The organism is Rhodococcus sp. UNC363MFTsu5.1 (assembly GCF_000686785.1).
Classification (GTDB): Bacteria; Actinomycetota; Actinomycetes; order Mycobacteriales; family Mycobacteriaceae; genus Rhodococcus_G; species Rhodococcus_G maanshanensis.
Genome location: NZ_JMLO01000029.1, coordinates 1 through 56,911 on the forward strand (window position 1 = coordinate 1; position 56,911 = coordinate 56,911).

52 protein-coding genes and 1 pseudogene (1 of these 53 cut by a window edge) are annotated in these 56,911 nt (G+C 69.5%); 29 read left to right on the top strand and 24 right to left on the bottom strand.

All coding sequences use genetic code 11. The features are described from left to right. Positions 1-950, top strand: a 950-nt coding sequence (locus tag BR31_RS31960) for an MMPL family transporter (protein ID WP_027502577.1), incomplete at its 5' end; no start/stop codon positions are given. Positions 951-981: 31 nt separating this feature from the next. Here the strand turns inward: BR31_RS31960 and BR31_RS0120325 are convergent. The 5 genes from BR31_RS0120325 to BR31_RS29520 all read right to left on the bottom strand — a co-directional run bounded on the left by BR31_RS0120325 (position 982) and on the right by BR31_RS29520 (position 6,716). Next, the gene (locus tag BR31_RS0120325) at positions 982-2,889 is read right to left on the bottom strand and encodes a DUF2339 domain-containing protein (protein ID WP_027502578.1); all 1,908 of its coding nucleotides are present in this window, start codon (positions 2,887-2,889) and stop codon (positions 982-984) included. 96 nt (positions 2,890-2,985) lie between these two features. Further along, entirely contained in the window at positions 2,986-3,657 is a 672-nt protein-coding gene (locus tag BR31_RS0120330) for a DUF1707 SHOCT-like domain-containing protein (RefSeq protein WP_027502579.1), read from the bottom strand. Between the two features lie 82 nt (positions 3,658-3,739). After that, positions 3,740-4,438, bottom strand: a complete 699-nt coding sequence (locus BR31_RS0120335; protein WP_051637612.1) for a response regulator — start codon at positions 4,436-4,438, stop codon at positions 3,740-3,742. Beyond that, positions 4,390-5,559, bottom strand: coding sequence for a MacS family sensor histidine kinase (macS, locus tag BR31_RS29515; RefSeq protein WP_037177520.1), 1,170 nt, complete (start codon positions 5,557-5,559; stop codon positions 4,390-4,392). Before macS ends, BR31_RS0120335 begins: the two co-directional genes overlap by 49 nt. After that, positions 5,556-6,716, bottom strand: a complete 1,161-nt coding sequence (locus BR31_RS29520) for an AI-2E family transporter (protein WP_051637613.1) — start codon at positions 6,714-6,716, stop codon at positions 5,556-5,558. Before BR31_RS29520 ends, macS begins: the two co-directional genes overlap by 4 nt. A gap of 195 nt (positions 6,717-6,911) precedes the next feature. Here BR31_RS29520 and BR31_RS0120350 point away from each other — a divergent pair, with 195 nt between their 5' ends. The 4 genes from BR31_RS0120350 to BR31_RS0120365 all read left to right on the top strand — a co-directional run bounded on the left by BR31_RS0120350 (position 6,912) and on the right by BR31_RS0120365 (position 12,196). Beyond that, positions 6,912-8,366 carry an adenylate/guanylate cyclase domain-containing protein gene (locus BR31_RS0120350; protein ID WP_027502581.1) on the top strand — a complete coding sequence of 485 codons (1,455 nt, stop codon included), beginning with the start codon at positions 6,912-6,914 and terminating at the stop codon, positions 8,364-8,366. Then, positions 8,367-9,578 (top strand): lysylphosphatidylglycerol synthase transmembrane domain-containing protein, encoded by a 1,212-nt coding sequence (locus BR31_RS29525; RefSeq protein WP_081830608.1) that lies wholly within the window; start codon positions 8,367-8,369, stop codon positions 9,576-9,578. A 207-nt stretch (positions 9,579-9,785) separates the two neighbouring features. After that, positions 9,786-11,483 carry a 2-isopropylmalate synthase gene (locus BR31_RS0120360; RefSeq protein WP_027502582.1) on the top strand — a complete coding sequence of 566 codons (1,698 nt, stop codon included), beginning with the start codon at positions 9,786-9,788 and terminating at the stop codon, positions 11,481-11,483. Between the two features lie 161 nt (positions 11,484-11,644). Continuing rightward, a complete protein-coding gene (locus tag BR31_RS0120365; protein ID WP_027502583.1) occupies positions 11,645-12,196 on the top strand; it encodes a YceI family protein in 552 nt (183 codons plus the stop codon). Between the two features lie 71 nt (positions 12,197-12,267). Here BR31_RS0120365 and BR31_RS0120370 read toward each other — a convergent pair whose 3' ends face one another. Further along, positions 12,268-13,812, bottom strand: coding sequence for an FAD-binding protein (locus tag BR31_RS0120370; RefSeq protein WP_027502584.1), 1,545 nt, complete (start codon positions 13,810-13,812; stop codon positions 12,268-12,270). A gap of 169 nt (positions 13,813-13,981) precedes the next feature. On the opposite strand from BR31_RS0120370, the gene BR31_RS0120375 reads away from it, so the two are divergent. From BR31_RS0120375 to BR31_RS31965, 3 genes are all read left to right on the top strand, one after another. Continuing rightward, positions 13,982-14,368: a DUF3054 domain-containing protein gene (locus BR31_RS0120375; protein WP_231496636.1), complete on the top strand. Its 387-nt coding sequence runs from the start codon at positions 13,982-13,984 to the stop codon at positions 14,366-14,368. 53 nt (positions 14,369-14,421) lie between these two features. Further along, positions 14,422-15,891, top strand: coding sequence for a peptide MFS transporter (locus BR31_RS0120380; protein ID WP_027502586.1), 1,470 nt, complete (start codon positions 14,422-14,424; stop codon positions 15,889-15,891). Between the two features lie 112 nt (positions 15,892-16,003). Then, positions 16,004-16,180 carry a hypothetical protein gene (locus tag BR31_RS31965; protein ID WP_027502587.1) on the top strand — a complete coding sequence of 59 codons (177 nt, stop codon included), beginning with the start codon at positions 16,004-16,006 and terminating at the stop codon, positions 16,178-16,180. A 271-nt stretch (positions 16,181-16,451) separates the two neighbouring features. On the opposite strand, the gene BR31_RS0120390 is transcribed toward BR31_RS31965, so the two are convergent. Then, positions 16,452-17,753: a trypsin-like serine peptidase gene (locus tag BR31_RS0120390; RefSeq protein WP_156042559.1), complete on the bottom strand. Its 1,302-nt coding sequence runs from the start codon at positions 17,751-17,753 to the stop codon at positions 16,452-16,454. Positions 17,754-17,895: 142 nt separating this feature from the next. Then, positions 17,896-19,770 carry a penicillin-binding transpeptidase domain-containing protein gene (locus BR31_RS0120395; protein WP_027502589.1) on the bottom strand — a complete coding sequence of 625 codons (1,875 nt, stop codon included), beginning with the start codon at positions 19,768-19,770 and terminating at the stop codon, positions 17,896-17,898. Positions 19,771-19,975: 205 nt separating this feature from the next. Between BR31_RS0120395 and BR31_RS0120400 the strand changes: the two genes are divergently transcribed. The 5 genes and pseudogenes from BR31_RS0120400 to BR31_RS0120415 all read left to right on the top strand — a co-directional run bounded on the left by BR31_RS0120400 (position 19,976) and on the right by BR31_RS0120415 (position 24,208). Next, positions 19,976-20,287 carry a hypothetical protein gene (locus BR31_RS0120400; RefSeq protein WP_027502590.1) on the top strand — a complete coding sequence of 104 codons (312 nt, stop codon included), beginning with the start codon at positions 19,976-19,978 and terminating at the stop codon, positions 20,285-20,287. 136 nt (positions 20,288-20,423) lie between these two features. Beyond that, entirely contained in the window at positions 20,424-20,978 is a 555-nt protein-coding gene (locus BR31_RS0120405; RefSeq protein ID WP_027502591.1) for a hypothetical protein, read from the top strand. A gap of 253 nt (positions 20,979-21,231) precedes the next feature. Next, a pseudogene (locus tag BR31_RS32615) lies at positions 21,232-21,753 on the top strand (ATP-binding cassette domain-containing protein); the annotation flags it as partial. A 219-nt stretch (positions 21,754-21,972) separates the two neighbouring features. Then, positions 21,973-22,734 carry an ATP-binding cassette domain-containing protein gene (locus BR31_RS32620; RefSeq protein ID WP_442970234.1) on the top strand — a complete coding sequence of 254 codons (762 nt, stop codon included), beginning with the start codon at positions 21,973-21,975 and terminating at the stop codon, positions 22,732-22,734. Between the two features lie 61 nt (positions 22,735-22,795). After that, entirely contained in the window at positions 22,796-24,208 is a 1,413-nt protein-coding gene (locus tag BR31_RS0120415) for an amidase (protein WP_027502593.1), read from the top strand. A gap of 21 nt (positions 24,209-24,229) precedes the next feature. Here BR31_RS0120415 and BR31_RS0120420 read toward each other — a convergent pair whose 3' ends face one another. Then, a complete protein-coding gene (locus BR31_RS0120420; protein WP_231496637.1) occupies positions 24,230-25,240 on the bottom strand; it encodes a dimethylarginine dimethylaminohydrolase family protein in 1,011 nt (336 codons plus the stop codon). Between the two features lie 75 nt (positions 25,241-25,315). On the opposite strand from BR31_RS0120420, the gene BR31_RS0120425 reads away from it, so the two are divergent. After that, complete coding sequence (locus BR31_RS0120425) at positions 25,316-25,972, top strand: M50 family metallopeptidase (RefSeq protein WP_027502595.1); 657 nt, start codon at positions 25,316-25,318, stop codon at positions 25,970-25,972. Between the two features lie 114 nt (positions 25,973-26,086). On the opposite strand, the gene BR31_RS0120430 is transcribed toward BR31_RS0120425, so the two are convergent. Continuing rightward, complete coding sequence (locus BR31_RS0120430) at positions 26,087-27,592, bottom strand: flavin-containing monooxygenase (RefSeq protein ID WP_037177525.1); 1,506 nt, start codon at positions 27,590-27,592, stop codon at positions 26,087-26,089. A gap of 119 nt (positions 27,593-27,711) precedes the next feature. On the opposite strand from BR31_RS0120430, the gene BR31_RS0120435 reads away from it, so the two are divergent. Then, entirely contained in the window at positions 27,712-28,281 is a 570-nt protein-coding gene (locus tag BR31_RS0120435) for a TIGR03086 family metal-binding protein (RefSeq protein ID WP_037177527.1), read from the top strand. Positions 28,282-28,287: 6 nt separating this feature from the next. Here BR31_RS0120435 and BR31_RS0120440 read toward each other — a convergent pair whose 3' ends face one another. The 5 genes from BR31_RS0120440 to BR31_RS0120460 are packed head-to-tail and all read right to left on the bottom strand — an operon-like array spanning position 28,288 to position 34,008. Next, entirely contained in the window at positions 28,288-30,504 is a 2,217-nt protein-coding gene (locus tag BR31_RS0120440; protein ID WP_027502598.1) for an acyl-CoA dehydrogenase family protein, read from the bottom strand. Positions 30,505-30,517: 13 nt separating this feature from the next. After that, positions 30,518-31,387: an SDR family oxidoreductase gene (locus BR31_RS0120445; RefSeq protein WP_027502599.1), complete on the bottom strand. Its 870-nt coding sequence runs from the start codon at positions 31,385-31,387 to the stop codon at positions 30,518-30,520. A gap of 57 nt (positions 31,388-31,444) precedes the next feature. Further along, positions 31,445-32,329, bottom strand: a complete 885-nt coding sequence (locus BR31_RS0120450) for a MaoC/PaaZ C-terminal domain-containing protein (protein ID WP_027502600.1) — start codon at positions 32,327-32,329, stop codon at positions 31,445-31,447. A gap of 7 nt (positions 32,330-32,336) precedes the next feature. Further along, positions 32,337-32,768, bottom strand: a complete 432-nt coding sequence (locus BR31_RS0120455) for a type II toxin-antitoxin system Rv0910 family toxin (protein WP_027502601.1) — start codon at positions 32,766-32,768, stop codon at positions 32,337-32,339. Positions 32,769-32,817: 49 nt separating this feature from the next. Further along, on the bottom strand, positions 32,818-34,008 hold the full coding sequence (locus BR31_RS0120460; RefSeq protein WP_027502602.1) for a lipid-transfer protein: 1,191 nt from the start codon (positions 34,006-34,008) through the stop codon (positions 32,818-32,820). A gap of 105 nt (positions 34,009-34,113) precedes the next feature. On the opposite strand from BR31_RS0120460, the gene BR31_RS0120465 reads away from it, so the two are divergent. The 7 genes from BR31_RS0120465 (at position 34,114) to BR31_RS0120495 (ending at position 38,422) form a co-directional block, all read left to right on the top strand. Further along, positions 34,114-34,809, top strand: coding sequence for a TetR/AcrR family transcriptional regulator (locus BR31_RS0120465; RefSeq protein WP_051637615.1), 696 nt, complete (start codon positions 34,114-34,116; stop codon positions 34,807-34,809). A 107-nt stretch (positions 34,810-34,916) separates the two neighbouring features. Next, positions 34,917-35,594: an energy-coupling factor ABC transporter permease gene (locus BR31_RS0120470; protein WP_027502604.1), complete on the top strand. Its 678-nt coding sequence runs from the start codon at positions 34,917-34,919 to the stop codon at positions 35,592-35,594. Beyond that, the gene (locus BR31_RS0120475) at positions 35,591-35,932 is read left to right on the top strand and encodes a PDGLE domain-containing protein (RefSeq protein ID WP_027502605.1); all 342 of its coding nucleotides are present in this window, start codon (positions 35,591-35,593) and stop codon (positions 35,930-35,932) included. Before BR31_RS0120470 ends, BR31_RS0120475 begins: the two co-directional genes overlap by 4 nt. A 2-nt stretch (positions 35,933-35,934) precedes the next feature. Further along, positions 35,935-36,702 carry a cobalt ECF transporter T component CbiQ gene (gene cbiQ, locus BR31_RS0120480; protein WP_027502606.1) on the top strand — a complete coding sequence of 256 codons (768 nt, stop codon included), beginning with the start codon at positions 35,935-35,937 and terminating at the stop codon, positions 36,700-36,702. Then, a complete protein-coding gene (locus BR31_RS0120485; protein WP_027502607.1) occupies positions 36,699-37,454 on the top strand; it encodes an energy-coupling factor ABC transporter ATP-binding protein in 756 nt (251 codons plus the stop codon). Before cbiQ ends, BR31_RS0120485 begins: the two co-directional genes overlap by 4 nt. A 120-nt stretch (positions 37,455-37,574) precedes the next feature. After that, complete coding sequence (locus BR31_RS0120490; protein ID WP_027502608.1) at positions 37,575-38,051, top strand: MarR family winged helix-turn-helix transcriptional regulator; 477 nt, start codon at positions 37,575-37,577, stop codon at positions 38,049-38,051. Continuing rightward, positions 38,048-38,422, top strand: coding sequence for a DUF5313 family protein (locus BR31_RS0120495; RefSeq protein WP_027502609.1), 375 nt, complete (start codon positions 38,048-38,050; stop codon positions 38,420-38,422). Before BR31_RS0120490 ends, BR31_RS0120495 begins: the two co-directional genes overlap by 4 nt. 12 nt (positions 38,423-38,434) lie before the next feature. Here BR31_RS0120495 and BR31_RS0120500 read toward each other — a convergent pair whose 3' ends face one another. Then, positions 38,435-38,743, bottom strand: a complete 309-nt coding sequence (locus BR31_RS0120500; RefSeq protein WP_027502610.1) for a rhodanese-like domain-containing protein — start codon at positions 38,741-38,743, stop codon at positions 38,435-38,437. A gap of 74 nt (positions 38,744-38,817) precedes the next feature. After that, positions 38,818-39,555 (bottom strand): lysophospholipid acyltransferase family protein, encoded by a 738-nt coding sequence (locus BR31_RS0120505; protein WP_027502611.1) that lies wholly within the window; start codon positions 39,553-39,555, stop codon positions 38,818-38,820. Positions 39,556-39,701: 146 nt separating this feature from the next. Between BR31_RS0120505 and BR31_RS0120510 the strand changes: the two genes are divergently transcribed. Next, complete coding sequence (locus BR31_RS0120510) at positions 39,702-40,139, top strand: 6,7-dimethyl-8-ribityllumazine synthase (protein ID WP_027502612.1); 438 nt, start codon at positions 39,702-39,704, stop codon at positions 40,137-40,139. Here the strand turns inward: BR31_RS0120510 and BR31_RS0120515 are convergent. The 4 genes from BR31_RS0120515 to BR31_RS29530 form a co-directional block, all read right to left on the bottom strand. After that, positions 40,132-41,100: an alpha/beta fold hydrolase gene (locus tag BR31_RS0120515; RefSeq protein WP_027502613.1), complete on the bottom strand. Its 969-nt coding sequence runs from the start codon at positions 41,098-41,100 to the stop codon at positions 40,132-40,134. The two genes, BR31_RS0120510 and BR31_RS0120515, sit on opposite strands and share 8 nt — an antisense overlap. Before the next feature lie 94 nt (positions 41,101-41,194). After that, on the bottom strand, positions 41,195-42,640 hold the full coding sequence (locus tag BR31_RS0120520) for a lipase family protein (protein ID WP_027502614.1): 1,446 nt from the start codon (positions 42,638-42,640) through the stop codon (positions 41,195-41,197). A gap of 156 nt (positions 42,641-42,796) precedes the next feature. Then, a complete protein-coding gene (locus BR31_RS0120525) occupies positions 42,797-43,441 on the bottom strand; it encodes a TetR/AcrR family transcriptional regulator (RefSeq protein ID WP_037177534.1) in 645 nt (214 codons plus the stop codon). A 43-nt stretch (positions 43,442-43,484) separates the two neighbouring features. After that, positions 43,485-45,677: a phosphocholine-specific phospholipase C gene (locus tag BR31_RS29530; protein WP_231496638.1), complete on the bottom strand. Its 2,193-nt coding sequence runs from the start codon at positions 45,675-45,677 to the stop codon at positions 43,485-43,487. A 392-nt stretch (positions 45,678-46,069) separates the two neighbouring features. Here BR31_RS29530 and BR31_RS0120535 point away from each other — a divergent pair, with 392 nt between their 5' ends. The 4 genes from BR31_RS0120535 to BR31_RS0120550 are packed head-to-tail and all read left to right on the top strand — an operon-like array spanning position 46,070 to position 52,567. After that, positions 46,070-47,572: an aldehyde dehydrogenase family protein gene (locus BR31_RS0120535; protein ID WP_027502616.1), complete on the top strand. Its 1,503-nt coding sequence runs from the start codon at positions 46,070-46,072 to the stop codon at positions 47,570-47,572. Between the two features lie 24 nt (positions 47,573-47,596). Next, on the top strand, positions 47,597-49,144 hold the full coding sequence (locus tag BR31_RS0120540; protein ID WP_027502617.1) for an APC family permease: 1,548 nt from the start codon (positions 47,597-47,599) through the stop codon (positions 49,142-49,144). Next, the gene (locus BR31_RS0120545; RefSeq protein WP_027502618.1) at positions 49,141-50,703 is read left to right on the top strand and encodes a GMC family oxidoreductase; all 1,563 of its coding nucleotides are present in this window, start codon (positions 49,141-49,143) and stop codon (positions 50,701-50,703) included. Before BR31_RS0120540 ends, BR31_RS0120545 begins: the two co-directional genes overlap by 4 nt. A 4-nt stretch (positions 50,704-50,707) precedes the next feature. Continuing rightward, complete coding sequence (locus BR31_RS0120550; RefSeq protein ID WP_027502619.1) at positions 50,708-52,567, top strand: putative nucleotidyltransferase substrate binding domain-containing protein; 1,860 nt, start codon at positions 50,708-50,710, stop codon at positions 52,565-52,567. Positions 52,568-52,576: 9 nt separating this feature from the next. Here the strand turns inward: BR31_RS0120550 and BR31_RS0120555 are convergent, their stop codons facing one another. After that, on the bottom strand, positions 52,577-53,416 hold the full coding sequence (locus BR31_RS0120555) for an alpha/beta hydrolase (protein ID WP_027502620.1): 840 nt from the start codon (positions 53,414-53,416) through the stop codon (positions 52,577-52,579). 71 nt (positions 53,417-53,487) lie between these two features. Here BR31_RS0120555 and BR31_RS0120560 point away from each other — a divergent pair, with 71 nt between their 5' ends. After that, positions 53,488-54,426 (top strand): DUF5996 family protein, encoded by a 939-nt coding sequence (locus BR31_RS0120560; RefSeq protein ID WP_027502621.1) that lies wholly within the window; start codon positions 53,488-53,490, stop codon positions 54,424-54,426. A gap of 18 nt (positions 54,427-54,444) precedes the next feature. Here the strand turns inward: BR31_RS0120560 and BR31_RS29535 are convergent, their stop codons facing one another. Together BR31_RS29535 and BR31_RS0120570 are read right to left on the bottom strand one after the other, a co-directional pair. Further along, positions 54,445-55,776 (bottom strand): YhgE/Pip domain-containing protein, encoded by a 1,332-nt coding sequence (locus BR31_RS29535; protein ID WP_156042561.1) that lies wholly within the window; start codon positions 55,774-55,776, stop codon positions 54,445-54,447. Positions 55,777-55,854: 78 nt separating this feature from the next. Continuing rightward, entirely contained in the window at positions 55,855-56,574 is a 720-nt protein-coding gene (locus tag BR31_RS0120570; RefSeq protein WP_231496639.1) for an SIMPL domain-containing protein, read from the bottom strand. A 160-nt stretch (positions 56,575-56,734) separates the two neighbouring features. On the opposite strand from BR31_RS0120570, the gene BR31_RS0120575 reads away from it, so the two are divergent. After that, positions 56,735-56,911: the beginning of an alpha/beta fold hydrolase gene (locus BR31_RS0120575; protein WP_027502623.1), read on the top strand. Its footprint extends 561 nt past the window's final position; only the first 177 of its 738 coding nucleotides appear in the window; the start codon lies at positions 56,735-56,737; its stop codon lies beyond the right edge, outside the window.

The window sequence follows — 56,911 nt, forward strand, 5'->3', positions numbered from 1 at the left end:
CGTGGATCTTCATCGACGGAAACGGCGCCGGGCTGCTCAACTTCACGCCGGGACCGATCATGTCGCCGGTCCTGGTGCTGATCATGGCGATCATCTACGGCCTGTCCACCGACTACGAGGTGTTCCTGCTCTCCCGCATGGTCGAGGCCCGGGCACAGGGCGCAAGCACCACCGAGGCCGTCCGGGTCGGCACCGCACACACCGGCCGCATCATCTCCGCCGCCGCGCTGATCCTCATCGTCGTCACCGGCGCGTTCGCCTTCTCCGAACTGGTGATGATGAAGTACATCGCCTACGGCATGATCGCCGCGCTCGTCATCGACGCCACCCTGATCCGCATGTTCCTGGTGCCCGCGACCATGAAGCTGCTCGGCGACGACTGCTGGTGGGCACCGGCCTGGATGAAGCGCATCCAGGAGAAGCTGGGCCTGGGCGAGCCGATCCTCGAGGACGAGCTGATGCCGTCCGACGTCCCGGTGATCGTGACACCCCCGATGCCGGTCCCGGTCGAGCCGCGGCCCTCGAATCCCGTCCCGCTCACCCGGGCGGCGGTCGAGCAGGTGCTGCCCGCGCGCACCGCAGCAGCCACCGCGGTCGCCGAGACCGCGGAGCCGGTGTCGGAACCGATGACGGTGCCGATCCCCCGGGCGCACCCGCCCGCCGTCGATCCGGAGCGGGCCCCGCGTCGGGCGCCCGCCCCGCGACCGTCCGGCGGCGCCGCACCCAACCAGGTTCAGGCGGAGCGGGACTCCCGCCCGATCGAGAGCTGGTTGGCCGACCTGAAGGTGCCGCGGCCGCCGCAGGCGGCTCCCCCGCAGGCGGCTCCTCCGCAGACCAACGGCTCGAACGAGTCCGCGGGCCCGGCCGAGGATCAGCCCAGGCACCGGCACTCGGCAGGCTCGCCGACGGTGAGCGTCAGCGAGCTGCTCGCCCGCCACCAGGAGGACTGAGGACGAGGGCGAGCAGCCGCAGGCCGGGTGGCTAGGCCTCCACCCGGCCGCGCTGTGCGCCCTCGGCGAAGGCCCTGGCGTACCGGGTTCCCGCCGCCAGCAGCAGCAGCCCGACCCCGATGAAGGCCAGCACGCGGAACATCCCGTCCAGCGTCGCCAGGTCGAACAGGAAGAGCTTGGCCAGGGCCGCGAAGGTCAGGGTCAAGCCCGCTCCGAGCGCGAGATGCGCCCGGTCCGGGTGCGCCAGCCCCCACCGCAGCGACACCGTCGCGAGCACCATCGCGCCAAGGGTGGCCGCGCAGTGTCCGGCGATGAAGCCCCTGTCCACACCCAGCGCCGCGACACCGGCGGCCACCACCGCCGCCGTGCCCGCATAGAGGGCGCCGATCCCCGCCGCGAGCCAGGCCGCATCGGCCCGCCGGTCATCGAGCAGTCCCATCGAATGCCCCTGCCCGACAACGAGAACCATCAGGGCGGCCAGCATCGCCCCGGACGCGATGACGGCGAGCGAGCCCACCGCGTCGGCCTGGTACGCCAGCGCCTCCGGCGGCGCGGCGTCGAGGAACAGCAGCGCGCCGATCGACCCGAAGCCGACCCCCGCGCCGTAGGCGATCCGGGAGCGGGCCTGACCGGCGACCGCGACCAGTCCGAGCGCGATCGCGAGCAGCACCACCGGGAGCGCATCCCGTGGGCTGGCACCGACGGTCGCCTGCAGCACCGCCAGGGACGCGACCGCCGCCGTCGCGACCCGGGTGTGGCCGGGCAGCGGGCGCACGAGCGCAGGCACGGCGAGCAACCCGGCCGCGAGCCCGCACTGCAGCACCACCTCGGTCCAGCGGCCCGCGACGCCACCCGAGAACAGCAGCGGCAGCGTCGCCAGCACGAGCATCACCGTCGCGGTGACGTCAGCGGTGTTGCGCCGCACCAGCACCACCGCCGAGCCGACACCGACAACGGCGACCATCACCGCCAACGCCAGCAGCGCGACCGCGACCGAGCGATCCGCGCCGGACCACGGCGAGGCCCCGTTCCAGGTGGCATCGGCGAGCGCGATCAGCATGCCCAGCACCGCCGGAATCGTCCGTGCCGCATGCAGATACGGCCAGTCCCTGCCGAGCTGGGGCGGGAACGCGGCAACCTGGAGCAGGACGAGGAAGGCGAGCAGAGTGACGGTGAGGCCGTCCGCCAAGGCCGGGGCCAGCACCGCCACCGCGACCACGGTGAGCGCGGCCAGCGGTTGCGACTGCCAGCGCGTCGCCAGCGTCATGCCACCCGCGGCGATCCCGAAGGCGACGGCGAGCCCGACAACGGGCGGCAGCCAGCCGTAGTACGACGTCGCGGCGACCACGTCCAGATAGCCGCCCGCGACGCCGGTACCGGCAAGGGCGAGGCCACCGACCCGTCCCCCCTGCCGCCCGAACACGCGAACGCCTGCCCCGACCAGGGCGACGGAGAACACGGCTCCTGCACTCACCCGGGCCACCGGGCCGAAGAAGCCGGCCTGCGCGGCCAGCACCAGCAGCATCAGCACTCCGATCAGGGTCACCGCCGCGCCCGCGACGGCGAGCACCCGGCTGACCATGCCGTCGCGCTGCCACCACGGCTCGCGAGGATCCCGCCTGGGGACCTGCGCGCGAACGGGCGGCCACGGGGCGGGCTGCACGGGGACGGCCTGCGGCGCAAGCGGAGTCGGCGCCGTCGGCCACTGGACCGGCGACTGCTGCTGGACCGGCGGCTGCGGAACCGGGGGCTGCGGAACGTGGGCCTGCGGCTGTGCGGGCGCCTGCTGCGCCGACAGGGGTGAGGGGATCTCGAGCTGCGACCTGAGCCGCGTCAGATCCGCGGCGACACCACGCATGTGCAGCCCGAGTGCGTCGAACTCGCCGGACAACCGTGCGACCAGCTGCGGATCGATCTGGGGGCTTGCAGAATTGACCATGCACCAACAATCGGCGCGCGGGCAAACAAAGACATGAGTAGTCCTACCCAATCGGGATGGGGGTTTTGCGCGAGATCCACGCGGGCCCCTCGGGGGTCAGCCCAGCATCCGCTTCCAGCTGGTGCCGAAGGGGTGCTTGGCGGTCAGCGAGCCGAACCGCACCTTCCCCCGCACCACCACGTGCAGCGGACCGATCGGGGGCCCGGTGCGGACCTTGTTGGTGGCGCTGCCAGCCACCGTCTCGACGGCGTTGAGGTCAACGGTGGCCTCCGGCGGGACGATGAGCGAGATGGAACTGAAGTAGTCCGATACGACGATCTCCACGACCTGGCTCGTCATGATCGCCTCGGTGAAATCCAGGGTGACATCGGACATCATGCTGTCCACGTGCAGCGTCGGCGACACCTGCCAGGGTCCCTGACGCTTCACCGTCGACATCCGTCCGCGCACAACGCTGCCCGGATGTCCGACCGTTCCCCGGTACGGCTCGGCTGGGGCGAAATGCGGCTGGGGCTGGGGGTGCGGATGCGCGTACGGAGCGGGCTGGGGGTACGGCGCGGCCTGCGGCGCGTGCTCCCCCACCAGCTGTATCCCGGGCAGGTCGACGAGCACCGCGTTCAGCTCACCCCGCGTCTTCGCGGCGAGCGTGGTGTCCATGCGTTCGGTGAACTCACCGAGCGAGAGCATCCCCTGCCCGACCGCGCGCTGGAGCAGCTGCCCGACGTGCTCGCGTTCCGCATCGGATACCCGCAGATCCCTCGCATCCATGCCGCCAGGATATGCGCCGCGACGCCCGTGCGCGTTTCGCACCCCAGTCGGGGTACGGATCACTCACGGGCGGCGCAGCCGCTCACTCCAGCCCACGCTCGATGGCGTACCGGGTCAGCTCGACGCGGTTGGCCAGCTGCAGCTTGCGGAGCGTGGCCTGGACATGGTTCTCGACCGTGCGGTGACTGAGCGTGAGCCGGGTGGCGATCTGCTTGGCGCTCAGGCCCTTTGCCACCAACCGCAGCACCTCCGTCTCGCGCTCGGTGAGCCGGGGCACCTCGGGGGCGCGGTCATCGGAGGGACCGGACGCGATGCGCCGGTACTCGCCGAGCACCAGGCCCGCCAGGCCGGGGGTGAACACCGCCTGGCCCGCGGCGGTGGCCCGCACGGCGTCCACCAGCTCCGCGGCCGAGGCGCTCTTGACCAGGTATCCGGTTGCCCCCGCCTTGATCGCCTCGAGCACGTCCTCACGCTCGGCCGACGCCGACAGCACCAGCACGGTCGAGTCCGGCGAGGCCGCCAGCACCGCGGCCGTGGCCTGGGCCCCGTTTCCGTCTGGCAGCTGCATGTCCATCAGGACCACGGCGGGCCGCACCGCCGCGGCGCGCGCACGCGCCGCCGTCACACCGTCCGCGGTGGCCACCACCGCGAATCCGGCAGCCTCGAGGTCGCGGGCCACCCCGTCCCGCCACATCGGGTGGTCGTCGACCACCATGACCGTCAGCGGCTCCGTCACGCTCTCTCCCTCCTCGATGCCAGCTTGCGCACCCTGATCTCCCATTCGACACCCTCCCCAGGGGCGGTTTCCAGCGTCGCGGTGCCGCCGAGGTCCGCGACCCGGCCGAGGATGGAGCGCGACACCCCCATTCGCCCCTCGGCCTCGGCCTCGGCGAGGCGGCCGGGGGCGAACCCGGCGCCGTCGTCGCGCACGGAGACGATCACCTCTTCGCCGATGTCCTCCAGCAGCACATAGGCTTTCGCGCCCCCACCCGCGTGCAGCTCGACGTTCGACAGGGCCGTCCGCACCACGGCCGCGACCTCCGCGGCCCGCTCCCGCGCCATCAGCACGGGGACGGCGGGCGCCGACACCGACACCGTGGTGCTCGCCTCGCCGCGCAGCAACGGCCCCAGGTCCACGTCACCGCCACCGTGCACCGGTGCCGCCTGCTCCGAGATCAGCTCCCGCAGCGCCACCTCCTGCTCACCCGCCAGGGTTGCCAATTCCAATGTCGGGCCACCGATCTCGGTTCCGCGGCGACGGACGTACGCGAGCACCTGCAACACCCCGTCGTGGACCTCGCGTCCGAGCCGCTCGCGCGCCTCCGCGGCGGCGGTCAGTCGCGCGGCACGCTCGAGCTGCGCGTGCGAACGCCGCGCGGTGTTGGCGGCGAGCCCGAGCGCGAGACCGACCGAGATCAGCACCGGCGCGGTGGCGTCGCGCCACAGGTCCAGATCGATCTGTCCCCGGACCAGCGCACTGACCACCGAGATCGCCGCCCCGGACGCGACCCCGAGCCACGGCCCGCCGAGGATCGCCGCGGAGATCACCGCGTTCGTGGCCCACAGCGTGGTGGGCAGGGTCTGGTGCGTGGAGTACCAGTCCTGATCGGACACCAGCCGGGTCGAGGCCATCAGCGCCACGACCACCACCTGGTCGGCGGCGACCAGCCACGGCCGCGCCGCCGCGTTCCTGGACAGCCCTACCGCCGCGAGGCCCGACCACACCGCCATCAGCGCGACCATGGCCCAGCTCAGCGTCGGCCGCGTGTAGTTCGCCACCGACGCGACCTGGTAGCTGACCGCGTACACCAGGGTGGCCAACCGGAACACCTGCGCGGCCCGCCACAGCGGCTCGGTGGCCCGTGAGTCTTTCTGGTCCTCCTGCGGGCCGAGAAGACTCACGGCATCTCGTCCGGGGTCGCAGGGAAGAGCGGAATCCGCGGGTCGGCGACATCCACCTCCGCAGGCACCTCCTCCTGATCGGAGGCGAGCAGCGACCGGACCGCGGTGTTGAGCACCGCGACGATCGGCACCGCGAGCAGGCCGCCGACGATCCCGGCGAGCACGATGCCGGTCGTGATCGCCAGCACCACCGCCAGCGGGTGCAGCCGGACCGCGCGCCCGAGCAGCAGCGGCTGCAGCACGTGACCCTCGAGCTGCATGATCCCGATGATGATGCCGAGGGTGATCAGGGCGGTGATCAGTCCCTTCGTGACCAGCGCGACAAGCACCGCGACGAAGCCGGTCACGAAGGCACCGACGATCGGGATGAACGCGCCGACGAAGACCAGCGAGGCCAGCGGCAGCGCCAGCGGCACCCCGAGTATCGCCAGCCCGACCCCGATCCCCACCGCGTCGGCCGCCGCGACCACGACGGTGGCCCTGACATATCCGACGAGGGAGCCGAAGCCCTGGCTGCCGGCCAGCCGGACCCGCTCACGGGAGGCGGTGGGAACCACCCGGGTCACGAACTCCCAGATCTGTTCGCCGCCGTACAGGAAGAAGATGACCGTGAACAGCGTCAGCGCCGCGCCGGTGAACAGCTCCCCGATCACCTTGCCGGTCGTCAAGGCGCCGCTGGTCACCGCCTCCTTGTTGTCCTGGATCGACTTGACGATCGAATCGCCCGCCTGCCGGATCTGGTCCTCGGAGAAGTGGAACGGGCCCGCGGTCAGCCAATCCTGGATCTGATTGACGGACTGGGTGAACTGGTCGGTCAGCTCCGGCAGGCCTGCGATGAACTGCTCGACGACGAAGGTCATGATCCCGGCGACGACGCCGATCGCGACGACGAGCACGACAACCACGCCCGCCGACCGCGGCACCCCCTTGCTCTGCATCCAGTCCACCAGCGGATAGAGCAGCGCGGCGGCCAGCAGCGCCAGGCCGACGGGGATGAGCACCGTGTCCAGTTTGCTGATCAGGTAGCCGAGGGTGACCAACCCGGCGAAGAGGACGAGCAGCCGCCACGTCCATTCGGCGCCAACCCGCACGATCGGGTGCACCGCCCTGGCGTCACCGTAGGGCGGGAGATCCGATCGCGGCTCGTTCGCGCTCACCCCGGCGAGCCTATCGGCCGATGGGGCGTTGTGCGGGAGGCGGAGATCGGCGCGGCAGGGCGGACGGTGAGGTCCAGGTCACGCCGCGTCGACGCGGTGCGCTCGGCACCGGCACCGCACGACTAAGTTGGTCCTGTGCTGGCATCCTCCTATCGAGCGGTCGCGCTGACCATGCGTAGTCGATGGCCGCTCTACATGGGTTCGATGATCCTGGCCAACTTCTTCGGCGCGGTCCTCGTGCTGGCCTTCATCCGGTACGGCCTGCCCATCTCGGAGTCGCAGGCGATCATCGCCGATCGCGTCCGCAACGTCGTCATCTTCGGCATCTACCTGTTCTTCGCCGGGATCGTCAGCCTGGGCGCGGCCGCGATGATGCTGCGGTCGGTGATCCGCTGGCAGCTGCGCGGGGGGCCGCCGACCCGCAGCGAGCAGATGGCGGCGCTGCACGCCCCGCTCCGCCAGGCGATCGTGCACCTGGTGCTGTGGGTCATCGGCGGCATGCTGTTCGTCTTCCTGACCGTCTGGGAGATGCCGGAACTCGCGGTCGCGGTCGTGGTGACGGTGTGCATGGCGGCCACCACCACATTCGGGTTCACCTACATGCTCGGCGAGCGGATCCTGCGGCCGGTCGCGGCAAAGGCGCTGAGCGAGGGTCAGTTCGACCGCCTCCTGGCACCGGGCGTCGGGCCCCGGATGGCGATGACCTGGGGTCTGGGCACCCTGATGCCGGTGATCGGGATCATCCTGCTGTGCGCGACCCAGCTCAGCACCGACCTGCAGTTCTCGACCAACGCGCTCGCCATCGCGATCATCCTGCTGTCCGGACTGGCCATCACCACCGCGTTCTCGCTCTCCATGCTCACCGCCAGCCAGATCTCGGATCCGATCCGGCAGCTCCGCCGGGCCATCGAGCGGGTGCAGCGCGGGGCCACCGACGTCCAGGTGGAGGTGTTCGACGGCAGCGAGATCGGCCGGCTGCAGGTCGGGTTCAACCGGATGATGAAGGATGCGGGCGAGCGCAAGCTGCTGCGCGAGCTGTTCGGCCAGCACGTCGGCGAGGACGTGGCACGCCGGGCGCTGCAGTTCGGCACGGAACTGGGCGGCGAGACCCGGTTCGTCGCCGTGCTGTTCGTTGACATGGTCGGCTCGACGGGCGCGGCGGCCGAACAGCCCCCCGGCGAGGTGGTCCGGCTGCTCAACGAGTTCTTCCGGGTCGTTGTCGACGTCGTCGACCAGCACCACGGATTCGTCAACAAATTCATGGGCGACGCCGCGCTGGCCATCTTCGGGGCGCCGCTGGACCGGCCGGACGCACCGTCCGCGGCGCTGGCCGCGGCCAGGGAGTTGCGGTTCGCGCTCAACGACATCACCGGGCTCGACATCGGCATCGGCGTGTCGGCGGGCCTGGCGGTGGCCGGGAACATCGGCGCCGCCGAGCGTTTCGAGTACACCGTGATCGGCGACCCGGTGAACGAGGCGTCGCGGCTGACGGAGCTGGCCAAGCTGCGGCCGAGCCGGGTGCTGGCGTCGACCAGCGCGCTGTATTTCGCCGACGACGAGGAACAGGCCGAGTGGGAGCTGGGCGATCAGGTGCAGCTGCGCGGCCGCAACCGGGTCACTCACCTCGCCTGGCCGGTCCAGTATCCCTAGATGAGCGAATTGCTTGGTTACGCTGGGCAGGTGGTAACGCCGCAGCCCGACCGGAGCGAGGTCGTCCCCCACGCATCGGAGGGGCCGACACCCGATCGCCAACGCGGGCGGTTCTGGTGGCTCAAGTGGGTGGCGGGCGTCCTGCTCGTGGCCCTGCTCGTCGGCGAGGGCGTGTACTTATGGCCGCGGCTGCACGAATCCTGGATCGCGCTCTCCGAGATCCACTGGGGTTGGCTGGCCGCGTGCGTCCTCGCGCAGGCCGTCTCGCTCAGTGGCTACGGGCGCGTCCAGAAGCAGCTGCTCCGGGCCGGCGGGGTGGCCGTCAGCCAGCGCAAGTCGGTCTCGGTGGTCTACGCGTCCACCGCGATGGCGGTGACGCTGCCTGCCGGTCAGGTCTTCTCGACGGCGTTCACCTACCGGGAAACCCGGCGGTGGGGCGCCAGCCCCGTCGTGGCCTCGTGGCAACTGGCGATCTCCGGTGTGATCGCGGGCATCGGGCTGGCGCTGATCGGGGTCGCGGGTGCGCTGCTGGTCGGCGGCTCGGTCAGCCCCTTCACGCTGACCTTCTCCATAGCGGGTCTGATCGCGCTGATCTTCGCCGTCCGCTACGTCTCGGCGCATCCGAACTCCATCGAGGCGGCCGTCCGCTGGGTGCTCGTGCGCGTCAACGCGGCGCGCAACAAACCGGCCGACACCGGGATGTCCGCGGTGCGGGAGATGCTCCAGCAGCTCGAGTCGGTGCAGTTGGGCAAGCGGGACGGCGCGATCACCCTCGGCTGGTCCGCGGTACACCGCGTCGCGGACCTCGCCTGTCTCGCCGCGGCCTGCTACGCGATCGGCGCCGACCCCGCGCTGTCCGGGTTGCTGATCGCCTTCGCCGCGGGCAAGGCCGTCGCCACCATCCCGCTCGCGCCCGGCGGCCTGGTCTTCGTCGACGCCACCCTGATCGCCACCCTCACCACGGCGGCCAGCATCAGCGCCTCGCAGGCCGTTGCGGCCGCATTCGTGTACCGCGGGGTGAGCTTCATCCTGGTTGCGATCGTCGGCTGGATCGTCTTCCTCTTCCTCTTCCGACGCCATCAGCACGAGGATCTGGAGTTCGATGTCGAGCTCGAACGCAGCGAACAGCGGGCGCTGCACGAGCCCCCTTCCGTCCAGATCGAGGGCCTCGAGAGCCCGAAGGGCGAGCGGCCGCACCGAGAAAACGGCTGATCAGCGGGTAGATTGAGCGCACTCGTCCTGCGGGGGTGCCCATTACCCGAATCGGGCAATTGCCGTCTCCGCCGTGGCCAATCTCACATAGCCTAACTCTCATGCCATGTACGGGCGACACGCCGTGAGCCGCGGAAAGTTCTGAACAGGCCCTCTCCCCCGCGGGATTCGACATGTCGACCGCCTCCTCTCACCCCAGGAGCCGACATGAAGTGGAACCGCCAAGTCCCGTCCGGGATGCCCTCGCATCGTTACCGGTCGCATTTCGACCGGGTGCCGACACCGCCGGACGACGGCATCGGACGTCAGTGGCCGTCCAACCGGCTCACCGCCGCCCCACTGTGGGCTCCCGTCGACCTGCGCGACGGCAACCAGGCCCTCCCCGAGCCGATGGACACCGCCCGCAAGCGGCTGATGTTCGAGCAGTTGGTCCGGATGGGATACAAGGAGATCGAGTGCGGCTACCCGGCGTCCAGCCAGGCCGAGTTCGACTTCACCCGCGACCTGGTGACCTTCGATCTGGTGCCGGAGGACGTCACGGTGGTCGCCTTCACGGCCGCGCGGCCCGACCTGATCGACCGGACCTTCGAATCGGTGCGCGGCCTCGCCAACGTGGTGATCCACGTCTACGTCCCCACCGCTCCGATGTGGCGATCCATGGTGCTGGGCCAGGACCGCAAGGAACTGCTCGCCCACATCCTCAAGTCCGCGGAGTACGTGGCCCGCATCGGCGACGCCATTCCCGGCATCCGCTACCAGTTCGCCCCCGAGGTCTTCAACCTCACCGAGCCGGACTTCATCCTCGAGATCTGCAACAGCATCACCGAACTGTGGGATGCCAGCCCGGACCGGCCGGTCTCCCACAACTTCCCGACCACCGTCGAGACGGCCACGCCGAACGTATTCGCCGATCAGATCGAATACATGCACCGGCATCTCGACCGTCGCGATTCGGTGATCCTGTCGATCCACACGCACAACGACAGGGGCACCGGCGTCGCCTCGGCGGAGCTGGGGATGCTCGCGGGTGCCCAGCGGGTGGAGGGCTGCCTGTTCGGCAACGGTGAGCGGACCGGCAACGTGGACCTCGTGACGCTCGGCCTGAACCTGCACTCGCAGGGTGTCGACCCGATGATCGACTTCTCCGACCTCGACGCGGTGCGGCGAACGGCGGAGCACTGCAACAGGATCGATGTCCACCCGCGCCACCCGTACGTCGGCGACCTGGTGTTCACGGCGTTCTCGGGCACCCATCAGGACGCGATCAAGAAGGGGTTCACCAAGCACAACGCGACGGCGAAGGCGGCGGGCGTGGAGCCCGTGCAGCAGCCGTGGGAGATGCCTTACCTGCCAATCGATCCCGCCGACATCGGCCGCGACTACGAGGCGATCATCCGGGTGAACAGCCAATCCGGCAAGGGCGGTGTCGCGTATCTGCTGCAGACCGGCTACGGGCTCGACCTGCCGCGCGCGCTGCAGATCGACTTCGCGCGACGAGTGCAGCACACCACCGACGACGGCGGCGGTGAGGTCACCGCCGAGGAGCTGTGGAAGCTGCTGACGGCCGAGTACGCCCACCACGGCGCCCTCGACAAGTGGTCGCTCGAACATCTCGGGGACGGCGACCACCTGACGGTCCGCGCGACGCTCGGCGACATGCAGGTCAACGGAGAGGCCTCGGCAAGTGGGCCGGTCGAGGCGCTGACCCTGATCCTGGCCGATCACGGCTGTCCGGTCGAGGTGCTCGCGATGTCACTGCAGTCGGTCGCCGAGGGCGCGGGCGGACAGGCCATCACGTTCGCCCAGTGCCGGATGAACGGCAAGACGCAGTGGGGCATGGGCATCGAGGCGTCGGTCACGGCATCGGCCCTGCGGGCGGTGCTCGCCGCGGCGACGCTCGACTGATCCTGGCGCTCATCGGGTGATCCCAGGAGGACCGCCGGCCGATTCCCTCGGCCGGCGGTTCCGTGTGTCGCAGGTCACATCGCCATGGGGAAATATCCGCTCCCTCGGCACCGTTGGACGGTGCACATGCTTGAAATTTGAACTACCTACGAGGAGTCCCCATGACCACCGCCATCGCCCTCCCCACCCTGACCACCGGCACCTGGGCCATCGACCCCAGCCACTCCACCGTCGGCTTCTCCGTCCGGCACCTGATGGTCAGCAAGGTCCGCGGACGCTTCCAGGAGTTCTCGGGCGCCATCACCGTCGCCGAGGACGGCACCCCGTCCGTCGACGCGCAGATCCAGGTCGCGTCCATCACCACCGACAACGAGCAGCGCGACGGCCACCTCAAGACGGCCGACTTCTTCGACGCCGAGCAGTTCCCGACCGCCACCTTCACCTCCACCGGCGTGCGCGCCAAGGGCGAGGACTTCGTGGTCGACGGCGATTTCACCCTGCACGGTGTGACCCGCCCGGTCGAGCTCAAGCTCGAGTTCAACGGCGTGAACCCGGGCATGGGCCACGGACCGGTCGCCGGCTTCGAGGCCAGCACCGTGATCAACCGCAAGGACTTCGGCATCAGCATCGACATGCCGCTCGAGGGCGGCGGCGCCGTGGTGGGCGACAAGATCACCATCACCCTGGAGATCGAGGCCGGCCTGCAGGCCTGATCCCCCACACGCAACAACGCCCCCGTCGCGACCCAACTCCTGGGGTCGCGACGGGGGCGTTCTCGCGTTTTCTAGCTGCCCGCCGCCATGTCCAGCACCGCGAGGTGGCTGAACAGCATGCTGGTACCGATCGGGTTACCGCCGCCGGGGTACACGGTGCCGCTCGGCGCGGCCATCGTGTTGCCCGCGGCATACAGGCCCCGGATCGGGTTGCCCGACTGGTCGAGCACCCGCGCGGCGGTGTCGGTGCGCAGCCCGCCCTTGGTGCCGAGGTCGGAGATGCCGAACGCGGCCGCGTGGAACGGCCCCTGATCGATGGTGACCAGCGGCGGCTCACCGCCCGAGAACGCCCGGTCGTAGGCCTCGTCGCCGCGACCGAAGTCCGGGTCGACGCCGTCGGCGACGAACCCGTTGAAGCGCGCGACGGTCTCGATGAGGTTCTCGGCAGGCACACCGATCTTCTCGGCGAGCTCCTCGAGGGTGTCCGCGCTGTGCCACAGGCCGGCGGCCTGGTACTTCTCGGCCTCGACCATGGAGACGTTGGTGGCCTTGACCGGCGGCACCTCGCCCTCCTTGTTGTCGTAGACCATCCAGTACGGCAGCGTGGCGGTGCCGCCCTCCATCTGGGCGATGATGTCGCGGCCCATCCGGTCGTACGGTGCGGACTCGTTGACGAACCGCTTGCCGTCCTGGTTGACGAAGATGCCGCCGGTGAACCACAGCGCGAACGCGGAGCGGCCGTCCGGGTGGGTCATGCCAGGCGACCACCAGGCCTCGCCCATCAGGTCGGTGTCGGCACCGGCCGCGATGCCTGCCTCGTGCGCCTTGCCGAGGTTCGCCCACGGGCCCATGGTGTCGCGGGCCTCGCCCGGCACCCCGAACTTCTGCCGCAGCTCGTCGTTGCCCTCGAAACCGCCTGCCGCGAGGACGATGCCCTTGCTGGCACGGATCGCGATCCGCTCGCCATCGCGCTCGACGATGGCACCAACGACGGCGCCGTCCTCGACCACCAGCTCCACCAGCGCGGTGTTCAGGTTCAGGGTGGCGTTCGGGTACTTCTCGATCGCCTTGAGGAAGCGTGCGATCAGCGCCCGGCCGCCGATGAAGTAGTCGTCGGGCGCAGGCGCTCCGAGCCGGTCGACGTCCAGCGGGCCGCGCACGACCTCGCGCAACTCGGGGGCCTGGGCCACCGGCAGCACCGACGGCATGATGTGCCGCTGACCGTCCAGGCGCGCCTTGGGAGCCTTGCCGAAGTAGTCCGGCCAGGGCAGCATCTCGAACTTGAGGTTCTCGTCCTGCTCCAGGTACTCGATCAGCGGGGCGCCACCGCGGACGTACGCCTCCTGCAGGTCACGAGGGGTGCGATCGCCGACGACGGCGTGGTAGTACTCGAGCGCGTCGTCGATGGTGTCGTCGGTGCCCGCGCGCTTGAGGACCGGGTTGCACGGGAACCACACCCCGCCGCCGCCGGAGTACGCCGTGGTGCCGCCGAACTTGTCGGTGGCCTCCACCAGGATCACGTCGAGTCCCTCGCGGGCCGCGGTGTAGGCGCCGGTGACGCCGCCGCCACCCGACCCGACCACCAGCACGTCACACGTCTCGTTCCACTGCACCATCTCTGCACCTCTCACACACCGCCGCCCGCCAGGGCGGCATTCGTCGGCTCGACCGGACCGTCTTGGTATGCCCAAGGTAGGCGTCCGCGAGACCTGCATCACATCGTTGTCCCAGTCAGAGGGAACCTCCCGGTTCGGCGCCTCGAGATCCGCGGCCTACCCTGGATCCGTGAACAAGCGCCCGCCCGTCCTGGCCGTCCTGGCCGTCGACATCGTCCTGGTGGTCGTGTTCTGCGCGATCGGCCGACGGAGCCATGACGAGGCGAACGTCCTCGCCGGACTGGCGACCACGGCGTGGCCGTTCCTCGGCGGGCTGGCGGCGGGCTGGCTGGCCAACGAGGCGCTGTACCGCAACAAGTCGCTCCCGGCTTCGGTGGTACCGGCCGGGGTGATCATCTGGCTGAGCACGGTGGTGGTCGGGATGATCCTGCGGGTCATCAGCGGCCAGGGCACCGCGTTCAGCTTCATCATCGTCGCGACCAGCGTGCTGGCGGCGTTCCTGCTGGGCTGGCGCGCGATCTATGCCGCGGTCAGGAAGCGTTCCACCGTCGCCTAACAACTTGGCTTCGAGTCCCACCCCGCACCACCCACCCATGAGAAAGTTTGGCGATGAGCGAACTCACTTCGCCGCCCCGTGATCCCAAGGCCGACCACGGCTTCTTCGGCCAGCCATTGGCGCTCGCGAACCTGTTCGGCGTCGAGATGTGGGAGCGGTTCTCGTTCTACGGGATGCAGGGCATCCTCATCTACTACCTGTACTACTCCGTGGCCGACGGCGGGCTCGGCATCTCCCAGGCCGCCGCGACCAGCATCGTCGGCGCGTACGGCGGCACCGTCTACCTCTCCACGATCCTCGGCGGCTGGATCGCCGACCGCATCCTGGGATCAGAGCGCACCCTCTTCTACAGCGCGGTCCTGGTCATGTGCGGCCACATCGCCCTTGCGGTGATCCCGGGCCTGGCGGGCGTCGGGGTCGGCCTGATCGCGATCGCCGTCGGCAGCGGCGGGCTCAAGGCCAACGCCACCTCCCTGGTCGGCGACCTCTACGCCGAGAACGACGACCGCCGCGACGCCGGGTTCTCGATCTTCTACATGGGCATCAACCTCGGCGCGCTGGTCGGCCCGCTGCTGACCGGATGGGCACAGAAGGAGTGGGGATTCCATGTCGGGTTCGCGCTCGCCGCGATCGGCATGGCGCTCGGCCTGATCCAGTACACGCTCGGCCGCAAGCGGCTCGCCGGGATCGGCGAGCGGCCGCTGAACCCGATGCCGCACGCGCAGCGGCTGCGGTACGCGGCCGTCGGCGCCGTCGCGATCCTCGCGATCCTCGCGCTCTGCCTGATCGGGGCCATCACCACCGACAACCTCTCCGATGTGGTCGTCGGCCTGACGATCGTCGCGTCGATCACCTACTTCCTGGTGATCCTGACCAGCAAGAAGATCACCAGCACCGAGCGCAGCCGCGTCATCGCCTTCATCCCGATGTTCCTGGCCAGCGCCGCGTTCTGGTCACTGTTCCAGCAGCAGTTCACCGTCGTCGCGATCTACTCCGACAAGCGACTGGACCGCAACCTGTTCGGCTGGGACTTCCCGGCCTCGTGGGTACAGTCCATCAACCCGGTCTTCATCATCATCTTCGCGGGCGTCTTCGCGGCGATCTGGACGAAGCTCGGCCCCCGCCAGCCGTCCTCGCCGCTCAAGTTCGCGGCGGGCACCATCATCATGGGCCTGGCCTTCCTCGCGTTCCTGCCGTTCGCGGGCGGCGGGCCGAACAGCACCCCCCTGTTGGGGCTGATGTTCATCCTGCTGCTGTTCACCTTCGCGGAGTTGTTCCTCTCCCCCGTCGGGCTCTCGCTGTCGACCAAGTTGGCGCCCAAGGCATTCCACACCCAGATGGTCGCGCTGTTCTTCCTGTCGGTGGCACTGGGGTCGTCGATGGCAGGCACCCTGGCGAAGTACTACAACGAGAACGACGAGGCGCCGTACTTCACCTGGGTCGGCGCGGCCTCGATCTCGGTCGGCGTCGTGATGATCCTGCTCTCGCCGTGGATCAGCCGGATGATGCGCGGGGTCCACTGACAGCGTCCTGCCGCCGGACCCTTGTGCGCGATGACGCCTCGGGCGGACGATGGTTGAGAGCCATGAGGGGTGGCTCGACCGAAGGTTCGTCCCACTCAAAGGTGTGAGCACAATGTCCACCAAGATCACGAAAACCCTCGCCGCGACCGCCATCGCCCTGACCGTCGGAGTCTTCGCGGCCCCCGCCGCCTCCGCGAGCGACACCGTGGCCGCTACGCCCGCCCTTGGCTCGGTTGCCCTGTGCTTCAGTGTGCCGCTCGGGTCCGCCGCACTCGTCTGGTGCATCTGAGCCCGACGACGGTCAGTCCCTGAACACTGCTGCGGACTGACACCACTGCCGAACAACCCAACGGACGGTAGGAATCCGGCCGCGACTCCCCTTCGGGCAAGGCGGTCGGGATCGGCCTGCCGCGCCGATCGGTGTCGTCCCGACGGTCAGATCGAGTGCGGGGCACCGGCGTTCGGGCGCCGATCGTCGGCGACGAGGACACGACCACGTTGAGCAACTGAACACGGACCTCGGGCACGGATCTCGTCCGTGCCCGAGGCCCGTCAACGCGTCAGTTCGGTGCGACCTGAGCCTGGGCGAGGTCGTAGACGGCCTTCTCCTGATCCACGAAGTGGGTGGCCGACATGTAGGGACGGGCGCTGTTCATGTTGGCGAGGACGGTCTCCAAGACCGGGAGGCCACCATCGGCGTTGACGAAGTGGGAGGTGACGGCGACCTGGATGCCGGTACCGGTGGCCGGGTCGTACTGCTCGAACCACGGCCCACCGCTCGCGCCGGGGCTGATGGCCGCCGGCAGCACGTCGAGGTACCTGCTGGCGATGCCCGTTGTCTGCCCGGAACTGACCTTGAGGGTGCGGCCGTCGAAGGAGCGCTGGAGTTCGGACGGCACCCCGTTACGGTTGGCGGCGCCCGTGCGGGTCGGGACGCCGTCGACCATCGGCGGCGCGTACCAGCTCTTGATGTTGTCGGAGGGGTAGCCGAAGCCGGTCAGGACCTTGCCCTGGGGCAGGTTGAAGCCGACCTGCTGACCGCCGGTGACCTGCTGGATCGGCCGGCTGTCGGTGGGGCTGTCGACCAGGAACGCGGCCATGTCGTGCCCGGGGCCTTCGCCGAACTGGCTGGCGTCGGCAGCCCATCCGTTGGTGATCCACGCACGGGTCACCCCCCACACGCCGTAGGGCGCGATGTCGGTGCCAGGCATCGTGGTCCCGCCATCGCTGCCAGGGACGTGGCGGGCAAGAGCAGCGCCGTCGAAGCCCGGGATGAAGACCGCACCGACCGTCTGCGTGGTCTCGATCCCCGTGCCGAAGTCCCAGTTGGAGGAGTCCATCCGCAAGCAGTGGGCAGCGGTGAGCACGACGCTCTGGTTGGCACTGCTGACGACGTTCGCCGAGCAACTGGTCAGCACGTAGTCGGCGCTTCTCGGCTTGGTGCGCTTGAGGAGCAACTTCCCGGCGGTCTTGCGGATCTGGCCTTGGCCCGTGAAGGTGGCGCTGAGGGCGTCGCCTCCTGCCGTCGGCTCAACGATGACGTCGCTGCCCTGGCCGTCGAGCCCGTTGGCGAGGTTGTCATCGTTGAGACCGCCCTGCGCGAGCCGGTCGACGGTCCAATAGTCGACTGCGGCCTTCAACTCCGCGGCGTAGCCGCTACCGGCGGCGACCATGGGCGGCAGCTCGACGGGCGTCGTGGACTGTGCGCCCCCGGACCCGGTGCCGGATGACCCGGTGCTCGCGGACCCGGTGACGCCGAGAAGGGCGTCTGTGGACCCTGCGCTTGCTGGCGCAGAGGTGACGAGCAGCGCCGCCGCGGTGACCGCCGCAACAGCCCAGCTGACGCCTGTCAATTTGCGCATCTTTCCCAACCCCCCGAAACGTGAATGATCTGTGAAGATACGGCACTCGGTGCCATGCGGTCTCGGGAATCGGGTGTCAGGCCAGACTCAGCCGACTTCCGGATTCACCGATGGGCGACCAGCAGAAGGTACTGCCCGAGGGTCACCGCGGGATCTGGGCCTGGATCGGTCGTAGGAACCGTCCGGCCGCGTCCACCGCGGGAGCAGAGCTGTCCGCCCCCGCGACGAACACCGCGAAGGCCACGTCGCCGTCGATGCCGACGAACCAACCGTGCGCGGCAGCATCGCCGACCTCGGCGGTGCCGGTCTTGCCGCGGAGGTCGGCGATGTCCGCGAGCTGGGTGGCGGTGCCCGCCGTGACGGTCTCGCGCATCATGGTCCGCAGCTGCTCTGTGACCTGCGGGGGCGCCGGGGCCGGTGTCGTGTTCGCGACGCCCGGCATCCCCGCGACCAGCGTCGGCGCGGGCGTGGAGCCCTTGGCGATGGAAGCCGCCACGAGCGCCATCCCGAACGGCGTCGCGGTCACCTGCCCCTGCCCGATCGCGGATTCGACGCGCTGCGCCGGGGTGTCCGCGGGCGGCACGCTGCCGGTGACCGTGGTCAGCCCGGGGGTCACGTAGTCCACACCGAGACCGAACTGCAGGGCGGCGTGGGGCAGTGCGGTCGGCGGCAACGCGACCGCGAGCGCACCCATGGTGGTGTTGCAGGAACGGGCGAACGCGGTGTGCAGCGGCACCGAACCGAGGTCGAAGTTGTCGTCGTTCGGGATGGTGCGCCCCTCGATGTTCGCGCTGCCCGGGCACGGCAGCACGGTGTCGGGGGTGACCGAACCCGATTGCAGCGCTGCGGAAGTGGTGACCGTCTTGAAGGTGGACCCCGGCGGGTACAGACCGGTCAGCGCGATCGGCCCCTGCGCGGTGGCAGCCGGGTTCTGCGCCACCGCGAGCACCTCGCCGGTGGACGGCCGTAGTGCCACGATCGCGGCCTGCTGCGGAAGGTCGGCGATGGCGGCCTGGGCGGCGGTCTGGATCGCGGGGTCGAGGGTTGTCGCGATGTCGGGCTGGGGCGTGCCGTCCGCACCGGCCAGTCGCTCGGCGGATCCGTTGGCGCTCACCAGCTGTACGGCCCAGCCCGCGGAGGCGTCCTGGCCCTGCTGCCACAGCTCGCGGAGTCCGTCGAGGGTCGGCGAGGTCATGGCCTTGTCCGCGGTGAGCAACCGGGTCTGCTTCACCAGCTGCACGCCGGGGATCGCGGCGAGCCGATCGGCGATCGGCTGGAAGTCCGCGTCCCGCAGCGTGATCGCGGTGACGGTCTTGCCCTGGGCTCCGGCCAGATCCGCCTGCAGCGAGGCCGCGGTGACCGTGGGCGCCACCGGGCCGACCAGCTGCGCGACCGCGGCAGCGGTGCCGGCCGGGTCCGCGATCGCCGCGGGGTCGAGATTGACCAGGGTGACGGTCTGCTCGCTCATCAGCGGGCGGCCTGCGGCGTCGAGCACCTGTGGGGAGCCACCGGCCAGGGTGGTGTAGCGCAGCGTGGTGTCCGCCGTCAGCCCCGGCGCCAGCAGCTGCGGGTCCCACGGGATCTTGCCGCCGTCGGCGACGGCCTTGCCGCCGCCGGTCGTGGTGTAGCTCCAGGTCTGTGCCGAGTCGGTCTCGGCGGTCGGGGTGGCGCTCGTCGTCCCGGACGTCGGCGTCGTGGTGGACTCCGCCTCGGGTTCGGGTTCGGGTTCGGCGCCGAGGGTCCAGTCCGCGTCGAGGGTGAAGGTGCCCGCGTCGCTGTCGGTGCCCGCGACCACGAAGGTCGCATCCCTGGCGGCCAGGCCGTCGAACATCTGGCTGATCGCGGCCTTCGCGGCCGCCGGGTCGCTGGTGAGGTCAGCGGCCGCCTGCGCGTTCCGCTGGGTGAGCGCGTCGGCGAACTGCTGGGCCGCGATCTCCGTTTCCGACTCCGACTGCCCGATGGTGCATCCGCCCAGCACCAGTGCCGACACCGCGATCCCCGCCACACTCAGCTTCATCCGCATGGCCTCGAGGTTAGGCGGCTCCGGCGTCGGCGCGCAGTTCTCGCACCTCACGCCGTCGAAACGTGCCGATCCTGGGGTGGCGGGACTCCACTCCCCGGGTGGCTACGCCGCACCCTTGGGTTGCTTCTGAGCTGGGGCCGGGCTGGGCAGAGTTGTACCCGTCACCGAGACACCTCACCACCACCCCAGGAGATACTGAATGTTCAACGCCCGTCGCACCTTTGCCGCCGTCGCCATCACCACCCTTCCGATCCTCGGCGCTTTCGGGGCGGCGTCCGTCGCCAATGCCGAGCCCAACACCCCCATCGGCCCGAACGGCCCGACGGGGCCCTGCCCGATCGTGAACACCGACGACCAGGGCAATGAAACGGTGATCAACAAGAAGCCGGGTGACGTCAGCCACGGCCTGGTGTGCGGCGCGGACGGCGAATGGCACATGCCCGCGAAGGCGGGCGGTGCCGCCGGTGGCCCCGGGAAGATCCAGACCCAGCCGGGCCTGTCGCAGGGCTAGGAGATCGTTCGGCCCTGTCCCGATCCGACGATGACCCCGCATCGATACCGATGCGGGGTCGTTGTCTGTGGCGCAATTCTTGAAAGGGGCGTATGACTGTAATCAAGTAATCATCGCAACCTTAGAGGTGAGTTCGATGGGATACACAGGACACGGTGGCCGCAGGTTCGGGCGGCCCGGCGGCTGGCAGCAGGCGGACATCCCCGACGCGAGCGACGCGAGCGAGTGGTTCGCCGGACGACTACCCGAGGACTGGTTCACCGGTCCGGCCACGGTGGTGGTCGACCGCGAGGAGATCGTCGTCACCGGCGAGCTGCCCGCACCGGAGGAGACCTCTCAGGCCGCCGTCGACGGCCGGATCTCCCGGTTCCGGGAGACCACAAGGGCTGACCGCATGCGGATCGCCGACGAGGCCGAGGCCCGCTACGGGCGCAAGGTCGCGTGGGGCGTCACCATTGGCGAGCGGCACGTGCTGTTCACCCATCTGGCGGTGCCGGTGATGACCCGCCTGCGCCAGCCCGAGCGGCGGGTGCTCGACACCCTTGTCGACGCCGGGGTGGCCCGATCCAGGGCCGACGCGCTGACCTGGGCGGTCAAGCTCGCGGGCGAGCACAGCGAACAGTGGCTCGCCGAGCTGCGCGAGGCCATGGGCCGGGTCGACGAACTGCGGTCCGAGGGACCGAACATCTGAGGCGCCGCTCATAATTCCCTTGTCGAACCGCCGGGCTCGTCCTATCGTGGTGGACGTCTTGTCGTCGACGATCGGAGAAGGGCCCTTGCTCATTCAGAGGTAGTGAACGCATCGCGTCGCGTGCTCGTGCACGCCGTCGCACGGCAACCCACCTCTAGGAGCACCCATGGCCCAGCCCTATCTCGCACTTTCCGATCTCACCTTCAGTTGGCCCGACGGCGACCCCGTCTTCGATGGCCTCGACGCCGTGTTCGGCAGCGGCACAACCGGACTCGTCGGCCTGAACGGCGCGGGCAAATCCACGCTGCTCCGGCTGATCGCCGGTGAGCTGACCCCCGACCGCGGTTCGGTGACCGTGCACGGGTCGCTGGCGTACCTACGCCAGGACCTCGCCCTCGACCCGGACCGACGGGTGGATGCCATTCTGGGCATCGAGGCTGCGCGAAAGGCGCTGCACCGCATCGAATCCGGCGTGGGAACGGACGAGGACTTCGCCGTCGCCGCCGGACACTGGGACATCGAGGAACGCGCCGTCGCCACCCTCGACCGGTTGGGGCTCGCGCACATCGCCCCCTCGACGGACGCGCTCGGCCGGACCGTCGGCACGCTGTCCGGCGGGGAGACGATGCTGCTCGGCCTCACCGCCGCGCTGCTCGGCGACCCGCAGGTGCTGCTACTGGACGAGCCGACCAACAACCTCGACCCGGCCGCGAAGGCCCGGTTGTACGCGGCGGTCGGACAGTTCCCCGGCACCGCGATCGTGGTCAGCCACGACCGCGAGCTGCTCGAGCGGATGGGCTCCATCGCCGAGCTGCGCCGCGGGGAGGTGCGGATGTTCGGCGGCAACTTCAGTGCCTACCGAGCCACCATCGACGCCGAGCAGGAGGCGGCCCGCGCGGCGGTCCGCGACGCCCGCAGCGACGTGCGCAAGCAGGGCCGCGAGCTCGTCGAGGCGCAGACGAAGATCGCGCGCAGGGTGCGGTACGGAAAAAAGATGGAGGGCAGCGTCCCACGAATTCTGGCCGGCGAGCGCAAGCGTCAGGCCCAGGTGTCGGCGGGCAAACTCCGCGGCAGCCACATCGACAAGCTGGAGGAGGCCAGACAGACCCTCACCGAGGTCGAGGATCTGATCCGCGACGACCGCGAGATCCGAATCGACCTGCCGGAGACCGCCGTCCACCCGGGCCAGCAGGTCATCGAACTCGAGGACGTCACCCTGGCCTGCGGGCCGACGGTGTCGCTGACCGTGTCCGGGCCGGAGCGCATCGCGCTGATCGGACGCAACGGGATCGGCAAGACCACGCTGCTACGCGCGATCGCCGATGCGGGCCCACGGGTGCCGTGGCGGTCGCTTCCGCAGCGGCTCGACATCTTCGACGGCGACCGCACGGTGGCGCAGAACGTCGCCGACGCCGCACCGCACGCCACGCAGGAGCAGATCCGGGCACGGCTGGCCCGGTTCCTGTTTCGCGGCGATGCGGCCGACACGCAGGCATCGGCCCTGTCGGGCGGGGAACGGCTGCGCGCCGCGTTGGCGATGATCCTGCTGGCCGAGCCCTCGCCGCGGCTGCTGATGCTCGACGAGCCGACCAACAACCTGGACCTGCCCAGCCTCGCGCACCTCACCTCGGCGCTGGCCGAGTTCCGCGGCGCGCTCGTGGTCGCCAGTCACGACCTGCCCTTCCTCAGGGAGATCGCGGCGACCCGGTGGCTCGAACTCACCGAGGACGGTCTGCGGGAGGTGGATCCGCGTTAATCTCGGAGTCGGCCGACCACACCGCCGGTCGGCCGAGCAGGCAACCCGATCCGAGGACCCGATGACCGACGACGCACGCATCCACGCCTTCCGCGACGACGCCCTCGGCGACCTCGACGCCACCGGCATCGCCGAGCTGATCGCCTCCGGGCAGCTGTCCTCCCACGAGGCGGTGCTGGCGTCGGTCGAACGCGCCGAGTCCGTCAGGGACTCCCTCAATGCGATCGCCTTTCCTGACTTCGATCGCGCCCTGACCAGGTCCGCCCATCCGCACAGTGGTGTCTTCGCGGGCGTCCCGACGATCATCAAGGACAACGTCGACCTCGCGGGCCTGCCGACGAATCACGGCAGTGCAGCGTTCGTGGCGCGACCCGCCCGCGCGGACAGCGACTTCGCCAGGCAGTTCCTGTCCACCGGCGCGGTCCCGATCGGTAAGAGCAGGCTGCCGGAGTTCGGATTCAGCGCCTCCAACGAGTACGCGACGGCCGAGCCCGTGCACAACCCGTGGAATCCGGCGTACTCCTCCGGAGCGTCCTCCGGCGGATCCGCGGCCTTGGTCGCGTCCGGGGTACTCCCGTTCGCGCACGCCAACGACGGCGGCGGGTCGATCCGGATCCCCGCGGCCGCGTGCGGACTCGTCGGCCTGAAGCCGACGAGGGGGCGCACGGTCGCGGACCCGGCGGACCGGGCGATGCCGATCCGGATCGTCGCCCAGGGCGTGCTGACGCGGTCCGTCCGGGACACCGCTCGGTTCTATTCCGCTGCCGAAACCTATTACCGCAACCCGAAACTCCCGCCAATCCGGCTCGTCGAGGGCCCGGGGCGCACCCGGCTGCGGATCGGCGTGATCATCGATTCGATCACCGGGATCCCCACCGATGACGAGACCCGCGCCTCCGTCACCGCGACCGCGGACCTGCTCGACGAGCTGGGCCACCATGTCGAGGAGGCGCCGCTGCCGGTCGATCGGTCGTTCGTCGAGGACTTCTCGAACTACTGGGGGTTCCTGTCGTTCGCGATATGCGCGGGCGGAAAGCGGATGCTCGGCCCCGACTTCGACCGGTCCAAGACCGACAACCTCACCCGCGGACTGGATGCGATGTACCGCAAGAACATCGCGAAGACGCCGCAGGTGCTGTACCGGCTGCGACGCACCCATCGGCAGTACGCGCAGGTGTTCCAGAAGTACGACGTGCTGCTCTCGCCCGTCCTCGCGCACACTACTCCGAGGCTCGGATACCTTTCTCCGGCACAGAGTTTCGAGGAGCTGTTCACCAGGCTGGTGAACTACACCGCATTCACCCCGCTGAACAACGCATCCGGCGGTCCCGCCATCTCACTGCCGCTGCACGAGACCGCGGCCGGGCTTCCGCTGGCCTCGCACTTCTCAGCCGACCACGGTGACGAACGCACCCTGCTCGAGCTCGCGTTCGAGCTGGAGGAGGCCCGTCCCTGGCGGCGGATCCAGGACTGAGACCGACCGACGCGTCGGAGTTCACTCCCGCCGCAGCGGCTGCGTGGTACACCGGAACGCCCCGCCGAAGCTGCGGGTGACCGCGAAGTCCACGTACTCGACCGTGACGCCGTGCTCGGCGATCCGGTCACCGATGTGACGGAAGACCGGATCGGTGACGTAGACCTCCGGGCTGATCGGCAGGCCGTTGGTGCCGAGGTCGATGCCGTCGCTCTCGCTGATCTCGATCCGATCCCAGTCACGTAGCGCGGCGGGCAGGCCGTCGACGAGGGCGTCCGGGCACGCCACCAACAGCCCCTCCCTGATCAGGCCGAGGGCACAGTCGAGGTGCAGGAAGTTCGGCGCGAGGCGGACGGTCTCCACGGTGTAGCCCAGCGGCGTCAGCACCTTCTCCAGCCAGCGGATCCCCAGGTCGTTGGATGCGAGCCCGGAGTTGCCGACGAAGACGTGCTTGCCGTACACGAGCACGTCCCCACCCTCGAGGAAGGGCCCGGCGCCCAGGTCGCCCGGCACCCCGTCCGGAACCGCGGGCTGCGGCAGGGCGAGGTAGGAACAGCGCCCATCGAGCGCCCTGGTGGTGAGGATCTCGCGGCTGGGCAGCACCTCGAGGCGCCGGTGCGGCAGCCGCAGGCTCCCCTCGACGACGATGTCGCCGATGGTGAACCAGGGGTCGCGGACGAAGAAATTCGCGTAGCCGTTCGAGCCGCCTGCCGCCTTCTCCGCGTCGGTCAGCATCCGCGGCCTCAGGACCTCGACTCCGTAGCGTTCGAACACCGAACACAGGTTCTCTCGTTCGGACTCCCATTTCCGTTGGCGGTCGGGGAAGACGTCGGCGTGATCGCGGCCGAGCATGCTCTCGAGGAGGGGCCGCGCCTCGGATCCGAGGAACGACACCTCGCTGTCCGACACCTCGTCGGGAGGGCGGAGCTGCGACTGGGCGACGGCGACCGTCCGCAGCGGCGCGAACTCACTGCGCACCATGACCCGGCCCGGGTCGGGCATTGCTTCGGTCGAATCCGTGACTGCTTCCATCGAGCGCCTCCACCCTCGGACGTCGCGACCCGGTACTGATGCTAGTTCGCCACGGCGGCCTGGCACGCTGGTCGGGTGAACTCGTACTGGGCGCAGTGGTCGGCCTACCTCCCCATCGCCATCGCCGCCGCGCTGGTCCTGCTCGGACCGCTGTGGTCGTTGACCCGGCACGCGGTGACGCTCGTGCACGAGGCCGGGCACGCGATAGCCGCGGTCGCGACGGGCCGTCGGCTCACCGGGATCCGGCTGCACTCGGACACCTCCGGCCTGACGCTCTCGCGCGGTAAGCCCCGCGGCCCCGGCATGGTGCTCACCGCGGCGGCCGGCTTCCTGGCGCCCTCGCTGCTCGGCCTGGCCGGTGCGCTCCTGATCGCGGCCGGCCAGCTCCCGGTGCTGCTGTGGGGCGCGGTCGCGCTGATCGTCGCGATGGTGCCGTTCATCCGCAACGTCTTCGGGCTGCTGGTGCTCGTGGTCTGTGGCTCGGCGATCGGCGTCGTCGCCTACTACGGATCCCCCACGCTGCAGCTGCATTTCGCGTACACCGCGATCTGGCTGCTGCTGTTCGGCAACCTGCACACGATCGTCGAGGCCGCCCGCACCCGCTCCGGCCGTTCGGATCTCGACCAGCTGCGGTCGCTGAGCCACCTGCCGCGGCTGCTGTGGGTGATCCTGCTGGTGGCCGTCGCGGTCGGGACCGGGGTGCTGGCGTGGCGGGCGCAGTATCTCGGGTAGCCCCGCCGGGACCATCTGGCCCGCCCCCGCACACCTTTTGACGCGAACGCACCCGCGTTGCACGCCGAAAAGGGGTGCGAACTCGCCAAAGAGGCTGTGCCGCCTACTCCGCCCTCACTCCGCCGCCGCGTATGGCCGCATCGTGTAGTCGTCCAGCGGGAAGCTCTTGGCCTCCCGGAACGCGTTGACCGTCGAGGTCGGCCGCAGGATCGCCGCCTCTCCGTGCTGGTTGAAGTAGTAGCTGCGCGCGGTCTGGCAGCTGCCCCCGTAGAACACCGAGTCGTCCAGCTTCTCGGTCATCCGATCCAGGAAGCCGGCGTTCGCCGCCTCGGTCACCTCGAAGACGTCGGCGCCGCGCCGCCGCAGCTCCCCGAACAGCCGCTTCATGTGCGCCATTTGCGACTCGATGGTGGTGAAGTACGACAACCCGCTGTACGAGTACGGGCTCGCCAGGGTCAGGAAGTTCGGGAAGTTCGGCACCGCCACACCCTCGTACGCCTGGAACCGGTTGTCGCGCCACCACTTTCCGAGGTTGCGGCCCTCGCGCCCGATCACCTCGATGGCCGGGAAGTTCACGTCCCACAGGTTGAAGCCGGTCGCAAGGACCAGCGTGTCGATCTCGGTCTTGCGTCCGTCCGCGGTGACGATGCCGTCGGGCTCGATGCGCTCGATCGAGTCCGTCTCGAGGTGCACGTGCGGTTTGGTGAAGGTGCTGTAGTAGCTGTTGGAGAAGGTCGGCCGCTTGCAGCCGAAGTCGTAGTCCGGGGTCAGCTGACGACGCAGCTTCGGGTCACGGACCTTCGCGCGCAAGAAGATCCGCGACAGGGCGGCGGCCCCCTTGTTCAGCAGCTTGGTCTGCCGGTAGTGCAGCACGGCGCTCACCATCACGGCCTCGAGGATTCCCGAGCTGACCCCGCGGGCCGCGCGCTGGACGGCGGGCACCCGGGCGAACAGCCGCTGCACCGGGCCGGGGATGGGGGTGTCCACCTTCGGCAGCACCCAGATCGGGGTCCGCTGGTATACCGTCAGGGCCGCGGCCTTGCGGGCCACCTCGGGGATCAGCTGGACCGCGGTCGCCCCGGTGCCGATGATCGCCGTGCGCGTACCCCTCAGGTCGTAGGTGTCGTCCCACGCCGTCGTGTGGATCACCTTGCCCTCGAACGAATCGATGCCGGGGATGTCGGGCTTGTGCGGCTGCGACAGGAACCCGGTCGCGGTGAGCAGGTACTTCGCGGTGGCGGGCGCCTCGCCCTGGATCGAGATCTCCCACCGCTGGGCGTCCTCGTCCCAGCGGGCACCCTCGACGACCGCACCGAAACGCATGTGGCGGCGCAGGTCGTACTTGTCCGCGACGTGATCGGCGTACCGCTTGAGCTCGGCGCCGGGGGCGAACAGTCGCGACCAGTACGGGTTCGGCTCGAAGGAGTAGGAGTACGTCACGGAGGCGATGTCGACGGCGAGACCCGGGTACCGGTTGACGTGCCAGGTGCCGCCGAGGTCGTCCTCGCGTTCGAGGATCGCGAGGTTGGTCAGGCCGAGCCGCTTGAGCTGGATCGCGGCCCCCATCCCGCCGAATCCTGCGCCGACGATCACCGCGTCGTACTGCACGTTCTGGTCCACAGGTCCAACCCTTCGCCGATGTGCGTTACATGCAGTATCACGCACTTTCCGTCGCGGCGACAGCCCCCTTTCGGCCGGACACGGGTTCCGAAACCGTTCTGGCGGTGGTATGCAGAACCATGACCGCGACGATCGACGACCTCGCCCTGGCACTCGACGCGACGGGCACGCTGGTGGCAGGCATCGCCGACGACCAGTGGTCCGCACCCACACCCTGTACCGGATGGTCCGTCCGCGACGTCGTCAACCACGTGACCGCAGGCAACCACCTGTACGCCTCGTCCCTGCGGAGGCACCCGCTGCCGGCCACCATCGTCGGCGCGCCGCCCGACCTGCTCGGCCCCGACCCCGCGGGCTCCTTCCGCGCCTCGGCCGACGCGCTGGTGCAGGCCTTCGCCCTGCCGGGCGCGCTGGACCAGCAGATCACCCTGCCGATAGGTCCGGTTCCTGCCATCCAGGCCCTGAACATGCGCGTCACCGAGATGCTCGCGCACGGATGGGATCTCGCCCGCGCGTCGGGGCAGACACCGCACTACCCCGACGCGGTGGTCGAGCACCAGATCGCCTTCAGCCGAGCGCTGCTGCCGAACCTCCCGGCCGGACGTACCCCGTTCGCCCCGTCCCGGCCGGTGCCCGAGGACGCTCCGCCCCTCGACCGACTCGCCGCGCTCCTCGGCCGGACCCCCTGATCCGGGTCAGTCCCTCGGCAACCCCAGCATCCGCTCACCGATCACGTTCAGCTGCACCTCGGTGGTGCCGCCGTAGATGGTGGTCGCGCGACCGGCGATGAGCTGCTCCATCGCCTTGTCGCTCGGCTCCCCCGGCACAGCGACCGTGCCCGCGGCCCCCAGTTCGGCGACCACGAACTCCGAGATCGCCTGTCCGAGGCCCATGCCCAGTAGTTTCCCGACCGACGAGGTGGTGCTCACGTCGGCGCCGGAGAGCTGCCCGAGGACCACCCGCGAGCCGATCAGATCAATGGCCTGACTCTCGGCGATCAGCTCCCCGAAGTGGTACCTCCCGACCGGGCCCAGCTCCCGACCCCGCACGAACTGCATCAGGTCGGAATCGCTCGCGTAGGCCTCCATCTTCTGGCTCAGCGCCACCCGCTCGCCTGCGAGGGTGGTCCTGGCGACGTGCCAGCCGTCGTTCACCTCGCCGATCACGTTCGCGTCCGGGATGAAGACCTCGTCCAGGAACACCTCGTTGAACAGTGCCGAACCCGTCATCTCCCGCAGGGGCCGCACCGTAACCCCCGGCGTCGCCATGTCCAGCACGAAGTAGGTGATGCCCTCGTGCTTGGGCCTGCTCGGGTCGGTCCTGGCGATGAGCATCGCCCAGTCCGCGAACTGCGCCACGGTGGTCCAGATCTTCTGGCCGGTGACCTTCCACCCACCCTCGACCTTCTCGGCCCTGGTGGACAGCGACGCCAGATCCGAACCGGCGCCCGGCTCCGAGAACAGCTGGCACCACACCAGGTCGCCGCGCAGCGTCGGGACCGCCAGATCCCGCTTCTGTTGCTCGGTTCCGTGTCCGACCACCGCCGAGACCGCCCAGCCGCCCATCAACAGCTGCGGCATCGCGATTCCGGCGGCCTTGACCTCCTGCGAGATGACGATCTGCTCCAGCGGTCCCGCCCCGCGGCCGTACGGCCTCGGCAGGTGCGGCTGCACCCAGCCGCTGTCGCCGAGCGCGATCAGTTGGTCGTCCTCGTCCTCAATGGCCGCGATCGGCGCGAGCTCGGCCCGTACCGCGGCCCTGATGGCATCGGCCTCAGCAGGCAGTTCGAGCACCGACGCCCGGGACACCCCGGCAAGAGCCTGCTCCGCCACCCGGTTCGCCCGCTGCTCGCGGGTGCCGAGCACGCCCCGGAGCGCCAGCGCGCGCCGGTAGTACAGGTGCGCGTCGTGCTCCCAGGTGAACCCGATGCCGCCGTGCACCTGGATGCAGTCCTGCGCCACCTGTACGGCGGAGTCCGCCACGATCACCGCCGCGACATCGGCCGCGAAGTCCGCGGTGTCATCACCCTTGTCGAGCGCCGACGCCGCGTCCCACACCACCGCGCGGGCCTTCTCCAAGGCGATGCCCATGTGCGCGCACTTGTGCTTGACACCCTGGAACTGGCCGATCGGCCTGCCGAATTGCACCCGGGTCTTGGCGTACTCGGCCGCCGTCGACACACACCAGGACATGATCCCGACGGCCTCCGCCCCCAGCACCACCGCGGCGATCGCCCGCACCCGCTGCTCGCCCAGCCCGTCGAGCACCCGCTCGGCCGCGACCAGCACGCCGTCCGCCTCGACCCGCGCCGACCCCCGGAGCACGTCGATGCTGTCCTGTCCGGTCACGGTCAGCTCCGCAGAATCGACCACCACCCAACGAATCTCGTCCCCCACCTCGGCGGGGAGGAGGAGCACGTCGGCGTGCTGCCCGCCGAGCACCGCATCGGTGCTACCGGTCAGCCGGTAGCCGCCCCGCTCCGGTTCCGCGTGCTCGCGTTCCACGTGAAACGGCGCGCCGAGCGCGAGGGCAGCGGTCCGGGAGCCGTCGAGCATGCCGGGCAGCACCTCGATGCCGACCTTCGAATCCGCGGCCGCGAGCACCGCACAGGAAAGCACGGTGGGCACGAATGGCCCCGGGGAAATGTTGCGGCCCAACGCCTCCAAGGCCACCGCCAGGGTGAGCAGGCCGCCGCCCTGGCCGCCGTGCGCCTCCGGCACATGCAGCCCCAACAGGTCCTGGTCGACCAGCGCCTGCCAGAACTCCGGGAACTTGGCCTCGGACTTCGCCTCGACCGCGGCGCGGACCTGTCCGGCGGTGATGGTCCGCTCGGCGAAGGCGCTCACCGAATCGGCCAGCGCCGCGTGCTCCTCACTCAGCCCGAGGCCGAGCTCATAACTGTTGCGCGCCATGATGTTCCTGCCCTCAGCCGAGCCGGTTCGCGAGATCGGCGATGGTCCACGGGCCCTCGGACTCGATGGTGTTCACGTCGTGCCAGCCACCCAGCTCGGTGATGCCGCCACCCTGGACCGCGTAGACCTTGCCCGTGATCTTGCACTCGGCCGAGGCGAGTCGGGCCACCAGCGGGGAGATGTTCGCCGGGGCGAACGCGTCGAACTCACCCTCAGGGACCTCGGCCGCGAACAGCGCGCCCATGCCCGGGGTCGCCAGGGTCAGCCGGGTGCGCGCGATCGGGGCGATCGCGTTGACCCGCACGCCGTAACGCTCGAGCTCGTCCGCGGCGACCAGCGTCAGCGCGGCGATGCCTGCCTTGGCCGCGCCGTAGTTGCCCTGTCCGGCGTTCGGCATGAAAGTGCCTGACGCGGACGAGGTGTTGACGACGGAGGCGTTGACGGTCTCGCCCGCCTTGGTCCGCGCCTTCCAGTACGCGGCGGCGTGGTGCAGGGGGGCTGCGTGACCCTTGAGGTGCACGGCGATGACCGCGTCCCACTGGCCCTCCTCCATGCCTGCGATGAATGCGTCGCGCAGGATGCCCGCATTGTTGACCAGCACGTCGAGGCCGCCGAACTCCTCCACGGCCTGATCGACCAGCGCCTTGGCGCCCTCCCAGCTCGCGACGTTGTCGGTGTTCGCGACGGCCCTACCGCCCGCCGAGACGATCTCGTCGACGACCTGCTGCGCCGGTCCGGCATCGGAGCCGGAGCCGTCGTTGGCGCCACCGAGATCGTTCACCACGACGCTGGCGCCCTCGGCAGCGAAGAGCAAGGCGTGCTCCCGCCCGATGCCGCGGCCCGCGCCGGTGACGATCGCCACCCGTCCGTCCAGGCTTCTGATCGAACCAGTTCCCATCAGTTGTTCACTCCCAAGGTCGATGAAAGTTTCTGTGCCGACTCAGTTGTCGGAGATGACGGCGAGTCCGTCCTTGATCACCAGGTCGTCGCCGACGGTGGTCTCGTAGGCGTACGCCCGTGAGTCCTTACGGCCCGCAGGAGGACCAGAAGGGCTCACAGCCCAGAAGCGGGTGACGATGTCCTGCTCGGGCAGCACCGGCTTGGCGAACCGGACCGCGAGCCGCTCGAGCCGCTCGGTCCTGCCGTCGGCCAGCTCGGTCAGCGCGCCCCACGAGGTGAAGGCCATCGTGCACAGGCCGTGGTTGATGATCCCGGGCAGACCCGACATCTTGGCGATCTCGTCGTCCAGGTGGATCGGCATCGGATCACCCGAGGCGGGCGAGTAGCGGAACGTCTGGTCCCTGTCGATGTGCTGGAGTACCAGGGCCGCCGGGGTCTGATCGCGCAGCGACTCGTCGAACCGGTGGCCGGGTGCCTTGTCCCCGAGGCCGGGACCCGCATCGACCTTCCGGAAGAACGCGGTCATCCACTGCTCGTTCACCAATTCTCCTGCTTCCGTGCGGGTCTCGACGTACACGACCACGGTCGAGCCGTTCTCCCTGCCCTCGAACCCGATCGGCTTGGCACGCACCGCCAGGGTGTCGCCGGGGTAGATCGGGCGGTGGAAGTGGAAGTCCTGCTCGCCGTGCACCAGCTTCATCAGCAGCTCCACCGGTGCCACCGACAGCGCCGCCGGGGCCATCGAGAAGAAGGCGGGCACCACCGCGAACACCGGTGGGGCGATCTCACCGGACAGGTGCCGCTCGATCGGGTCGTTGGTGGCCGCCGCGTACTCGGCGATCCGCTCGGCGGTGACCTCGAAGCGCTCCTCGTCCGTCCAGACACCGAGTCCCGAGGTATCGAAATCAACGGTAGGCGTGGTCATGTCGCGCCTAGCCGACCAGCTCGGCGAACTTCGCGAGCGATGCCTCGAGGTCCGCGGCGGCATTCTTCGCGACGGCCTTGCCGATGGGCCCGACGATCATGGCGCCCTTGAAGCTGGCGTCGATGGTCGCCTTGGAGCCCGCACCCTCCGGCTCGACCTTGAGCGTGAACTCGACGGTGACGCCCGCCATGCCGGTGCCCGCGATCTTGACCAGGTTCGGTGCGTCGACCTCGGTGACGGTCCACTCGATCTTGTTGGCCATGCCCATCACCGAGACGACCTCGGTGAAGGTGGCGCCGAGCGCGACCTCGGTGGGCAGCTCGCTCTTCCAGCCCTGGTGGATGGTCAGCCACTCCTCCCAGCGGGACAGGTCGGAGAGCGCCTCCCAGGTCTTCTCGGGCGCGGCGGGCAGGTCGGCGGAGACGGAAACGGAAGCCATGGTGAAACTCCTTGGGTACGAGGGATGTTGAACCGGGCGGGAAGGACGGTCAGCGCTCGGCCGGCCGGTAGGCGGTCACGACCACCGCGCCGCCGAGACCGATGTTGTGCTGCAGCGCGACCGTCGCACCGTCGACCTGGCGGGCGTCGGCGGTGCCGCGCAGCTGCCAGGTGAGCTCGCTGCACTGGGCGAGCCCGGTCGCGCCAAGGGGATGCCCCTTGGAGATCAGGCCGCCGGACGGGTTGACCACCCACTGGCCGCCGTAGGTCGTCGCGCCGGCATCGACGAGCTTGCCGCCGTCGCCCTCCGGACACAGACCGAGCGCCTCGTAGGTGAGCAGCTCGTTGGTCGAGAAGCAGTCGTGCAGCTCGATGACGTCGACGTCGGTGGCGTCGATGCCGGCCTGTTCGTACACCTTTCGGGCGGCGGCGCGGGTCATGTCGGCGCCGACGAGGCTGATCGCGCTCCTGTCGGCGAAGGTGGACTCCATGTCGGTGACCATCGCCTGACCGACGATCTCGACGGCCTGGCCCGCGAGACCATGCTCGTCCACGAACGCCTCACTGGCCACGATCACCGCGCCGGATCCGTCCGAGGTCGGCGAGCACTGCAGCTTGGTCAGCGGGCCGTAGATCCGCTTCGAGGCGAGGATCTCCTCGAGCGTGTATTCGTCCTGGAACTGGGCGTACGGGTTGTTCATCGAGTGCTTGTGGTTCTTGACGCCGATCTTGGCGAAGTGCTCCTCGGTGGTGCCGTAGCGCTCCATGTGTTCCTTGCCCGCGGCGCCGAACATGTACGGCGCGGGCGGCATCGCGAACTCCTGCAGCTCGGCGAGCGCGAGCAGGTGCCGCATCATCGGCTGCTCGCGGTCGTCGTAGGTGGTGCCGAGCGAGCCGGCCTGCATCTTCTCGAAGCCGAGCGCGAGGGCGCAGTCGGCCTGCCCGCTCGTGACCGCCTGGGTCGCCAGGTACAGCGCGGTCGAACCCGTCGAGCAGTTGTTGTTGACGTTGACGATCGGGATGCCGGTCAGGCCCAGCTCGTACACCGCGCGCTGGCCGGAGGTGGACTCGCCGTAGACGTAGCCGACGTAGGCCTGCTCCACCTGGCGGTAGTCGATGCCCGCGTCCTCGAGCGCCTTGGTTCCGGCCTCGCGCGCCATGTCGGGGTAGTCCCACTCGCGGGCCCCCGGCTTCTCGAACTTCGTCATGCCGACCCCGACGACGAAAACCCTGTTGCCCATCTGAACTCCTGAGTGAGAGTGACAAATCTGTCTGCGACACGCCGTCTCACTAAAGTAAGTGAGACACGATGTCCCGTCAATCACTCGATGGGTATCGTGGGGCCGATGCCAGAACGAGTCGACGCCGTGACGCGCCAGGGACCGGACGGTCGCGCCACCCGGTGGGACGACCACAAGGCGGATCGCCGCGACCGGATCCTCGAGGCCGCCATGGACGCCATCAACGAGGGCGGCTCCGACATCGGGGTGAAGCAGATCGCCGAGCGAGCCGGGGTCCCGCGCTCGGTGGTGTACCGGATCTTCAAGGACCGCGGCGACCTCGACGAACAGCTCCGGGCGCGGATCATCGAGCGACTCATGCAGTACGTGGCGCCCGCCCTGCTGCCCGAGGGCACGGTCGGCGAGACCATCGCGCACGCCGTCGAGACCTATCTCCGCTGGATCGTCGACTTCCCGCGGCTGCACCAGTTCCTCGGCACCGGCTCCCCCAGCCACCGGACCACCGGCTCCAGGGTGGTCACCGGCACCAAGACCGCCATCGCGCTGCAGCTCACCGCGCTGCTCGAGGCGATCCTGACCAAGCTCGGCAAGGGAACCGAGCTGTCCGAGACGCTGGCCTTCGGGCTGATCGGGCTGGTCGATGTCAGCGTCAACCGGTGGCTGAGCAACCCACAACACGCGTTGACCGCGGAGCAACTCGCCAGCTTCCTCGAGGTGTCCATCTGGCAGGTGCTCGACGGCAACCTCCGCCGGCTCGGCATTCAGATCGAGCCGTCCACCCCGGTGGCCGATCTGCAGTGAGCGGGCCGCCGGCGGGCCCTTGTTACATTCATTTGAACAACTGAGCAATTGTCGATAGGTCTGGTTATGCTCCGCTCGTGAACAGCCCGAACGACGCCCTCCTGGCGATGCACATGAGCGACGGCCTGGTGGACGCACCGACCTCGCTGCTGTTCGGAGTCGTCGCGATCGCGGGAGTCGCCCTGGCCGCATGGAAGGCCCGCACCGAGCTCGACGAGCGGACCGCTCCGATGGCGGGACTGGTCGCCGCGTTCATCTTCGCGGTGCAGATGGTGAACTTCCCGATCCTGCCCGGCGCCAGCGGCCACCTGCTCGGCGGCGCCCTCGCCGCGATACTTGTCGGCCCCTACACCGGCGCGCTGTGCGTCGCGATCGTGCTCGTGGTGCAGGCGCTGCTCTTCGCGGACGGCGGCCTCACCGCGCTCGGCACCAACATCACCAACATGGCACTGATCGGCGTCGGGGTCGGCTACGCGGTGGCCGTCGCGCTGCGGCCCATGCTCCGCGGGTTCGGCGATGCAGGCCTGGCCGCGCTGGCTTGCGTTGCCGCGCTGGCGAACACACTGGCGGCCGCGTCCGGGTTCCTGCTCGAGTACGCGCTCGGCGGCGCCGGACAGACCTCGCTCGGCACGGTCGTCTGGTACATGCTCGGCACCCACACCCTGATCGGCATCGGCGAGGGGCTGATCACCGCGCTCACCGTGGCCGCCGTCGCCAGGGCCCGGCCCGACCTGGTGTACCTGCTGCGCACCGCGCCCCGACGGACCACGGAGGTACCGATATGACCACCCGAAGGTCTTGGTTCCTTGTCGGTTTCGCCGTCGTCGCCCTGCTCGTCGCCGGCGCGGTCAGCTATCTCGCCAGCGCCAGCCCCGACGGGCTGGACTCGACAACGCTGCGAGGGTGCACGGTCGTCGAGACCGCGGCAGGCGAGGAGCTGACCGGCGACTGCATCGCACAGAACGCGGGCGAGCACCACCTCGCCGACGCCCCGCTCGCGGACTATGCCGTCGCGGGCAACGACAGCCTGTCCGGGATCGCCGGGATCCTCGGTGCGACCGCGACATTCGCGGTCGCCGGTGGACTGTTCTGGCTGATCGCGCGCTCGAACCGCAGGATCTGACGGTGGGCGCCGGTCACGCGCACCCGCTCTACCGCGAGGACGACTCCCCGGTACACCGATTACCGGTCGAGGTGAAGATCGTCGCAGCGGCGGTCGGGGTATTGGCAGTGGTCGCGACACCGCGCGAACAGATGTGGGCCTTCGGCCTGTATTCCGTTGTCCTGCTGGCGGTGTGGCAGATCGCCCGGATCCCCCTGCGCTGGATCGCGCCGCGGATGCTGATCGAGGCGCCGTTCGTCGTACTCGCGGTGTTGCTGCCGTTCGGCGAGGGCGACGAACGCGTGCGATGGGCCGGCCTGTCGCTGTCGGTCGCGGGCCTGTACGCAGCCTGGGGGATCCTCATCAAGGGCACCCTCGGGGTGCTCACCTCGCTGACGTTGGCGGCCACCACCAGGACCGCGGAACTGCCGCTTGGGCTGACCCGGCTGCGGGCGCCCGCCCTCGTCACCACCGTCGTCGTCCTTATGCTGCGGTACATGGATCTGCTTGCCGCGGAGGCGAACCGGATGCGCGTTGCGCGGATTTCCCGCGGCGACGACCCACGCACCCTGCGCCAGATCGGCGCCACCGCACGCGGGGTGGGTGGGCTGTTCCTACGGACCTACGAGCGCGGCGAGCGGGTGCACCTGGCAATGGCGTCGCGCGGGTTCACCGGCGCGATGCCCGATCTCGGCGCTCCAGCGGCAACCGCGCGCGGCTGGCTGCTCGGCCTCACCCCCTCCCTCGGCGCGGTCACCGTCTGCCTGACTGCGCTGGCGGTGGCCGGATGAGCGCGGGAGCCGCGCCGACCGCCGCGGTGCGCGTGCACGACCTGGGCTTCACCTACCCCGACGGCCGGGTCGCACTGCGCGGCATCGACCTGGAAGTCGGTGTCGGCGAGCGGATCGCGCTGCTCGGCCCCAACGGCGCAGGCAAGACCACCCTCATGCTGCAGCTGAACGGGGTGCTCTCCCCCACCGCGGGCCGCGTCGAGATCGGCGACACTCGGGTCGAGCGGGGCACCCTGCGCGAGGCCAGGCGCCGGGTCGGGATCGTCTTCCAGGACCCGGACGATCAACTGTTCATGCCCACCGTCGCGCAGGACGTCGCGTTCGGTCCGGCGAACTTCGGCATCACCGGCGACGAGCTGCGCGCGCGGGTGACCGACGCGCTGGCGGCGGTCGGCATGAGCGAACACGCCGAGCGGTCACCGTCGCACCTGTCCGGCGGGCAGCGGCGGCGGGTCGCGTTGGCCACGGTGCTGGCGTGCCGGCCGGACGTGCTGGTTCTCGACGAGCCGTCCGCGAACCTCGACCCGGTGGCCCGCCGGGAGCTGGCCGAGGTGCTGCTCGAGTTGGACACCACCCTGGTGCTGGTCACCCACGACCTGCCCTACGCCGCACAGCTGTGCGACCGCGCGGTGATCATCGACGACGGCCGGCTGGTCGCGGACGGCCCGGTCCTCGAGCTGCTCGCGGACGCGGAGCTGCTGGGCCGCCACCGGCTGGAGCTGCCGTGGGGCTTCGAGGTCCCGCGCGGCTGAGGCCCGCCCCCCGGATTGCCGAGTGTGCACCTGCCGGGGCATCGCCCGAGAGGGCGTGCCGGCAGGTGCACACTCGGCGAAGTTAGTTAGTGCACGATCTATTCGTGTACGCTCTACTGCATGTCCACCGTCGAACAGTCACCGGCAACCGGGGTCGACCCGCTCGCCCTCGACCGCCAGGTCTGCTTCGCGCTGGCCGTCGCCAATCGCGCGGTGCTCTCGGTGTACCGCCCGCTGCTCGAACCGATGGGCCTGACCCACCCGCAGTACCTGGTGATGCTCGCACTCTGGGGCGAGGCGCCGATGTCGGTGAAGGCGATCGGCAGCGCCCTACAGCTCGATTCGCCGACCCTCTCACCGCTGCTCAAGCGGCTCGAGTCGTCGGGCCTGATCACCAGGTCCCGCAGCAGCGAGGACGAGCGGCAGCTGGTCGTCGACCTGACCGAGGCCGGACGGGCCCTGCGCGCCAAGGCAGAACTGATTCCGCCCGCGGTGGTGGCACGCCTAGGCGTCGGCCTACCCGAGCTCGAGGAGCTTCACGACGTTCTCACCCGGATCAACCGGGCCGCACTCACGGCAGGAGCACTGGATCAATGAGCGCCACCCGACCGAACCCGCTGCAGTGGATCGCCTACGCCTGCGGCGCCAAGCTGCCCGAGTCCATGAACGACTGGGTGCTCAACGACATCACGGGCGACCACTACGTCGTCCGGCACCTCGTCCGCGCGATGGTGCCGTTCCTCCCGCTGTTCGCGATCTTCATGCTCTTCCCCGGTCCGCTGTGGCTGCGGGGGTCGATGGTCCTGCTCGGCATCCTGCTGGCGCTGTTCTACTCGGTCGTCTACATCCACCAGAACCGTGCGCGCCGACTGCAGAAGAACGGCCTGCCCATGGACCTGGACAACCCGCGACGCAAGGCCGCCCGCGAGGCCGAGGAGGACGCCTACCGCCGCCTGTGGGCCCGGTAGGCGTCCGGCGGGTCAGGCGCCCGACTCCACCGATCGACCGGAGCCGATCCACGCATCCGTGCCACCCGCGACGTTCACCGCGTTGATGCCGGCGGCCCCCAACAGGGAGGCGCCGTGCGCGCTGCGGCCGCCCATCGCACAGATCACGTAGACGGTCGGCGCGGCGGGCACCTCGTCGATGCGGGCCACCAGCTCGCCGAGCGGGATCAGCCGGACCCCCGGCACGTGCCCTCGGGCGTACTCGTCGGCTTCGCGCACGTCGATCACCGGCGCGCCTGCGGCAAGGGCGACTTCGAGCGCCGCCAGATCCACTTCCTGCATGAGGTTCCTCTCCTCGTCGAATGGGCCGATCATACCCAAGGGGGTATAGCGCCCCGGGGACGTGGAGCCGGGACTCAGTACCGCGCGACCGCCCCGTCCACCGCGCGCTGCAGCCCCGCCGCCACCAGTCGCGCGATATCGGCCGGCTTCTCCGGGATCTCGGCGACCGGATTGTCGAGATAGACGCTCGCCCGCGTCACCTTCCCCGGCACCGGACCGTAGCTGATGCCCATGTAGACCAGCACCGGCCGGACCCCGAGCGTCACCGCCCGGCTCATGATGTGCCCGATCCCGCTGCCGATCTTCTGCAGCCGGGTCGGATCCTCCTCGTTGCAGGTGCCCTCCGGGAATATCGCCAGGTCGTCGCCTCGCCGCATCCGCTCGGCGCAGACGTCCATCATCCGCTGGCCGGCCGCGTTCACCGCGCGCATCCCGTGGTTCTTGCCGCGGAAGACGGGGATCCCGCCCATCAGATCCACCCGCTCGCGCCGCTTCGGCTCGAGGAACAGCTCGTCCTTCGCCAGCACCCGGGTCCGGCCGATCGCCGGACGCAGCGCGCTGGCCGACGCCGCGGCCGCCACCGTGTACGGATCGCTGTGGCTCAGGTGGTTGACCGCGAGAACCAGCCGGGCATCGGACCGCACCAGGGCCCGGACCTGCTCCTTCGCCCCGTCCGCGTACGTCACCCTCGGCCGGAACTTCAGCGCGAGCAGCCCGTAGGCGGCCTTCGCGGCCAGGCGGTTCTGCTGGTGTCGCAGGTAGAAGTCGTAGACCTCGTCGCAGTTGTCCAGGGCAACCTCGGGCTTGTCCATGTCCACACTGTACGGAGATAACGCGAACCTCGCCCGGTACCGTGATTCCCTTGCATCACAAGAGAATTCAGTCCTTACCCGATGAAATTCGAACTGAACGCATGTCCGGATGGCCACGCAGGGGTGCGCCGAACTAGCATCATGGAATGAGCATCGCCTTCGTTCAGTCCACGTGGCACCGACCCATCGTCGACCGAGCACGAGACGCCTTCGTCGCGCAGTGGCGGACACTAGGCCACACCTCCGGCGAGATCGAGTTCTTCGAGACCCCCGGCGCCTTCGAGATCCCGCTGCATGCGCTGCGGCTCGCCCGCACCGGCCGGTTCCAGGCCATCGTCGCCGCAGGACTGGTCGTCGACGGCGGCATCTACCGGCACGAGTTCGTGGCGTCCGCGGTGATCGACGGGCTGATGCGGGTCCAGCTCGACACCGATGTCCCGGTCTTCTCCGCCGTGCTCACCCCGCACCACTTCCATGAGCACGAGGATCACGCCGCGTTCTTCTCCAGCCACTTCGACAAGAAGGGCGCGGAGGTCGCGCAGGCCTGCTCGCTCACCCTCGCCTCGCTGGACGCGATCACGTAGTCAGTCCGCCGAGGAACTCGAGCATCGCCGAGTTCACCTCGGCGGGCTTTTCCATCTGCACGAAGTGCCCGGCGTCCGGGATCACGTGGGTGGAGACCAGTCCCGGCACCAGCCGGCCCATGGTCGCGAACGGGTCGCTGCCCATCATCTCGAGCACGGGATCCTTGGCACCGGCGATGAAGGTCACCGGCACCTCGACCGGCTTCGCGTGCAGCGACTCGTTCTGCACCCAGACGGCATCCTCGGCCCGGTACCAGTTGAGGCCACCGGTGAACCCGGTCCGCTCGAATTCCGTGACGTAGTAGTCGAATTCACCCTCATCGAGCCAATTCCACGGCAGGGCGGGCGGCTCGGGGAGCACATCGAGGTAGCCGTTGCCCTCGGAGGGGAATTCCCAGCAGTCGAGGTACCGGTTCGCGCCGCTGAGCGCGTGGAAGATCTTGGCCAGGAAGGCCCGGGTGTTCTCACCGAGCTCCCGATCCGCGACGCCCGGCTCCTGGAAGTAGTGCACGTGCGCAAAGTGCTTGGATGCCAGGTACTCGAACCCGACACTCGGCTGCACCGGCAGTCGCGGCGCACGTGGGACGCTCAGTTGCATCAGCGCGGACACCCGATCGGGCGCCCAGGCCGGCAGGTCCCACGTCAGGTGGGCGCCGAAGTCGTGGCCTGCGAACACCGCCCGCTCGATGCCGAGCGCGTCGAGCAGGCCGACCAGGTCACCGACCGTGTGCGGTCGGTCGTACTCGGACACCTGCGCTGGCGCGCTGGTCCGCCCGTACCCGCGCATGTCAGGGGCGATGACGCGGTAGCCCGCGGCGGAGAGTGCCGCGAGCTGGTGACGCCAGCTGAACCAGAGCCCGGGGAATCCGTGGCAGAGCACCACCGGCTCGCCCTCGCCCTGCTCGGCGAAATGCAGGTCGATCCCGTTGACCGCGACGGTCCGGTGCGTCGGCTGCCCCATTCTCGTTCCTCCCCGGCGGGCGACGGGCAGCGCGCCGCTGCGTCGGGCCGTCGCCGTTCTCGGCAGTTCGCACCCTACTAGCGGGCCGAACTCCTCAGGCCCCGATCGGCTTTCCGAACAGGCCTGCGACCTCCTCGCCGACCACCTGCACCCACACCGGCCATGTCTTCGAATCCAGCGCGATCGATCCGACATCGGTGGTGCTGCACCCCTTCTGCGCAGGCACACCGGCGAACCGGTCGCGCATCCACAGGATGACGCTCGGGACGGCGGCCACCTCCAGGCTCAGGTGCTCGCTGAAATGATCGCGCGTGTAGGTCACGCTCGCCGACGGGTCCTGGCAGTAGGTCCCGACCAGCTTGTTCACCGGGCCGACCGGAACGAGCCAATCCGGGTTCGACTGATAGATGTACACCGGCATGTCGGGCACCGACGTCCCCATCGCCGTCCGCGCGAGGGCCTTCTTCGCGACCGGATTCTGCAGCGGATCGCCGCCGTCGAAGAATCCCTTCAAGTTGAGGAACGGCGCCAGCGACGAGTTCCACGCCACGCAGAGGTTGTCCTTGGCCGCGAAGAGCGCGCGACCGACCGGGTTGATGCGCTCGTCGACGAACGCCGCGAGCTCGGGATCCTCGCGGCTGACACCGATCACGCCCGAGGCCACGATGCCTGCACCGAGCGCGTTGTTCGCGTTCTCGACCAGCGCGCCGAGGTCAGCGGCGACGCCACCGGCGGCGGCGCCAACGATGTCGAGTTCAGGCGCATAGGACTTGCGGAGCTCGGCCGCGTGTCCGGTCGGGATCGACCCGCCGGAGTAGCCGACCATCCCCACCTTCGTCGACCGGCCGTTCAGCTGCATCGGCGCGAAGTTCTCCGCGGCCCGGATGCCGTCGAGGGTGATCCGCCCCGCCACGGGACCGGCGGCGAAGGACGAGTTGGGTCCCTGATGGTCCGGGACCACCACTGCCCAGCCCTGCGCCAGCGCGGCCTGCACCTCCAGGAACTGCGCGCCCGAGGTGACGGCACCGGTGAGCATCCACGGCACCGACGCTTGCTGCATGACATACGACGGAGCGCAGTAGCGCCCGAGCGAGTCCTCGGCCATCTGGAACGACAGCAGCGGGCGCGGCGCCCCGTCCCTGGTTCCGCCGCGGGGCTTGATCACCGTGGCCACCGCGGGGATCGCCTCGTCCCGACCGTTGTTCGACCGGTACGAGACCTGCCAGGCATCGACGTTCAGCGGAATCACACTGAAGTTCGCCAGATGGACCTGGCGTGCGGCGATGATCTCGCCGGGCGCCTTCGACGCCACCACCTCGGCGGGCGGGCTGTAGAACTCCGCGTCGAACTCGGGGATCTTCGGCGGTACAGGAAAGGGCAGCGGCGGCTGCACGGACACCTGTGAGGTGACCCCTGGTGCATCTGCGGCCGTGGGCGCACCGAACGCCGGACCGGAGAACGCGACCTGCCCCATCGTCGCCACCGCGGCCACCACGCACACCCTGCGCAGCCCTCGCCCGAACATCCTGCCCCCTGCCATGACCACGCCCTCCCCGTGCCGGTGTCCGCGATGGTGGTCCGCGCCCCGGCCCGGGTCTCGCAAGCAAACCACCGAAAGTTAGATACCTGTGTCTAACTTTGTTCGCACGACTGTAGAGCGCTGTGTGCCAGATGACAATGGTCGGAGTGAGATGACCTAGGTCTCGGAGGCGTCGCGTGCCAGCGCGCTCAGCAACGTCGTCATCACCTCGACGAGGCCGGTGACGGGAGGCCGCGGATCGGTGGTGCTCCACTGGTGCACCAGCGCCGTGAGCGCGCCGATGAAGGCCGTCGCGGCCAACGGGTACCCGCCAGGCGGTTCGAAACCCTCGCCCATGACGCCCCTCAGCGTCGACTCGAAGAATCCGGCCCAGACCACCCGCTGGTCGAGTCGATGCTGCTCGACGCGGGGGCTGACGCCGACGATGTCGACGTACGAGATCTGCGCCCGCCGCGGGTCGGCTCCGATCGACTCGACGAAGGCCTCCATCGCGGCCGCGACGAGATCGCGCAGCTCCGACGAGGCGACCTCGGCGAGCGCCGCGACCATCGCCTCCCTGGCATCGGACTGGATCTGATCGTAGAGCGCGAGTAGGAGATCCTCGCGGCTGGCGAACTCGGCGTAGAACTGGCTACGGGCGAGCCCCGCGGCGGCGCAGACATCGGCGACCGAGCTTCGCGCGTAACCCTTTTCGGTGAACACGGCGAGTGCCGCAGCGATGAACTGGGATCGGCGTTCTGCCCTGCGGGCCGTCACCGACCTCCCGCCGTACTGTCGCTCCACCTCACTCACCGCTTCCACCCCACCAGACTAGGGCGTTTCGGCGCCCGTCCCGATTCCCGAACTACGCGGAACCGGTGCCGAGCATCGACGACGCCCCCGCGAGCGGGTCGGACCCCGCCTCCGGCGCCGCGGGCGGCGGCGGGGGCGTCCAGGTCAGGTCCCCGGTTGCGGCCACGACGACCGCACCCTGGCTGACGCTCGCCTTGCCGTTCTCGATGTGTCCGAGCCAGCCCCTGCGGAAGGAGCTGTCCTCGACGACGGTCAGTTCCGCCTCGTACCAGCCCTCACTCGACGGCACCGACCAGGACGACTCGGCGCCGGCCGCGACCACGCCGCCGCGATCGCCCCCACCCGTCGACAACCGCACGGTCACCGCCGAGGAGCCGGGGTTGCGCACGGTCACACGCAGGCCGCGGGCACCGGAATCGACGCTGGTGCGCACCGCCAGTGCCGCGGCGGCACCCGCCAGGCTGCCCCCGAATTCGCGCCGGAAACCGTTGGGGCCGAGCACGATCAGCGAGTACCTGTCGCCCGGCACGGCGACGGTCGCGGAGGCCGACTCGGCGACGTCGAAGTGCCGCGGAAGCGCGAACTCCTGCGCGTAGGGGTACAGCGCGAAGTGCACGCTCTCCGCGCCCTTGTTGGCGAAGTCGACGGTCAGCGTCCGCGCACCCGGATCCAGGACGGCGTTCGCGTCGGGCTGGTACGGCAACGCCCTTGCCGGCCGGGCGCCCGGCTCCTGGACCGGCATCCGCTGGGTCGGCGGCGGCGCGGGCGTCCACCGGGGGTCGAGCGGCGGGGTGGCCGGGGGCCGGGTGAGCGTGGGTCGCGCCCGCGGTGTCCCGAAGTCGAAGGCCGAGGTCAGATCGCCACTGACGGTCCGACGCCAGGCGCTGATCTCGGGCTGCGTGAACCCGAAGCGCTTCTCGAGGAACTGGGTGATCGACGTGTGATCGAACACCTGCGAGCACACGAACCCGCCGACGGTCCACGGGGAGACGATGGTCATAGGGACCCGCGGCCCGAGCCCGAGCGGCAGGTCGCCGACGTACTCGTCGCCCACCTCCCGCGGCGGGATCGGCGGCGGCACGTGGTCGAAATAGCCATCGTTCTCGTCGAAGTTGACGAACACCGCAGTCTTCGACCAGGTTTCGGGATCGGAGGCGATCGCGTCGAGCACCTGGTAGAGCAGCGTCGCGCTGGCGGCGGGTGAGGATCCCGAGGGATGCTCCGAATCGATGGTGTTCGGCACCAGGTACGAGACCTGCGGCAGCGTCCCCGCCTCGACGTCCGCGCGGAAGGCCGATGCCAGGGTGCCGGGCCGCCCACGACGCAGGCCCCGGTCGAACAGCCGCCGGTCCGCGGGCGAGAGCCGACTCACCGCATCGTCGAGGACGCGGAGCAGTGCGTCCTGGGCGGGCGGCGGCATCTTCTCCAGCGCGAGGTAGAACCCCGGCAGGGTCGCGAGCTGATAGGGGACGAGTCCGGGGTGACCGAAGAGCTGGGCGACCACCTTCTTGAAGCCGGCGAAATAATCGAAGTTGTTGTCGGAGAAGTTGTCCCACTCCTGATACGTCTTCCATGAGACCCCGGCGGCCTCCAGCCGTTCCGGCACCGTGCTCCAGTGGTACCCCTCGTGCCAGGGGTCGTAGGCCGCATTGGTCACCGCGCGCGACCCATCGGCCTCGAACCCGGTGTAACCGCTGACCCAGTAGTTGCGGTTGGGGCTGGTCGAGGTCGGCACCGAGCAGTGATACGCGTCGCAGATCGTGAACGCATCCGCCAGCTCGTAGTGGAACGGGATGTCCTGGCGGTCGTAGTGCGCCATCGTCACAGAGGTCTTGGCGGGAATCCACCCGTCGTGCCAGCCGCCCGCCAGCGACTCGTGGCCGCCCTCCCACGAGTGATCGAGGCCGGTGATGTTCTGGGTGTCCATCCGCTGCGCCTCCGCGGATGCCCGGATCGGGTACGGCGCCACCACGCCACCGGCAGCGGGCTGTTCGAACACGGTGCGGCCGGTCCTCAGCGTCAACGCATTGGGGTCGCCGAACCCCCGGACGCCGCGGAGTGCGCCGAAGTAGTGGTCGAAGGAACGGTTCTCCTGCATCAGGAGCACCACGTGTTCGACGGAGTCGAGCCCACCGGGCGGGACGGGGGTGGCGAGGGCGGCCTGCAGCGACGGTGGGAGCAGCGAGCCCGCGGCCGCGGCACCGAATGCCCCCGCGCCGAGGGTGAGGAAACGTCGCCGGGGCATGTCGCGAGTCAAGGAACACCTTCCGTACTTCGAGGTTCGGACAACAGCGCCGGGTAGCACCCGGATCGGCCGCGATCGCGCCCCAATCCGCCTATCCGACACGGACACTGCCTCGACGCCCGAGGCCTGGCGGATCGGTCCGATCCTGCGCATCCGCGGGCGTGCGATGACCGGGCGACCGGCCACCCGTAGCGTGCCACCCATCTGGACACTTGTCCATGACTTTGCCCAAATGAGGGTCCGAAAGAAATCCCGTGAACTCGGCCAACACCGTGTCCACCGGCCTACGGTAGAAGGGCGTGCTTGTCCCGGCAGAGCGTCACATCGATGAGTTCCGTGACCGGTTGCTCCGCAACCGGGAGAGGAAGCGAGGCCCGGAGTTGAGCGTGAAGTTGCAGGACGAGTCGATCGGCGACCTGTTCGATACGGGCTTGTTCATCGACGGGAGATGGGTCCGCTCCAGTTCCGGCGACACCCGCGACTGCCTCAATCCGGCCGACGGTTCGGTGGTGGCCACGGTCGACGAGGCCGCCCCAGAAGACGCCACCCGCGCCATCGCGGCGGCGCGCGCGGCCTTCGACGAGGGAACCTGGCCAAGGACGCCCGTCGCGGAGCGCACCGCGTTGCTCGCCACCATCGCCGACCTGCTCGAGCGCGACAAGGAGAAGCTGGCACGGATCGAAACCCTCGACACCGGGAAGACGCTGGCGGAGAGCAGGATCGACATCGACGATGTGGTGTCGGTCTGCCGGTACTACGCGCGACTCGCCGCAATCGAATCGGATCGGTTGGTGGATGTCGGCCGGCCCGATGTGATCAGCCGGGTGGTGCACGAGCCGATCGGAGTCTGCGTCCTGATCGCACCCTGGAACTACCCGCTGCTGCAGATCTCGTGGAAGATCGCGCCCGCGCTGGCCGCCGGCTGCACGATGGTGGTCAAACCGAGCGAGGTCACCCCGCTCAGCACCATCGCCTTCGTCAAACTCATCGAGGAGGCCGGGGTGCCGAGGGGCGTGGTGAACCTGGTGCAGGGCAGCGGCGCTGTCCTCGGCAGCGCGCTCACCGACACCCCGGACGTCGATTTCATCTCGTTCACGGGTGGACTGGTCACGGGACGCGTCATCCTCGAGACAGCCGCCAAGCACGTCACCAAGGTCGCGGTGGAGCTCGGTGGGAAGAACCCGCACATCGTCTTCGCCGACGCCGAGGGTGACGACTCCGTCGACCAGGTGCTCACCGGGGTCTTCCTGCACTCGGGACAAGTCTGCTCCGCGGGTACCCGCCTCATCATCGAGGACTCGATTGCCGACCGCTTCGTAACTGCTCTCGCCGCGCGCGCCGAGAAGATCCGGATGGGCGACGGCCTCGATCCCGCCAGCCGAACCGGGCCGCTGGTGTCGATGGCGCATCGCGAGAAGATCGAGCGCTATGTGGCCCTCGGTATCTCCGAAGGCGCCGAGCTGGTGACCGGCGGATCTCGCCCTCCGAACCCGGAACTGGAGCGGGGCAGCTTCTACCTGCCCACCATCTTCGACCGCTGCGACCGGAGCATGCGCATCGTGCGGGAGGAGACCTTCGGCCCCATCCTCACCGTCGAGCGGTTCACCACGGAGGAGGAGGCCCTCCGGCTCGGCAACGACACCGAGTACGGACTGGCCGCGGGGGTCCGGACCGCCGACAGCGCCAGGGGCGAACGCATGGTTCGCGGCCTGCGCCACGGCACGGTGTGGCTCAACGACTTCGGCTACTACACCGCCGCCGCCGAATGGGGCGGCTACAAGAGATCGGGAAACGGGCGCGAACTGGGCCCCGCCGGACTGTCCGAGTATCAGGAGATCAAACACATCTGGCACAACACCGCGCCTACTGCGGCGGGTTGGTTCGACAACGACTGACCGAACCTGGGAGGGCCTACGGCCATGACCACTCAGCGCGACATCGCAGCTGGAGACAGCGGTCTCGGCGACTTCGGATACAAGGAGTCCCTGGACCGAAGCCTCGGCAAATTCGCCAGCTTCGCCGCAGGGGTCAGCTACATCTCCATCCTCACCGGGACATTCCAGCTGTTCTATTTCGGGTTCGGAACGGCGGGACCCGCTTATCTCTGGTCGTGGCCGATGGTCTTCATCGGTCAGCTGGCCGTCGCGCTGTGCTTCATGGAACTGGCGGCCAAGTACCCGGTGGCTGGCTCCGTGTACAACTGGGCGAAGCTCCTCGGCAGCCGGATCGTGGGATGGTCGTCCGGCTGGCTGATGCTCACCGCCTCGATCGTGACGCTCTCGGCCGTGGTCCTCGCGTTGCAGCTCAACCTGCCGAGGATATGGAGCGGCTTCCAGATCGTCGGCGACGGCACCGGTGAGTACGACTTCGCCACGAACGCGGTCCTCCTCGGCACCGTCATGATCGCGTTCACCACCTTCGTCAACGCCTACGGAGTCAGGTTGATGGCGATGATCAACAGTGCGGGCGTCTTCATCGAGCTGATCGCCGCCGTCCTCATCGCGGTGATCCTGGCGGCGAACATCACCCGGGGCCCGGAGGTCTTCTTCTCGACCCATGGGTACGGCGCGGGCGAGAGCGGGGGATATCTCGGGGCCTTCCTCGTCGCCTCCCTGGCGTCCGGCTACGTGATGTACGGCTTCGACACCGCCAGTTCCCTCGGCGAGGAGACCGTCGAACCGCGCCGGACCGCGCCCAAGGCGATCTTTCGCGCGATCCTGGCATCCTTCGTCATCGGTGGAGCGATCCTGGTGTTCGCCGTCATGGCGGCACCCGATCTCGAGGATCCGCTGCTCGGCAGCCCCGAGGGCAGCCTCCAGTACATCGTCGAGCAGGTGATGTGGGGACCGCTGGGAACGATCTTCCTCATCTGCATCGTGATCGCGATAACCGTGTGCTCGCTCGCCGTGCACGCCGCAGCGATCCGCCTGACCTTCGCCATGGCCCGCGACAACGCGCTGCCGTTCGGGGAGAAGCTGGCTCGCGTGCACCCCAAGCACCAGACGCCCGTGGTCCCCGCGATCGCGATCGGGGTGCTCGCGGCCCTGATCCTCGTGGTGAACATCGGCCAGCCGCAGATCTTCACCGTGCTGACCTCGATCGCCATCATCATGATCTACCTCGCCTACCTGATGGTCACCGGACCGCTGCTGAAGAAGCGGCTGAAGGGTGAATGGCCGCCGCCGGATCTGCGGGAGGGCGGCTACTTCACCATGGGCAGGTGGGGCCTGCCGGTGAACATCCTCGCGGTGGGCTGGGGCGTGGGAATGGCGCTGAACCTCGCGTGGCCGCGCCCCGAGGTGTACGGGACACCCTGGTACAACACCTGGGGCGCCTTCGTCTACATCGGCGCAATCCTGTGCCTCGGCCTGCTCTGGTACGCCCTGAAGGGGCGGCATCACCTCGGCACCTTGGCCTCACACGCGGCCACCTCGCGCACCGCGGCACAGGAGGGCGAACCATCGTGACGGACACGGTCTTCGACTATGTGATCGCGGGTGGAGGCACCGCGGGATGCGTGCTCGCCGCCAGGCTCAGCGAGGATCCATCCGTCACGGTCTGCCTCGTCGAGGCCGGCCCGTCGGATGTGGGTGACCGCAACATCCTCGAGCTCTCGCAGTGGATGCACCTCCTCGACTCCGGGTACGACTGGGACTACCCGGTCGAGCCGCAAGAGAAGGGCAACAGCTTCATGCGCCACGCCAGGGCCCGAGTCCTCGGCGGGTGCTCGTCACACAATTCGTGCATCGCGTTCTGGCCACCGGCGGAGTGCCTCGACGAGTGGGAGGCGATGGGCGCCACCGGATGGGGCGCCAGGGACACATTGCCCTACGTGGCGCGGGTGGAGAACAACGATGCCCCCGGCGAGCAGCACGGCCACAGCGGACCGGTGCGCCTACGCGACGTCCCACCGAATGATCCATGCGGCGTCGCGGTGCTGGCGTCGGCCGCCGAGGCCGGGCTGCCCACCGTCCAATTCAACAGAGGCGCAACGGTACTCAACGGGGCCGGCTGGTTCCAGATCAATGCCGCCGAGAACGGCGATCGCATGTCGAGCTCGCACGCCTACCTCCACCCCGTCCTGGGCACGCGGAATAATCTCGAGGTCAGGACGAACTGCTGGGTCAGCGAACTGCTGATCGACGACACCCTGACGGCCACCGGGGTGCGCTACCAACGTCCGGATCTCACGGGCTACGACACCGCAACCGCCCGCCGCGAGGTGATCGTCACCGCGGGTGCGATCGATACGCCGAAGCTGCTGATGCTCTCGGGAATCGGGCCCTCCGTGCACCTGCGGGAGACCGGGATCGACGTGCGGGTCGACTCGCCCGGGGTGGGCGGAAACCTCGATGACCACGTCGAGGGCCTGGTGTTCTGGGAGGCGTCCAGGCCCATGGTGACGACGTCGTCGCAGTGGTGGGAAATCGGACTCTTCGCCACCACGGCCCCCGGACTGACGCAGCCGGACCTGATGATGCACTACGGCAGTGTGCCCTTCGACATGAACACGCTGCGGTGGGGATATCCCACCACCGACAACGGATTCTGTCTGACGCCGAACGTGACGCAAGGACGATCCCGCGGCACGGTGCGGCTCCGCTCCCGCGACTTCCGGGACCGGCCGAGGGTGGATCCGCGATATTTCACCGATCCCGAGGGCCACGACGAGGCGGTGATGCTGGCGGGTATCCGCTTGGCGCGCACCATCGCCGAGCACGAACCCCTGCGAGGCTGGGTGGCACGGGAACTGGCGCCCGGACCGGCGGCGGTCAGCGATGAGGAACTGCTCGACTACGTGCACAAGACGCACAACACCGTCTACCACCCCGCGGGAACCGCGCGGATGGGGTCGATCGAGGACCCGCTCGCCGTGCTGGATCCGCAACTGCGGGTGAAGGGCGTGCAGCGTCTGCGGGTGGTCGACGCGTCGGCGATGCCGAAACTGCCGTCCGTCAACCCGAACATCACGGTCATGACCATGGCGGAGAAGTGCGCGGATCTCATTCGCAAACCCCCAAGGTGACGGCGTGGACCTCGAGCTCGACACCGCGACCTTCCTCTCGAAGCACCCACCGTTCCAGTACCTGACGCCGGGCGAGCTCACCGAGTTGGCAGGCGCGGCGGGCCTGGACGAATACCCAACGGGCGCCGTGATTCTCGACTCCGCGCAGCGGCCGGCCGATGCGATCTGGGTGGTGCGGAGCGGACAGGTCACGCTCCTGCACCCGCCCGACGACGGGATCACCGGTGTCCCCGTGGACACCGTCTACCCGGGTGGCGTGTTCGGCTACTCGGCGCTGCTGACCGGGTCCGACATCGATTTCACCGCGAGGGCGAGCCAACCCACCACGGTGTATCGATTGCCTGGAGAACTCGTGCGGCCACTGTTCGCCCGGCCCGCCGGCCTTGCCTTTCTCGCGGAGGCTGCAGCGAAGGCCACCGGCACGTCCCCCGTACCGGTCGAGCAGATCCCGTCCCGACGCGCCGTTGGCGATCTGGTGCGGTGTGAACCGGTGCTCACCGCGCCGGGGACATCCGTGCGTGACGCCGTCCGGCACATGAGCGAACGCCGCAGCTCGTACATCCTGATCCCGCTGCCGGGCGGCGACCTCGGGATCTTCACCGACCGGGACCTGAGGACCAGGGTGGTGGCGGCCGGGGTGGACCTGACCACCCCGGTGGCGGAGGTGATGAGTGCACCTGCCCAGACCGTCACCGAGGACAGGTCGGCCGCCACCGTGTTGATGGACATGCTCGAGAGCGGCCTCCGGCACATGCCGGTGCTCACGATCCGTGGCGCGGTGATGGGTGTCCTCGAGGAGGCGGACCTGCTCGCCGCGGCCACCCGCAAGAGTTTTGTGCTGCGCCGATCGATCGCGCTTTCCCCGAGCCCCGCTGCGCTGCAGGAAGTCTGCTCCGGGATCCCCGATCTGGTGGTGGACATGTTCCGCGGCGGCACCGAGGCATCGGCGACCAGCGGGATCCTCTCGGTGGTCATCGACAGCGTCGTTCGACGCGCCGTGGAGTTCGCGTTGGCGGAGGACGAGGCCCTGCCGCGGACGGGATTCGCCTGGCTCTCGCTGGGCAGCATCGCGCGCCGCGAGGCGATGCCGTCCTCCGATATCGAGAGCGCGCTGTCCTGGGTGCCGGAGTTGTCTCCCGAGTCGGGACGTCTGACCGGGATGGCGGCGACCGTGCACGCCACCCTCCACGACTGCGGCCTTCCCGCCGACACGAACGGCGCAGTCGCGAGCACACCGAGGTTCGCGCGGTCGGTCACCGGCTGGCGCCGCGCCGCGGCACAGTGGTTGGACGATCCGCTGCAGGACCGCGGGCTCGTCATGTCCTCGCTGCTTCTGGACGGTCGCGTGGTGTGGGGCGACCGGTCGCTGCACACCATCCCGACGGCCTATCGGAACATGCGGACCGACCATCCCGATGCGCTGCGCCTGCAGCTGCGTGATGCGTTGGCCGGACGCGCCCGCACCCGTTCGCTACGGGACGTGCTCTCGCGACGCGCGGGCACCTTCGACCTCAAGACACACGCGCTGGCGCCGATCGTCAACCTCGCCCGGTGGGGTGGCATGACGGTGGGGGCCACCGTCGCCTCGACGCCGGGTCGGTTGCGGGCGGCGGCGGGGAACGGTCTACTCACAGAACGGGATACGACGATCCTCACCGAGGTGTTCACGCTGCTCCAGCGGCTCCGGTTGACCCACCAGGTGGATCAGATCGGCGCGGGTGTCCCGCCTGGTGACGTCGTCACCATGCCGGAGTTGTCTCCGCTGAACCGGAGCCTGCTGGGCGACGGCGTACGCGAGATCGCGGCCGTGCAGCGCCGGGTCGGATACCTGGCATCCGACTCCGGTGTGCCCCTGCGCCGGTGACCTCGGGTGTCACCCCCGTAGGCGCGGCTCCAGCCACTCGACCACGTCGTCGAGCACCTGCTCGCGCTCCGGCTCGTTGAACACCTCGTGGTAGAGGCCGTCGTACTCCGTGTACGTCAGGTCCTGCGAGCCCGCGATGTCGGCGATCATCCGGCTGCCGTTGACGTTCGCCAGCCCGTCCTCGCTGCCGTGCAGCAGCAGCAACGGAACCTGCAGCGTCGGCAGCCGGTTTGGCAGCGACTCGGCGTTGACGATCATCCCGCGGGCGATACCGGCGGGAACCTTGCCGTGGTGCACCAGCGGGTCGGAGTTGTAGGCAGCCACCACCGCCGGATCGCGGGAGACCAGATTCGCGTCCAGCGACTCGACGGGAACGCGGGGCGCGAACCGGCCGAGGACCTTGCCCACCTCGACCACCACCCGGGGCACCCCGGTCGTCACGTCCACAGCCGGGGCGGACAGGATCAGCCCGGCCAGGTCGCCGGGGTGATCGAGCGCGTAGGACAGCGCAATCGCGCCACCCATGCTGTGGCCGAGGAGGTACCGGTCGAGCCCGGGATGCTCGGCGGTCGCGATCCCGAACAGCCGCCGCAGGTCGTCGGTGAAATCCGACCAGTCCTTGAGCTCGACGCGCTTGCCGCCCGAGCGACCGTGACCGCGATGGTCGGGCGCGTACACCACCAGGCCCAACCCCAGCAGGCGCTCGACGACGTGGTCGTAACGGCGGGCGTGCTCGCCGAAGCCGTGCGCGAGCACCAGCACCCCGCTCGGCTCGCCGTCCGGTGTCCAGACGTCGTAGTCGATCCGGGTGCCGTATTTGCCGGTGAACGAGGATTCGGTGTGGGCCACGGATCCGAGTCTAGGTGGCAGACTCGGATGGGCATCGACGATTCCGGGGAGCATTCACCGAGGGAGACACGATGACCGAGACGACGGCGACCGACGCGTGGCCCGCGCTGCGCCTCGACGACTGGACCGACACCCGAGACACGCTGCACATGTGGCTGCAGATCATCGGGAAGATCCGGCTACAGCACGCGCCACTGCTCAACCACTGGTGGCAGGTGACGCTGTACGTCACCGCCAGGGGGCTGACCACCTCGGCCATCCCGTGTGGCTCCCGGATCCTGGAGATCGAGTTCGACTTCTGCGACCACGAGCTGCGCATGCGCACCAGCGACGGCGGCGCCCGCCGGATCTCACTCGAACCGAAGTCGGTGGCCGAGTTCTACGCCCAGACAGTCACGGCGCTCGGGGAACTGGGCGTCGAGGTGCGGATCCAGGCCAGCCCCAACGAGGTCGTCACGGCGATCCCGTTCGCGGAGGACGAGGTCCACGCCTCGTACGACGCCGCGGCCGCCAACCTGTTCTGGCGCCAGCTGGTCCAGGCCGACCGGGTACTGACCCGGTTCCGCTCGCACTTCGTCGGCAAGTGCTCACCCGTGCACTTCTTCTGGGGCGCGATGGATCTGGCCTGCACCCGGTTCTCCGGGCGCGGCGCCCCCGTCCACCCGGGCGGGGCCCCGAACTGCGCGGACTGGGTGATGGTCGAGGGCTATTCGCGCGAGCTGAGCAGCTGCGGGTTCTGGCCGGGCGGCGGCGAGGAAGGGGGCTTCTACTCCTACGCCTATCCGGCGCCGGAGGGTTTCGCCGACCGGCCCGTCGGCCCCGCGCAGGCGCACTACAGCGCCGAGCTCGGCGAGTTCGTGCTGCCCTACGAGGCCGTGCGCACCGCGGCCGACCCGGACGCCGCGCTGATGGAGTTCCTGCAGAACACCTACGAGGCCGCCGCCTCGCTGGGCAACTGGGACCGGTCCGCGCTCGAATCCGACCCCGCCCGCTGGGATCAGCAGACCTGAGCCACGCCCGTCAGCCCGTCAGCCCGTCGGACCCGACGGGCGCCGCCGCAGCGACCACACCAGCGCGCCCGCGAGCGCGGCCGTCGTCGCCGCGAACACGATCGCGAGGTTCCTTGCGGTGAACAGCTCGAACCCGCCGTCGGATCCGCCGGTCTGGACCACCGCGACCGGCGCGCTGAGCACGGTCGAGATCCGATCCTGCTGCGCGGCGTTGCGGGCGGGAATCGCGTTGACCCCCTTCGTCAGCTGCTCCCCGATCTGCGTCGAAACGGACTTGAGCTGGCTGACGCCGGTGAGGATCTGGTCCTTGGTGGTGCCCAGCAGCGCCGGCGCCTGCTCCGCTATGGGCCCGATCCCGGCCTGGAGCTGGTTACCGGCATCGGTGAGCTGCGCGGACACGTCCTGCAGCTGACCGAGCCCGCTGCGCAGCGCCCCGCCCAGGTCCGTGTCGGGCCCGGCGTCGGCGCTCAGCAGCCCGGTGATCGACGTCAGCTGACCGGACACCAGCGCGAGATCGGCTTTGGTCTGCTCCAGCGTCCGCACCATGTCGGGCTGGAGCCCGGTGGCACGCAGGGCCGCGGCCGCGGCGTCGAGACCGCCTTGCAGCTGCTCGGTGGAGCGGGTGACATCCCCGAGGGTGACGCCGAGCTCGGTCAACCGACCGGACACCTCGGTCGCGGGACCAACCGCGCCGTCCACCATCGACGAGACCTGTCCGGCGACGTCGACGAGCTGGTTGGCGCCGTCGTTCGCCGTGGCGAGGAGCGGCAACACCTGGTCGGCCTGACCGAGCAGCTGCTGGACCTGCTTGTCCGCGGCGGTCGTCGCGGCCGTCAGCAGCTGGGACGGCAGGAGCGTCTGCTGCAACTGGGCCCGCGCCGATGCGATCCCGGCCAGGACGTCCTTGATGCCCTGCGCCCCGGTCTGATCCGACACGGTCGCCATCAACGCCGACATCGACTCCGTATCCGCGGGCGAGCCGTCACCGTTGTAGTGCACCGCGAGTTCCGCCTGCCGCGGCGCGTTGGTGGAGAGCGAGTTCACCGAATCGGAGAAATCCGCCGGGATCGTGACGGACGCCAGGTACGCATCGGCCGACCCCTCATCGGCCGATACCGTCGCCCATTCGAAGTCGCCCGATTCCTGCAGCGCCGCGACGACCTGGTCCCCCGCATTCATCGGCTTGCCGTCGACCACCGCACCCGCGTCCTCGTTGACGATCGCGACGGTTCTCGTCGATTCCCCCTCAGGGGCGAGCAGGAAGTAGACCCCGACGAGGGCGGCGAGGAGCGCCGTCACCGCGGCGATCACCCACGGCCCACGTCTCGAACTCGCATGTGCGGCAACCATAGGCCGGAGGGTACGGGCAATCTCTGGCATCAGGGTGGCGCGAATGTGAGAAGACTGTGAGGAAAAGATCGGGCGTGCTCAGCCGATGTCGTAGACGACCGCTACCGACACGGTCAGCTCCTGACTGCCCGGTTCGATCGGCGTCGAGGGGGCCCGGTCGAGCGCGCCGCCGGGGAAGGGGGTCGGGCCGGTGGCGGGCACCTCCGTGATCGAGCGGACCTCGCCGAGACCGACCCCGGCGGCCTCCGCGATCTGCCGCGCCTGTGCCTGCGCCTGCCGCACCGCGTCGGCCCTGGCCTGCGCGCGCAGGTCGCTGTCGTCGGCGATGGAGAAGGACGTCTGCTGGACCCGGACGGCATCGCCTGCCGCGGCCGCGGCGGCGTCGATCAGCCCGCCCGCCGCACTCACGTCGTGCACGGTCGCCGTCACCTGGTTCGTCACCTGATAGCCGGTGATCGCCGCGGAGTTCGGGTCGTACGTCGGCTGCACGGACAGCCCGCTGGTCTGGATGTCCTCCGCCCGCACCCCCTTCTCCTTCAGGGTGTCGATGAGGGCGTTCGCCTTGTCCGCGTTGTCCGCCAGCGCGCCTGCCGCCTCCCGCGCCTGCGTCTGCACCCCGAGCACCACCGTCAGGGTGTCGGGCGTCCCGCTGACCTTCCCGGTGGCCTGCGTGCTGATCCCGGGAGGAGCGCCGGTCCCCGCCTGGGCGTCGGACCCGTCTGCACAGCCCGCGGAGAGCAGGCCGACGGCGGACATCACCAGGGCCGACGCGACGATGAGGTTTCGGTTGGCGGCCACGCGCTCCACTATGGCCGATCACCACCGGGCGCCGTCGGGTTTCGCGTCGCCCCGCCACCCCGGAAGAAAACAGGTAGGTACCCGGGTGGTTCCACCGTCGTCACGCGGGCAGCACGAGGGAACAGTGTGATCAACCACTGCCGAGCATGTCGAGGTTCCGATGACGCACCATCAGCACCCGTCCGCGAACATCCTCCATCCCGATCCGCACCCCACGCTGACCTCGCTGGAGTCACAGCTCGACGGGCGTGCCATCACCTACGGCGTCGCGGGCGAGGGTCCGCCGCTGGTGTTCCTGCACGGATGGGGCTCGAGCCATCGCACGTATCGGCGGTCG

What these genes read in the sequence shown, in the direction of transcription:
- BR31_RS0120455 (WP_027502601.1), bottom strand. Translation starts at nt 32,768, where the DNA reads ATGGCTTCCGTTTCCGTCTCCGCCGACCTGCCCGCCGCGCCCGAGAAG.
- BR31_RS0120365 (WP_027502583.1), top strand. Translation starts at nt 11,645, where the DNA reads ATGACCACCGCCATCGCCCTCCCCACCCTGACCACCGGCACCTGGGCC.
- BR31_RS29525 (WP_081830608.1), top strand. Translation starts at nt 8,367, where the DNA reads ATGAGCGAATTGCTTGGTTACGCTGGGCAGGTGGTAACGCCGCAGCCC.
- BR31_RS0120440 (WP_027502598.1), bottom strand. Translation starts at nt 30,504, where the DNA reads ATGGCGCGCAACAGTTATGAGCTCGGCCTCGGGCTGAGTGAGGAGCAC.
- BR31_RS0120390 (WP_156042559.1), bottom strand. Translation starts at nt 17,753, where the DNA reads ATGCGCAAATTGACAGGCGTCAGCTGGGCTGTTGCGGCGGTCACCGCG.
- BR31_RS31965 (WP_027502587.1), top strand. Translation starts at nt 16,004, where the DNA reads ATGTCCACCAAGATCACGAAAACCCTCGCCGCGACCGCCATCGCCCTG.
- BR31_RS0120515 (WP_027502613.1), bottom strand. Translation starts at nt 41,100, where the DNA reads ATGGGGCAGCCGACGCACCGGACCGTCGCGGTCAACGGGATCGACCTG.
- BR31_RS0120450 (WP_027502600.1), bottom strand. Translation starts at nt 32,329, where the DNA reads ATGACCACGCCTACCGTTGATTTCGATACCTCGGGACTCGGTGTCTGG.
- BR31_RS0120395 (WP_027502589.1), bottom strand. Translation starts at nt 19,770, where the DNA reads ATGAAGCTGAGTGTGGCGGGGATCGCGGTGTCGGCACTGGTGCTGGGC.
- BR31_RS0120465 (WP_051637615.1), top strand. Translation starts at nt 34,114, where the DNA reads ATGCCAGAACGAGTCGACGCCGTGACGCGCCAGGGACCGGACGGTCGC.
- BR31_RS0120370 (WP_027502584.1), bottom strand. Translation starts at nt 13,812, where the DNA reads ATGGTGCAGTGGAACGAGACGTGTGACGTGCTGGTGGTCGGGTCGGGT.
- BR31_RS0120350 (WP_027502581.1), top strand. Translation starts at nt 6,912, where the DNA reads ATGGGTTCGATGATCCTGGCCAACTTCTTCGGCGCGGTCCTCGTGCTG.
- BR31_RS0120460 (WP_027502602.1), bottom strand. Translation starts at nt 34,008, where the DNA reads ATGGGCAACAGGGTTTTCGTCGTCGGGGTCGGCATGACGAAGTTCGAG.
- BR31_RS0120505 (WP_027502611.1), bottom strand. Translation starts at nt 39,555, where the DNA reads ATGGACAAGCCCGAGGTTGCCCTGGACAACTGCGACGAGGTCTACGAC.
- BR31_RS0120540 (WP_027502617.1), top strand. Translation starts at nt 47,597, where the DNA reads ATGACCACTCAGCGCGACATCGCAGCTGGAGACAGCGGTCTCGGCGAC.
- BR31_RS0120435 (WP_037177527.1), top strand. Translation starts at nt 27,712, where the DNA reads ATGACCGCGACGATCGACGACCTCGCCCTGGCACTCGACGCGACGGGC.
- BR31_RS29535 (WP_156042561.1), bottom strand. Translation starts at nt 55,776, where the DNA reads ATGGTTGCCGCACATGCGAGTTCGAGACGTGGGCCGTGGGTGATCGCC.
- BR31_RS0120400 (WP_027502590.1), top strand. Translation starts at nt 19,976, where the DNA reads ATGTTCAACGCCCGTCGCACCTTTGCCGCCGTCGCCATCACCACCCTT.
- BR31_RS0120510 (WP_027502612.1), top strand. Translation starts at nt 39,702, where the DNA reads ATGAGCATCGCCTTCGTTCAGTCCACGTGGCACCGACCCATCGTCGAC.
- BR31_RS0120500 (WP_027502610.1), bottom strand. Translation starts at nt 38,743, where the DNA reads ATGCAGGAAGTGGATCTGGCGGCGCTCGAAGTCGCCCTTGCCGCAGGC.
- BR31_RS0120335 (WP_051637612.1), bottom strand. Translation starts at nt 4,438, where the DNA reads ATGGGAGATCAGGGTGCGCAAGCTGGCATCGAGGAGGGAGAGAGCGTG.
- BR31_RS0120470 (WP_027502604.1), top strand. Translation starts at nt 34,917, where the DNA reads ATGCACATGAGCGACGGCCTGGTGGACGCACCGACCTCGCTGCTGTTC.
- BR31_RS0120380 (WP_027502586.1), top strand. Translation starts at nt 14,422, where the DNA reads ATGAGCGAACTCACTTCGCCGCCCCGTGATCCCAAGGCCGACCACGGC.
- BR31_RS0120330 (WP_027502579.1), bottom strand. Translation starts at nt 3,657, where the DNA reads ATGGATGCGAGGGATCTGCGGGTATCCGATGCGGAACGCGAGCACGTC.
- BR31_RS0120490 (WP_027502608.1), top strand. Translation starts at nt 37,575, where the DNA reads ATGTCCACCGTCGAACAGTCACCGGCAACCGGGGTCGACCCGCTCGCC.
- BR31_RS0120520 (WP_027502614.1), bottom strand. Translation starts at nt 42,640, where the DNA reads ATGGCAGGGGGCAGGATGTTCGGGCGAGGGCTGCGCAGGGTGTGCGTG.
- BR31_RS0120475 (WP_027502605.1), top strand. Translation starts at nt 35,591, where the DNA reads ATGACCACCCGAAGGTCTTGGTTCCTTGTCGGTTTCGCCGTCGTCGCC.
- BR31_RS0120560 (WP_027502621.1), top strand. Translation starts at nt 53,488, where the DNA reads ATGACCGAGACGACGGCGACCGACGCGTGGCCCGCGCTGCGCCTCGAC.
- BR31_RS0120420 (WP_231496637.1), bottom strand. Translation starts at nt 25,240, where the DNA reads ATGGAAGCAGTCACGGATTCGACCGAAGCAATGCCCGACCCGGGCCGG.
- BR31_RS0120360 (WP_027502582.1), top strand. Translation starts at nt 9,786, where the DNA reads ATGAAGTGGAACCGCCAAGTCCCGTCCGGGATGCCCTCGCATCGTTAC.
- BR31_RS32620 (WP_442970234.1), top strand. Translation starts at nt 21,973, where the DNA reads ATGGAGGGCAGCGTCCCACGAATTCTGGCCGGCGAGCGCAAGCGTCAG.
- BR31_RS0120485 (WP_027502607.1), top strand. Translation starts at nt 36,699, where the DNA reads ATGAGCGCGGGAGCCGCGCCGACCGCCGCGGTGCGCGTGCACGACCTG.
- BR31_RS29530 (WP_231496638.1), bottom strand. Translation starts at nt 45,677, where the DNA reads ATGCCCCGGCGACGTTTCCTCACCCTCGGCGCGGGGGCATTCGGTGCC.
- BR31_RS0120415 (WP_027502593.1), top strand. Translation starts at nt 22,796, where the DNA reads ATGACCGACGACGCACGCATCCACGCCTTCCGCGACGACGCCCTCGGC.
- BR31_RS0120405 (WP_027502591.1), top strand. Translation starts at nt 20,424, where the DNA reads ATGGGATACACAGGACACGGTGGCCGCAGGTTCGGGCGGCCCGGCGGC.
- BR31_RS0120325 (WP_027502578.1), bottom strand. Translation starts at nt 2,889, where the DNA reads ATGGTCAATTCTGCAAGCCCCCAGATCGATCCGCAGCTGGTCGCACGG.
- BR31_RS0120495 (WP_027502609.1), top strand. Translation starts at nt 38,048, where the DNA reads ATGAGCGCCACCCGACCGAACCCGCTGCAGTGGATCGCCTACGCCTGC.